Source organism: Natroniella sulfidigena, from assembly GCF_023223645.1.
Taxonomy (GTDB): domain Bacteria; phylum Bacillota; class Halanaerobiia; order Halobacteroidales; family Halobacteroidaceae; genus Natroniella; species Natroniella sulfidigena.
This window is the reverse complement of the sequence record NZ_JALKBY010000007.1, coordinates 57,672-115,342: the sequence shown is the minus strand read 5'-3', so window position 1 is coordinate 115,342 and position 57,671 is coordinate 57,672. Positions and strand designations below refer to the sequence as shown.

The following is a 57,671-nucleotide window of genomic DNA, read 5'->3' as shown; positions in this document are numbered from 1 at the left end:
AAGTCAGTAATATTGAAAATTGCAACTAATTTAAGTGTAACTATCCCGAAGACAAATCCAAAAAGTGAATGTGTATGATGAGTCATTATTCTTCCTCCTTAACTTAAAGTTGCCGTTAGGCAACTTTGTTCTTGTTTAGGAAATTATTCTTTTTAGGGGTTGTGATAACTTTTATTTTTAAGATTTTTAATGGTTTGCTTAAACTTAAACTTAAACTTAGACTTAGACTATGACCGGAGGTCATTTTGTTCTTATTCATTATATACTGCTTCTCTTTTTCTGTCAAACTTTGTAACTAATAGCTTTTTATTAAAATTTGAGCTTGGATTATTCAATAAAGGATTTAGTAAAAGTTTATAGAATTGAGTAAGAAAGTTAGTATATGATAGGAAAGGAGTAGTTAAATGAAAAAAATAATTCCTTTATTACTATGCTTACTAGTTCTAAGTAGTGGAAGGGCCAACGCTGAGCAAGCATTTAGTGTAATAGATGGCGTAATGGATGATTTATTACAAGAAGTTAGAGTTAAAGAGGGCCAAGTTATCACAAATTTTCAATCTGATATTTACTTAAATTTGGGCCAACAAGCAGGCGTTAAAGAAGGGGATAGATTTGAGGTAATTAGGCAGGGGGAGTTATTGACTGATCCAGTAACTGGAATGAATTTAGGAAGAATTGAGATTAAGGTAGCTGAAGTAGAGGTTGTTACGGTTAGAGATAAGTTTTCTATTGCCGAAATTGTTGCTGAAGACTCTTCGGTTGATATTGAACCTTTCGATTTAGTAACTGAAATTGATTATGTCCAGCAAATAGCCAACTTGGGATTTAGCTCGAGTGAGCAAGTTGATAGTCTGAACAATAGAATAGAAAAGATAGCTAGCAATTATCTTAAGCAAGATCAACGATTTGAATTATTGCCTCTAGAGAAGGTAGAAAATGCCAAGCAGGGGTTTGAGTTAGAAGAGAAGTTAGATGAAGAAGATTTAAGATTATTAGCAGAACAATTAGATGTCGAGTTATTATTAACAGGTCAACTTTATGAGCAAGAGGATAGTTTTTTTATTTATCTAGGATTGTTTGATAGGGAGTTAGGGAGTATAAGTGAGGAAGAAGTAATTAGATTACCCAAAGATGATCACTTAGTTGCTCATTATTTAGAGCAAGAAGAACAAGAAAGTTATCAACTCTTATTTGAGCAGGAGTTTGATTATTTAGCTGGAGGTTTAGCAGTTGGTGATACTACTAATGATGGTCAGTTAGAAGTCGTCTTGAATACTGAGCAGGCACTTAAGATCTTAAATTATGAAGAACAAGAGTTGGTTGAGCAAGAGAAGATAACTGATAACTACCGAATTACAAGATTTGATGATTATAAAGTATTAATAGGTGATACTACTAATAATGAAACTGCTGAGATACTTGTTGATCAATATAGAAGATTGATCAGCTTTGAATGGGATGGTAGTGAATACTTAAGGGATGAGTTGAATCAATTTAATCGCGACCGGCCTAAAGTAATTCAAGAAATAAATAACCAAGATTATTTGGTTACTAGGGATTATGATCATTTTTTGAAGTTTAACCTCTGGGATGGAGCTGAATATCAAGTTGATTTTGAGTTTGATCTAGCAGCAAATGAAGGATATCGATTAGAAATAGCCGATTTAACTGGAGATGAGGAAAAAGAATTAATCCTAACAGCTTTTGATGGTGGAGAAGAATATGAAATTAAGGTTTATAATTTGGATGGAGAAGAGGAGTATCTTTTTCCAGATAAGTATCGGCCAACAATTGCTGTTGGAGACCTAGATCAAGATGGAGTGAAAGAACTTTTTCTTACAACTTATCATGAAGGAGAAAGTCAGATTATCTCTTATTTCTGGGATGGAGAGGAGTATGTAGTCAATCGGGAGAGTGAGGAGTTGGCAGGTGAGATTATGGATCTTGCTGTAGGGGACTTGACAGCTGATGGGCAGCAAGAATTAGTAGTATTAGTGTTAGAGGATGAGATAAGTAAGGTCTATCTCTATCAAATAAAATAAAAATTTTTTTAACTGTTAATAGAAGAAGCTTTGTAATATACTAATAGAGAAAGTATCAATTAGTGGAGGGATTTGGAATGGAATGGATACATATTATTGGAGTTGGTGGGATAGCTATGTCAGCTATTGCCCAGTATTTTTTAGAAGCAGGAGCTAAGGTAACAGGATCAGATTTAAACTCTAATCAATTGATTGAAGAGTTGGAGAAAAAAGGTGCCCAAATAATGATTGGTCATAAGCAAGATAATATTTCTGCTGATATAAACAAGGTAATTTATTCTGATGCTATTCCTGAAGATAATGTGGAATTAGTAGCTGCTAAAAAATATAATTTGGAAAGATTAGGGCGTTCTCAGGCTTTACGATTGATCACCCAGGATAAAGATGTTATTTCAGCGACCGGAACCCATGGTAAAACAACTACTTCAGCTATGATTGCTCAGGTATTAGAAGGTAGTGGAGAAGATATTAGTTTTATTATTGGAGGAATTTTAAATAATTTCGGTAGTAATTTTAAGATCAGTCAGGGTGATTATTTCGTCCTTGAAGGTGATGAATATGGCAGATCTTTTTTACAGTATCAATCTGAGCTAGGGGTTTTAACAAATATTGAATTTGATCATCCAGATATTTATCAGGATTTAGATGACTTATTGGCTGCTTACAAGAAGTATGTTACTAATTTAGGTAGTTATCTGGTAACTAACCAGCAAGTGATTGAACAATTAAAGTTAGATAGTTTGAATTTGGAGATAGAAGTTGAGACTGTAGGAATTAATCAAGCAGAGGCTACTTTTAATGCAGTTGAGATTGAAGAGCGGGAGCTGACCTCTTATTTTGATTTGGAGTATCAAGGAAGTAAGATTGATCGGTTTGAAATAGAAGGTTTAGGGGATTATAACATTAAGCATGCTTTAGAAGCGATTGCTATTGGTAAGTATTGTGGGCTATCATTTGCTAAGATGAAAGAAGCACTTAAGAAGTGGAGCGGGGTGAAACGAAGATTTGAGGTCTTGTATGATGCTGATGATAAGATTGTAATTACTGATTATGCACATCATCCTAGTGAAGTAGATGCAGTTACAGCTAATTTGGAGCGAATTAAGACTACTAAGAAGAAGGTTGTTATCTTTCAACCCCATCAATATATTAGGACTAATCGTTTATTTGATGATTATAGTGGTGTCTTAGATAAGGAGATTGATCAACGAATTGTCAGTAAAATTTATAAGGTTCGAGAGCAAGTCTCAGAGGTAGAAATAGATAAGCTAGGGTTAGAGTTGAGTCAGATTATCAGTTCAGATGAGATCCATTATTGTAATAAGTTTGAGGAAGTAAAGGAGTGGCTAGAGGATTATGATCAGCATAAGCGGGCTATTTATCTCTTTTTAGGTGCAGGGGATATTGATGATTTTGCTAGAAAATGGGTAGCGGAATTTGACTAAGATAACGTAGGATCAGGTGATTATGATGAAGATATGGAAGTTGACAGATGATAAATATGCAATTAAGGAATATTTAGCTAATGGCTTATTTAATAAATTAGTAGCAGAAGATGGAATTACTTATAATCAAGAAGCGTGGCGGATAGAATTTAGTGTTGATAAGTTGGAGTTAATTGACGAGTATTTTTCTGAGGTAGAGATTATGGCTGGCAACGATTTATTAACTAGATTATATCGAATCAATAAATTCAAGCCACGCAAGGGTTTGATGCGTCATGCTGTAATGATTTATCAACTTCAGGATTATATTTATTTTATCTTAAAGGATCAAGCTTTTGAATTATTAGAGGAGTATGAGGGGATTTTAGTTGAGCATGATCCTAAAGTTAAACGGTATGCTGAAGAGTTATTATACTTGGGCCAACAGGAGAAATTGACTAAGGATCATAACTCTTTAGAGCAATTGGGCATTGAAAGGATTAAGGAGATTTTAAAGGAGGAGCAGGGGAGTTTTTTGAGTGCTGATTTTGATTCCTCCCCTCTTTTCTTTGTAGCTAAGTATAGTGATTTAGAATTGACTGAGGAAAAGAGAAATAAATTCTTTAAACAGGAACTTGGCAAAAGAAATGTAACTGCTTTTAATATTAGGCAGTTAGCTGAAGAAAGGCAGGTAGACCGAGAGGTATGGTTTCCAATCTTTGAAAAGTTAGTGGAGAAAGAGATTAAACAACGGATTGGGAAGTTAGAGCGATTACAGGACAGTCTTGAGTTGGAAGATTTATTTTCCAACCAACAAGCTTTAGAGTTGGTCGATCAGGTTGAGAAGTTGGGTCAGAAGTTAGATCGAGATTTAGAGGAACTTATTGGAAGGGAATTGTGCCAATATTATTCTCAAGAAAAAGAAAGACTAATCTATGGAATCTGATAAATTAATTTAAATAGCTTGAGTATTTTCAATTAAAAGAAAATATTGTAGACTTGGAAATCTAATTGTTTTATAGCTGTTGCTTATTGATTCTTTCAGTTTTTTTTGATTTTGATATTTGAATTTAATTGTGAATTGTGCATTGTAAATTGTCAATTGAAACGGGAGTGAAAAAAGATTTAGATATCTGTCAAGGGTTATCATAATAGGATTGAAATTAACTGAAAGTATTAGGATTTGAGTGGGGAGTGGAAGTTAATGTTAGAGGAAGTTATTACTGAAGAGGGTAAATTAGAGAGGTTAATCGCTCAAATTGATCCCAATTTTTTCAAAGAGGCTCGCTGGTTTCAGCATAAAGGGGCAGAAATTAAGCAACTACAGTTAGTTGACTATGGAAAACTGAATCTTATTAATTCAGAAGCGATTGTTTTAGTAGCGATTTTGGAAATTTTTATGGAAGAGCAAGTAGAAACTAGGCAGTTTAGTGAATTGTATTACTTACCCTTACTTATTAGTGAAACTCCATTGCAAGGAGCGGAAAAGATTCCTTTATTGGATCAACAAGAGCAGTTATCTTTATATCAAGCGGTAAATAACTTAGAGTATGTACGAGCAATAGATCAATTTATCAATCGAGAAGAGAAGATAGCATTAGAAGAAGGTGGAACTTTATTAGGGGTTTTGACTACGGAAGATGAGATATTTGCTGCTAAACAGTTGACAGATGTTTCGAGTAATAGCCTGACAATAGTCAAAAAAGATCAAGTGGCTAAGACATTTCGTAGATTAGAAGCAAGGGTTAATCCTGAGATAGAATTAAGTCTTAGTCTACAACAGAAAACGGATTTTGAGCAGTTTCCTACGTTGAAAGGTTATCTTACTTATCAAACTGAGCAGAAGCAAGAGTATAATCTGATGTTGGCCCAGGAGTTTGTTGCAAGTGATGGTGATTTGTGGGCATATACGCAGGAGGTTATTGCGGATTTGTTGGCCCGGCTGTGGGAAGAGAAAGCAAGTGATCTAAAGAAGGTAATTAAAGAAGCTTGTTCTGAATACTTTAATTATACTGTTAAGTTAGGGGAGCTGATTGCTCGCTTGCACTTATCATTAGCTGGGATTGAGACTCAAGATTTTTTACCTCGCTCTCCTCAACAAGATGAGCTGACTGAGTTGTACTCTAGAATAAAAGAAAACTATCAGCAACTTGCTGGTCAGTTGAGAAAGAAAGAAGGGCAGTTGGATGATCAGCAGTTAGTATCTGAATTGCTCAGTTATCAAGATAATATTGAGCAGTTACAAGATCGATTACCAACTATTGAGCAGATGGGCAAGTTTATTCGTTGTCATGGAGATTTGCATTTAGAGCAGGTCTTGAAGGTTGGAGAAGAGTTGATTATTTTAGATTTCGAGGGAGAGCCAACTAAAAGTATTGCTGAGCGGAGGAGAAAGTATAGTCCGCTTAAGGATATAGCAGGTATGCTCCGTTCTTATAATTATGCTGCTTATGCTGGATATTTTAAGTTTAAGGAAGAAGTTGAAATCGAAGAGAGTGACTATCTGTTAGAGATAATTAATCTGTGGGAAGAAGAAGTTGTCAGTAAATTTTGGGAAGGTTATTTGCAGTTAGCTAGCCAAGCTCAGTTTTTACCTAGTGAAGCTGAGCTTAATCGAGTAGTTGAGCTCTTTAAGCTTGAAAAGGCATTGTATGAAGCTCTCTATGAGATTAATAATCGGATTGATTGGTTACGAATTCCATTAAAAGGAATCTTAGATTCTGTAGCTAGTTTGAATTAAATTTTGTAAATGTAAGATACTAGCTAGTAGGGGGTATGAATAATGGCCAATTTAAAAGTGATGATGTTGACTAAGGAATTTCCCAATAATATTTATGGTGGAGCTGGAGTTCATGTCGATTATTTAAGTCAGAATTTAGCTGAGATAATGGATGTCGAGATTAGGGCATTTGCTGGGGAGGAAGATTTGGTTCAGGATCAAAGGGAGGCGACAGCTTATGAGCGTTGGCCCGAGGTCAGTAAGAATACTGACCAGAGGTTTGTTAAAGCTGTCAATGCACTATCTGTTGACTTAGCGATGGCTAAAGATAAATCTGATGCTGATATTGTTCATTGCCATACATGGTATACTTTTATGGGTGGTTTTTGGGCCAAAAAACTGTATGATATTCCACTAGTGACTACTATTCATAGTATGGAACCACTTCGTCCTTGGAAAGAGGAGCAATTAGGAAATGCTTATCATCTATCTTCTTGGATGGAGCGGACTGCTGTAGAGGATGCAGATAAGATAATTGCTGTTTCTAAAGAGATGAAAAAGGATATTTTAAAGCATTATGATGTCCAAGAAGAGGATATAGAGGTCATTTATAATGGAATCGATCTAAATCAATATCAATATACCGATAGCACTACTTATCAAGAGGAGTATGGGATTGATCCTAATAAGCCATATATCTTATTTGTAGGAAGAATTACTCGCCAAAAAGGGATTATCCATCTAGTAAATGCAATCAAAGATATTAATGAGGAGGCTCAAGTTGTACTCTGTGCAGGAGCTCCTGATACTGAAGAGATAGAACAGGAGATGACTGAAAAGGTAACAGCTATTCAACAAGAACGGGATGGAGTAATTTGGATTAATGAGATGGTTTCTAAGGAAGCAGTAATTGAGTTTTATTCTAATGCCACTGTCTTTTGTTGTCCGTCAGTTTATGAGCCGTTTGGGATAATTAATTTAGAGGCCATGGCCTGTAAGACTCCTGTAGTAGCTTCTGCTGTGGGAGGGATTAAAGAGGTTGTTGTTGATGGTGAGACTGGGTTTTTAGTTGAGTTTGATCAGGTTGAAGGGCCAACAGGTGAGCCTCAAGATCCTGCTGCTTTTTCTCAAGCTTTAGCTGATAAGATTAATCAAGTCTTAGCAGATGAAAAGTTACAGCAAAAGTTCGGGCAAAATGGTCGTCAGCGGGTAGAGGAGATCTTTAGTTGGGAGGCAATTGCTAAACAGACTAAAAAGTTGTATCAACAGTTGGTTGAGTAGCAAGCACGTTGGTGTTGGCCCGGGAATATAATTTAAAGCGAAGAAAACTTATTAAATTAATTTAAATAACCAAAGTTTTGGTACTTCAGTACCAAAACTTTTATTTTTGTAGGAGGGTAGATTATGGAGTGGAAATTAAAATTTTTTGATCAATTATCTGTAGATGAGTTATATAAGCTTCTTAAAGTAAGAGTTGATGTTTTCGTAGTTGAACAAGACTGTCCTTACCCTGAATGTGATAATAAAGATAGAAATTCGTTTCATTTATTTGCTGAAAAGGAAGGGGAAATACTAGCTTATGCACGTTTAATATTACCAGGGATTTCTTATCCAGAAGCATCAATTGGTCGGGTAGTAGTAGTCAAAGAGTATCGCAAACAAGGCTTAGGAAGAGAATTAATGAAACGTGGAATTGACTTTTTGACTACTGAATTAAAACAAGAGCAGATCAGAATTTCAGCACAACAACATTTGAGTAGTAGTTTTTATGGTGCATTAGGGTTTGAAGTGGTTTCTGAACCTTATCTCGAAGATGGAATTCCTCATGTAGAGATGTTATATCAAAAATAAACGGAATTATTCTTTGCGTTATAAGTTTCATTTTTTGAGTCATTAGCTTAATCGGTGATGGCTTTTTTTGGCTTATGTTGTGTTAGTTAGATGTAATATGAAAGAAAATTTAGACTTTTTGAAAAAGGAGGATCATTTTGTTTTATGTGGAATTATATAGATATAAGTAGTCTAAATAACAGAAAAATTGACTAATAATAAGCTATTATAAGTAAAATTAAAATATTATAAGCAATAAAGAAAGTGAGGGATAAAGATGATGGAAATTATAAAGAGAAAAAGCCTAAATTTTGAATTATCTTTTAATAAGATAATGATTTTTTGGATCAGTTTAAGTCTGTTATTCTTTTTTTCTTTTCCTAGCTTATCAATAAGTCTACAATCAGCTAGTTCTATAATTTTAGTAGGATTAGGCTCATATTTTGGATATATAAAAGGTGGTTTTGGAACAGCACTATGGGCAATCTTTACCTTTGAATTTTGGAGCTCTCTTATTCTATTTAACCAGGTTGTATTATTGACAATGGCCTTAATTTGTGGTTCTTTATTTAAATACCAAAATAATCTTAAAGAAAAATTAAAAGAACAAAATTTAAAACTTCAAAGTTACATTGAAAATGCACCATATGGAGTATTTGTTCTAAATGAAACTGGAAGGTATATTGAAGCAAATGAAATGGCTTGTAAATATAGTGGTTACCCAGAAGAAGAATTATTAAATATAACTGTCAATGATTTGATGGCAAACAAAGAACAAGCTAGAAGGGATATAGATAAGTTAGTAAATGAAGGTAGATTAAATGTTGAAAGGTTGCTTGTAGATAAAGATGGGAATCAATTTCATGCAGATATTAAAGCTGTAAAAGTAGCTGAAGATAAGTATGTTGGATTTGTTGAGGACATCACTAAATCCAAAAGAATGGAGGAGAAAGTAAAGAGGGAAAGGGATAAATTACAGACTTATCTTGATATAACAGAGGCAATTGTTATAGTTTTAGATCAGGAAAGAAGAGTAGAGGATATTAATAGAAAAGGGTGCACTCTTTTAGGAGTAGCTAAAGAGGAAATAGTCGGAAAACATTGGATTGATTTCGTTAAGCAAGAAGATCGTAATAAAGTGGAGAATCTATTTGATACTTTATTGGAGGGTCAAACAGTTAATGCTAAAAATGCAATTATAACTAAGACCAATGAAAAAAGAAGTATCTTGTGGCATGGAGGTATATTAGAAGATAAAGAAAATAATTCAAAAAGAATATTGGGTACAGGAGTAGATGTTACAGAATTAGAGTTATTACGAGAAAGGGTGCAACATAATAGATTAATAATAGAGTTTTTTGCTAATTTATCCCATGAGTTAAAGACACCATTAAATTTAATTTTTTCAGCACAGCAGATGTTAGAATTATTTAAGAATAATTTAAATTCCAAACAAGCAGATAAAATAGATAATTATTCAAAAATTATTAAGCAAAATGGGCATAGACTTCTCAAGTTAATTAATAACTTAATTGATATCACTAAGATTGATTCGAATCATTTTGAACTTAATATAAAAAACTATGAAATAGTTGATCTTATCAAGAAAATTATTTTTTCAGTATCAGAATATTTAGAACAAAAAGAGCGAGTGTTTAACTTTAATTCAGAAATTGAAGAAAAAATAATTGCTTGTGATCCTTTTAATCTAGAAAGGGTTATTTTAAATCTATTATCTAATGCTGTGAAATTTACAGATGAAGGTGATGAAATATCAGTAAATCTTAGAATTGAAGAAGATAGTGTAGTGATTTCAGTTAAGGATACAGGAATTGGTATTTCTAAAGAAGAACAAGAGTTAATTTTAGAATATTTTGGTCAAAGTGACAAATCATTTACCAGAAGTAATGAAGGAAGTGGAATAGGTTTATCCTTAACTAAAAAAATTGTTGAAATGCATGGTGGAGAATTGAATATTAAAAGTGAGCAGGGGGTAGGAAGTGAATTTATTATAAAGCTTCCAAACAAAGTGATAGCAGAAGAAAATACTTGTCAAGATGATTATAAATATAACTCTTATAATCTTGTCGAACGGATAAATATAGAATTTGCAGATATCTATGATTTATAATCTAAAATCATAGAAGTTCTTAAACAATTTTCTAAAATTAAAAATCCACTTGAACGTCGTTAATAATCTAGAATAGTAATATAATCCGAAAAAAATATTGGAAATTTAAAAGTTAGACGACAGAGCTGACTTATGGAATATTAAAAGAAGAACGGAAAAGAAATAAATTAGATATTATTTATAGCTAGAAAACTGAAGAGGGGGATTTAAAATATGAAATTTGAAATAATAGGTAGTGGAGGTTGTGTGGCACTTCCGAAGCCATTATGTAACTGTAAAGTTTGTCAAGAAGCTAGAGAAAAGGGTCGTCCTTATTCAAGATATGGGTGCTCACTATTTTTGCATGATATAAATTTATTAATAGATACTCCAGAAGATATTGTACATGCAATAAATGATAGTAGCATTCAAAACATAGATGCTGTTATGTTTAGCCACTTAGATCCTGATCATACATTAGGTTTTAGAGTATTTGAAGATTTAAGATTGAGTTGGCTTAAAGTTTCAGAAGGAAAAGAGTGTAATAATCCAATAGATGTAATAGCAATGCCACATGTAATGGAAGATTTAAATGCAATTCAATCAAGTTATGGAAGTTTTTTAGATTATTACGAGAATGCACAAAATTTAATTAAAAGGCATAAGATTTCTGATTATCAAAAAATAGAGGAAATTAAGATCTCTTTTATCAGAGTTGAACGAACAACTATCTTTGTATTTGAGGCTGAGGATAAAAAGCTAATTTATGCTCCGTGTGATGTGAAGCCATTTCCAGATGAAGAGATATTTGTTGGTGCAGATGTAATGATAATTGGAAATACTATCATAGGTGAGGAGCTAAAGGATGGATATAAGTTAAGTGAGGATAATTTCTTAAGAGAAGAATTGTTTAGCATGTCAGAAGTGCTCTCTTTAAAGGAAAAATTTGAAATCAAAAGAGTCATTGTGACCCATATAGAAGAAGCATGGGGTAAATCTTATGATGATTATGTTAATCTTGAAGAACAATATGATGGTGTTCAATTTGCATATGATGGTATGGAAATTTTAATTTAGAAGTATAAAGGATAAGCAAACTGAGAATACAAATATCAATCTAAGTTAGAGCACTATCTATATACGACATTATTTTAGTGGTGGGTAGTAAAGAAGAATGACAAAAGGAGCGGAGTGGAGATGGATCTAATAAACGACAAGATCAAGAAAAGGTATAATCGAATTGCACCAATTTATGATAAGTTAGAAATGATTATGGAAAAAGGTAAGATGGGGGACTGGCGTGAAAAGTTATGGCAGCAGGTTGAAGAGGTAGTTAAAAAAGGAGAGGAGAGATTATTAGAAGCAGGTGTAGGTACGGGCAAGAATATCCCCTATTATCCTCAGAAAACTGAAGCTTATGCAATAGACTTTAGTGATAGAATGCTACAAGAAGCTAAGAAGCGGATAGAAAAGTTAGAAGTTAATGTTCAACTAAGAGAGATGGATGTACAAAATTTAGACTTTCCAGATAATTACTTCGATGTAATTGTAACTACTTGTGTATTTTGTTCTGTGCCCGATCCAGTACAAGGGTTTAAGGAGTTGAAGAGAGTCTGCAAGAATGATGGTAAAATATTTATGTTAGAGCATATGCGAACTGAAAAAGAGCCTTTTGGTTATTTAATGGATAGTATAAATTGGATTAGTCTTTTAAGTTGGGGTGCTAATATAAATCGTAGGACTATGGAAAATATCAAGCAAGCAGGGTTAGAGGTAGTTAAAGAAGAAGATTTATTTTTTGATGTGGTTAAGGAGATCATTCTTACTCCATAAATCTTTTCTTCGTTTTTTCCTGTTTTTATTTAGAATTTGCTTTAAAAGATACTATTATTCGGAATACAGGTTAAATTGTTATTTGCTGAAAACTTTATAAAAATTCTATTTAGTGATATATTTAGTAGATGGAGGTGATATTAATGGATGGAAAGTATCGAAAAGATATAAAACCTGGACTTAGTGTTTCAGTTGTCCAAAAACAGGATCAGCGTTCAGGAAAATTAACTAAAGGTATTGTAAAGGACATTTTGACTAATTCTGCTACTCATCCACATGGTATTAAAGTGCGTCTTAAAAGTGGAGTGGTTGGAAGAGTAAAAGCTATTCATGAATAGAAATAATATAAAGCTAGTCATACCTCTAGAGGTATGACTAGCTTTATACTTTGTTTTGAATTTAGGAAGGATCATTATCAGTTACTAATAATTTAGGAGCAGAATACTCTATTCCAAAAGCACCTAAGGGGGCAGTTAAAATTATTGCTAATACTGCTAAGGCTAAAATCAACTCTCCTTGAGGAACATTTTCTGTTAGTGGTACAGCCCCTATGGCTGCTTGAACTGTAGCTTTAGGTAAATAAGATATTCCACAAAAGATCCTTTCTTTAAAATTAAGATAGCTATTTGTTGTGGATATTAATACCCCAATAACCCTTGCCAATAATCCAAGTAATATAATCAAAGCTCCTATAGCACCAGCATTATATGCTACTTCTATCTGAACAGCAGCTCCGATCAAAACAAAAAGAAATATTTCGGCAGGAACCCATAAGTTATTTAATACTTTAGAAAACTCATCTGCTAAGCTTTCATTTTTTTCTAGTAATATGTACCCGATTGTCATAACTGCTAATAAGCTAGCTACTCCTAAATAATCGCCTAGTACATTTGCTAAAATGGAAACTCCAATTAAGATGATTGCTTTGTGAGTTATTTTTAATGTACTATACATATCAAACAATTTAACTAAAATAATTCCTAAGATAACTCCTAATAAAACTCCACCAATTATTTTGATTGGAATTTGTGATAGATTAGCAATCAAATCGACTTCACCACTTCTATAAATACCTAAAAAGATACTAAAAGCTGTAATGGCTAAGACATCATCAATTGAAGCACTAGCTAAGATTAAAGTAGGTATCTCTTTTTCTTTTCCATAATCTTTTTCTTTTAATTTTAACATAGACGGAACAACGACTGCTGGAGATACTGCTGCTATAATAAAGGCCAACATTCCAGCTTGAATCCAATTGAAGTCAAGAATATAGATTGCTAAGAAAGTGATAAGAGCCCCTTCAAATAATACAGGGATAAAGCTTAACTTAAAAGCAGTATTACCAATCTTCTTTATAGTATCCTTACTAATACCTAATCCTGCTCTAAGTAAAATAATAATTAAGGCTATCTCCCTAATTTCCTGAGAAATGTTTAATAAGCTATCATCTAAGAGATAAAAACCTGATGGTCCTAATAATACTCCGGTTAATAGCATGCCTAATAAAGGTGGTAAATTAATCTTTTCAAAAATAAAACCTAGAAGTAATCCAATAATTAAGATTAATGAAATGCTGAATAACAATATGATAACCTCCTTTTTAATTGACAATTCACAATTAAATTTGAAATATCAAAAGCAAAAGCTATAAAATAATTAGATTTTCAAGGTTGCAATCTTTTCCTTTAGTTGAGAGTAGTCAAGATGTTAAATTAGAAAAAATGGCTCCTATTTATCATCAAAAATTTGATGATAAATAGGAGCCATCATCCACTTAGAGTGGCAATTAACTTGGTGAGCTCCATCACCATACCTATAATTTTCATTAATAGATATTATATGTAATAAATAATGGAAAGTCAAGGATTGATTGCTACGATTTTTTATAATTATTATGGCTGAGTGCTAATATCTCCTCTTTTAAATATATATTAGTAGTAGTAAGGAGGAGAAGAAAGGTGAAAAAAACCAAAGTAGACCGTGTATTATTGATGAGTAAGAAAAACCCTATTTCATTAATTAGAAAGTATGTAAAAAACAAACAAATAGAGAAGTTGAATGACTTAGTTGAAAATAATCATCCTAGCGATATAGCAGAAATAATAAATGATCTAGATATAGAATTGATTATTAAGTTTTTTAAGTTTGTTACGAGTGATTATTCTGCTGATGTTTTAATTGAATTAGATTCAACAATGAGAGTGGAGGTTATTTATGCTTTAGATGAAGGGGAAGTGCAAGGGATTTTGAAGGAACTTCCACTTGATGATAAATTGGATATTATTAATCGGCTTACAGATGAATATAAAGCTAAGATCATAAGATTATTAACTGAAGATAAAGAAAAGATATTGAGAATACTTAACTATGATGCTGAATCGGCTGCTAATCAAATGACTACTGATTTTATAAAAGCTGAACAAAGCAGTAAAGTTGAGGAGACAATCAAAGGAATTAGAAAACAAGGGGAAGATGCTGAGATTATTTATTATATTTATGTAGTCGATAAAGAGAATAGACTGGTTGGTATATTATCTTTGCGAGAATTATTACTGGCAAATCCTAATAAGGAATTAAAGGAGATTATGAATCATGATTTAAATTCAATTGAGTTAACTACTGACCAAGAACGAGTAGCTCATTTGATGGCCAAATATGATCTGATTGCTTTACCAGTTGTAGATACTGGTGGCCATATTTTGGGAATAGTGACGATAGATGATATTGTAGATGTAATTCATCAAGAAAGCAGTGAAGATATCTTTAAACAGGCTGGATTTACGGAGTTTGGAATCCAAGAAGCCGATTATAGTAGTAATTTAATTTATGGAACTTTATCTAAAGTAGTTAAGACTCGTTTGCCTTGGTTGTTAGTTGTACTGGTTGGTGGTTTGATAGCAGGTGGAGTGATTGAACAGTTTGAAGCTACCCTAGAATCAATTGTAGCATTAGCATTTTTTATTCCAGTAATTATGGATATGGGAGGGAATGTCGGGACTCAATCTTCTACAATCTTTGTGCGAGGGGTTGTTTTAGGACATATTGAAATTGAAGCTTTCTATAAATATTTGCGAAAAGAGATTTCGGTAGGTGCTACAATTGGTTTGTTAAGTTCTTTATTTGTAGGTGGGAGTGCTTATTTGTGGCAAAATAATTTGGCTTTAGCTTTGACAACAGGACTTTCAATGTTTTTTACTATCTTATTAGCTTCAGCAGTTGGTTTTATTATCCCTTGGTTGTTGATTAAATTTGGTCGTGACTCTGCTGCTGCTTCTGATCCATTAATTACAACAGTTAAAGATATTACAGGATTGCTTATTTATTTTGGCTTTGCTAATCTATTTATGAATTATCTTTCATAATCGGCTTGGTTAGTAACTAATGTTAAATGATTTTTTTCATAAATTAAGATATAATAGGTAATAAGAGGGGAGGAGTTAGATGAAGCGAGTAATTATACTAGGATTAATGATAGTTATAGTTGTATTAGCCATGTATACAATACTTCAAGATGATGGAGAGTTTATTGAAGATGGAGAGATTGCTAATGAGATAGAAAGAGAAAAAGAGTATGAGTTAAGTGATTATTATCCATTTTTAGAAGATACATTATTGGTTTATCAAGGGGAAGGGAATGAATTTGCAGCTCAAGATGTTTATTTTGATTTTGTTGTTGATGAGTTGGCCCAAGTAAGAGTAAGCAATCCTGGTGCTACTATGGGAAGGATAATAATGATTGAAGGTGGAGAACTTCGCTCAGCTGATGTAGCTAAGGAGTCTCATTATTTAGAGGATTTAACTGACCAAGAGATAACAGAGTATGATGTATTATTAAAAGAGCCTTTAGAAACAGGAACAAGTTGGACTTTAGCGGATGGAAAAGAGAGGTATATTTCTGGGATTGATGTAGAAATTGAAACACCAAGTGGAGAGTATCAAGCTATTGAGGTTACAACAGAGTTAGAGAATGCAATCCAATTTGATTATTATGTTGCTGGAGTTGGACATGTTAAGAGAAATTATCAAACAGATGATTTTAGTGTTAAGACAATTTTAGAAGAGATTAAAGAGGATACCAGTATAACTTATCCGATTAAATTCTTTTATCCAGACTTTATAAATGAGAAGATTAAATATGTTACTCGAGAGGTTGAATTCAGTACTAATGATGATTTGACAGAGATTTTTGCTGAACATTTGCGTCAAGCACCAGATGAAAACTTGACTCAGTTAATTAGTGATGATACAGAGATTAATCAAATAGAGTTAGACCGGGAAGAAGAAATAGTAAAGGTTGATTTTTCTCAGGAGTTAGTTACTGAGATGAATGTTGGGCATTTATTAGAAACTAAAATCATTCAAAGTATAGTTAATATATTTGGTGGACATTATAATGTGGATAAAGTTTATTTATCTTTAGAGGGGAGACCGTATGAGTCAGGGCATATGATGCTTAGTGAGGATGAGTATTTTACGGTGGACTATGAAGCAATAGAGGAATATCAGAAGTAGTTGAGGTGTTGGCCCGGGATTCCGGGCCAACTTTTTTAAAACCAAGCTTAATTGCAATATTGTGGCACTTTTGATTTGGCGGGTAAAGATAATTTTGTAGGGGCAGGTCCCTGTGGATATGGTTTCTATGGATACGGTCTTTGTGATTTTCACGAAAGGGCTGGTAAGCCCTGTAGGGTTTTCACGAAGAGTCTTGATTTTTAGACTCGTAAGCCTGCCCGTAAAACCAGGGCGACCACGGGGAGTCGCCTCTACAAAGAACATTGGTTTTCCATGTAGGGGTGAACCTCGTGTTCACCCTAAGTAAGCATTTCTTTAAAACTAGGGCACACAAACACATTATTGTACGAATGAAAAATTAAGCTTAATATCAATTGAATTAAAGGACTTTGCTGATGAATACTGTAACTTAATTTAAATAGGCAACTAAAATTTATAAGCAAAATAAGTTTGGAGGGTAGAAAAAAATGAAGATTTTAGAGCAAAAGACTACAATTTTATTTGATTTAGACGGAACATTATTACCGCTTGATATCGATCAATTCTTAGAGAAGTACTTTCAGCTGTTAGCTCAACAATTCAGTGATATTGCAGCACCTGAAGAGTTTATAACTAAATTGATGGCTGCTACGGACAAGATGATAAATAATCAAGGGGCCAAGACGAACCAAGAAGTATTTGTAAGTAATTTTGGTACTTTATTTGCTGATGAGAAAGAGAGTGACTTAGTAGAAAGGTTTGAAAAATTTTATCAGCATAAATTTCCACTATTAAGAAAGGGAATAGAGGCTGATCCAAAGGTAGTTGAGATAATAGAGAAATTAAAAGGTTCTAATTACAAACTAGTCGTGGCTACTAATCCATTATTTCCACGTTTAGCTATTGAAGAAAGAATTAAGTGGGCTGGTTTAGAGCCGAATGATTTTGATTTAATCACTAGTTCTGAAAATATGCATCATGCTAAGCCTAATTTAGGATATTATAAAGAAATATTAGAAAAAATAGCTGCTACAGCAGAGGAGTGCATCATGGTAGGTAACGATTTAGGAGAAGATATGGTTGCCCAAAAATTAGGGATTGATGGATTTTTGATTGAAGACTTTCTGATTGATCGTGATGAGGCTGAGGATATAAAGCCGCAGTGGCAGGGGAGTTTAAAAGAGTTTAAGAATTTAATAATCGATTGATGTTACATAATAAAGCAAAGCCTCCCTATATAGGAAGGCTTTGATAGTAATATTTTGTTATTTATTTAACATATTTTTGCAAGATCTAACTGTATCTTTCAATAACATAGCGATAGTCATCGGTCCAGCTCCACCTGGAACAGGAGTGATCGCTGCTGCTTTTTCTTTTACGTTTTCAAAATCGACATCTCCAACAATCTTTCCATCCACTTGATTGATACCAACATCAATCACAATTGCTCCTTCTTTAACCATATCTGCTGTGATTAGATTTGGTACTCCAGCTGCTACCACTACAATATCTGAATTCTTGGTATAGCTAGCAGTATCTTTAGTATCAATATGGCAGACAGAAACAGTAGCATTACGATTTAATAATAAGAGAGCCATTGGTTTACCAACGATATTACTATGTCCAACAACTGTTACGTCTTTCCCCTTGACATCAATGTCATATTTATCAATTAATGCCATAACTCCTTCTGGAGTACATGGAACATAAGCATCACCATCAATTACTAATTCTCCAATATTATAAGGATGGAATGCATCTAAGTCTTTCTCAGGATTGATTGATCCAATTACCTTTTTCTCATCGATATGATCTGGTAGAGGCAACTGAATTAAAATACCATTAACTGAATCATCATTATTTAACTTATCTAATTCTGCTAATAAATCTTCTTGGCTGATATCTTCTGGTAAATCAACAACTTCTGAATCAATTCCTACTTTTGAACAGACTCTTTGTTGTAATTTAATATAAGATGCTGAAGCTGGGTTATCACCAACAAAGATGATAGATAGTCCTGGGACAACTCCCTCCTCTTCTTTCAACTGTTCGACCTCGGCCTTAATTTCTTCTTGAATCTCTTTAGACTTAGCACTTCCGTCTAAAATTAGTGTTTCTTCATTAGCCATTTAAACCCCTCCGTTTAAAGTTATTATAATTATAAAAGTTCACTGTACATACATTCACGAAAGAGATAAAAACTCCTTTTAAGTTTTTATAATTTTATAAATTTTTCAAATTGATTAATTAGACAACCATGGTAAGAATTAGTTATTAGCAAGTAATTGGAAGAATGAATTTAGTGAAAATAATTGAAAGTAGTGAAAGTTAATAATAAATTAGATATAATAGAACAAGAGTGATTATTAAGGAGTTGAAATAATGATTAAAGAACTTGAGAACTTAGTGAAAATATTAGCAGAAAATAATCTAGACGGATTTTTAGTAGGGGGAATAGTACGTGATTATTTATTAGAACGAAGGATTAAGGATGTTGATTTAGTGATTGAGGGCCAAGTGAAGCAAATAGCCCAGGATTTTGCAGCTAAAATTGATGCTAGCTTTGTAATTTTGGATCAAAAATATGATATCTATCGAGTCGTCAAAGGAGAATCAATCTATGATTTTGCTTTGTTAGCTGGTGATGATATTGAAGTTGATTTAAAACGGCGTGATTTTACAATTAATGCTTTGGCAATTAAGCTAACCGCTGATTTTTTAGCTACTCTATTAAGACAAGCTGATATAGAAGAGTATTTGATTGATCCATTATCAGGATTAGATGACATTGAGCATGGGAGTATTAAAGCTGTTCAAGCTGATACGTTTCAAGCAGATCCAATTCGATTATTTAGGGCAGTTAGGTTTGCAGCTAGACTTGACTTTACTTTAGAAGACCAGACTAAAGAGTTAATGAAAGAGGTTGAAGCTAAAGGGATTAAAAGGGTGGCTAAAGAGAGGGTTAGAGAGGAGTTGATTAAGTTACTATTTTCTAATAGGTCAGCCCAACACTTAATTGAATTAGAAGAGGAATTTTCTCTGCTATCATTATTAATTCCTGAGATTGAAAAGTTGAAGGAGATTGGTCAATGTAAGCATCATCAAGAAGATGTTTGGACTCATTCTACATATGCTTTACAGAGACTAGAAGAGCTATTAAGAGAGGAATTTTGGTCGGCTAGAATTGAGCAGCAAAGGATTCCATTGCTTAAGTTGGCCCTATTATTTCATGATTTAGGAAAGCTTTGGACTGAGGAGTTAATTGATGGAGAAGTACATTTTTATGATCATCAACGAGTAGGGGCCAACAATCTCGACCCAATTTTATCTAACTTGCGTTTTAGTAAAGAGGAGATCTCCTATATTAAGACTTTGGTTAGATATCATATGCGACCTATGTCTTTATACTATGCGGAGAATTTAACTTCTAAAGGAAAGTATCGCTTCTTTAGAGCTGGAGGGGAGTTTATTCCTGATATCTGTTTAGTAGCTGCTGCTGATTTAATCAGTACTAAGGAGTTAAATAATAGAACAGAAGAAATTGCAGGTTGTATTAGATTTTTAAAAAAACTAATTAAAGAGTTTGAACAGAGTGAAGAGCGAACTAAGGATAGACTGGTGACTGGAGATCAGATCATGGATATTCTTTCTATCAAACAAGGCCCTCAAGTTGGCAAGTTACTTGAGCAGGTAAGAGAAGCTCAAGCTACTGGTAAGGTTGAGACTGAAAAGGAGGCGATTGAGTATTTAAAGAAGGGGAGCTTTAATAATTCATAAATCTAGATTGATGATTGCAGGGGATTTAATTTAAATCTAGAAATAATTACAATCATGTGTCAGTTATGTGTGTGTGTGTAAGGGAGGTCAAAACCATAAGGGCTAAGGTTTTGCTTTTACTCACACACACTACTCACACTGACACTAAATATCAATTAATTAAGGTAGGGAAATAAAATGATATTTTTTGAATTGTTCATTACCTTTATGAAGATAGGTGTCTTTACTTTTGGTAGTGGATATGCAATGTTAGCACTGGCTGAGGTGGAAGTTGTAGAGGTAAATAGTTGGTTAAGTGTAGAGGAGTTTACTGATGCAGTTGCCTTAGCAGAAATAACACCCGGGCCAATCATGGTCAATCTGGCAACTTTTGTAGGAACTAAGCTTGGTGGAGTTTTGGGAGCTATAATAGCTACTTTAGGTTTGATCATTCCTCCGATGACTGCCTTAATAATAGTGACTAAGTTATATTTAGATTTTAAGGATAATCAGTTAATAGAGAAAGCTTTTAAAGGATTAAGACCGGCGGTAATTGGCCTAATTATTACTGTGATTGTTAATTTAGGTCGTTCAACGTTTGTAGAAATTAAGAGTGTTATGATTACAGTCAGTGTTGTAATTAGCATTTTTTTAGGTTTGCATCCTATTTTGGCTGTTGTTGGAGGAGGAGTTGCAGGGCTGTTATTTTTTTAAAATTGAAATAAAAACAATATAAAATTGAAAGAGGGATTAAGATGAAAAAGAGGATTGGTATATTATTATTGATGGTAATTTTTTTAGTAGGCTGTAATTCTGATCAGATTAAGATTACAGAGGGAGAAATAACTGAAGAAGATGGACGAGTTGCTGTTGATATAGAACTAGATGTTCAAGTGAGTGCTAATAATTATTATAGGTTATCTGCTAGTCAAGATGCAGTATTAACTGATATAGAAGGGAATCAGTTGAGACCGATTAGGAGCCTATCTAGCAGTGCTCTAGATGGAACGATCGATCAATCAGGGGTTTATAGTGCTACTTTATTTTTCCCAATGCCTGAGGAGTTATCTGAAGAATTGGTATTCAAAATTAAAAATATTAAACGGTATAAAAGGATCGATTCTTCTCCAGCTAGAAACTTACTTGCATCTAGTGGCAATATCTCTGTTTCACAAGAAGTAAGTCAACATGGAACTTATAGTGATTTATTAGGTGAATATACGATTGAATTTAAGTTTGAACTGGATGAGCAGCAGTTAGAGCAATCTAAAGTCAATGACCTTAGTCAAGAAGCTACTCCTAATTTAACTAGAGATGAAAATATTATGGAAGTATATCAGTTAGAGCGGGTTGATTTAATTAAGGATGGACGAGGAACGGTTAATCTACTCTCAAGGGATTAAAGTTATTTTTTTACTATTTTGCAGGAAAATTAACTATTATTGCTAAAATAATAATATAGTATAGTTATACTAGACTAAAAAAATGTTAAAGGGGGCGATTATAGTGGATGATAGATTAAGGACTACATACATAAATTATGTCTTATTTTTTATGTTATTAATACTCTTTAATGTACAACCTGTTTTAAGAGCCGAGGATAATAGTCTTGATATTTCAGGGGCCAGTACTATTCAACCTATATTAGATCAAATTTCTTCTGCTTATTTAGAAGAAACTGATCTAGATGTAGATATTAGAGCTGGAGGAAGTGGAGCTGGGATTGAGAATTCTTTAACAGGTGAATCAGATATTGGAGCTGTTTCTAGGGCATTGACTACAGAAGAAGCAGAAGAGTTAGACTATACAACGATTGGCATTGATGCCTTAGTGATTGTTGTTAATGAGAATAATCCGATTACTGATATTAACCGGGAAGATTTGATTAAGGTTTATACAGGAGAAATTGATAATTGGGCTCAATTAGGAGCCGATGATCAATCAATCTTGTTAGTCTCTATAATGTTGGGAAGAAGTACTTTAGGGTTATTTGAAGAATATACTGGGTTGAAAAGCCCCCACCGAGAAACTATTGGAGAAGAAGGGACTATTTCAGAAAGTAGTTATGAAATAGGTTCTAATTTAGAAATGATTACAATGGTGGGAGGGATTCCGAATGCTATTGGTTATGTATCTTTAGGTACTGCCTTAAATTTACAGGAGTTGGGAGCACCGATTAAGATTTTAGATTTAGATGGAATTGAACCTTCTCACCAGAATATCATTGCTGGTGAATATCCTATTAGAAGAGAGTTGAATTTAGTTTATCAACAGCTTGAGCAACAAGAGGAAGAGTTTTTAGAGTTGATACTAGAAGAAGATGGACAAAAGATAGTTGAGAAGGAAGGGTTTATTCCAGTTAGATAGGAGGGGGAATATGAAATTAAGAAAAAAGATTACTTTGCCGCTAGTGATTTTGAGTATTTTAATTACAATTGTCTTTGCAATCAATTACTATTATTTGAATCATCAATTTTATGAAATAAATAATAGAAGAACTGCAATTGGTCGGATGGAGTATGTAATTATGAATAGGATTCAAGAAATGGTGGTTGATTTACAGAACGGAATTATAACTGAAGATGATAGTTATTCGATTCAAGTTGCTGATAGTTCTTTGAGTATTTATCGAATGCTAGAAGATTTAGAGGGACATTACCCAGAGGAAGCTGAGAAAATGATTGCGGAATATACTGACTTTTATGCCCAATTAATTGCTGTATATTCTCAATTTCTAGAAGTAGGAGAAACAGAAGGTACTCAATACTTAACTCAAGTTGATGACCTATATTATAATATAAATTCGGTTGTTGGAGAAGAATTTGATTCAATTAATCATGGACTTGATCAAAGGTATGATAATTCAGTACAGCGGATGAATTACTTTATGTTATTTACTATTGGTTTATTTGTAATTACGGTTATTGTATTATCGATGTATTTTATACCTAAATTCATCATCGATCCTCTTACAGCACCAATTGATTTTGCTCAAAAGATTGCTAATGGTCAATTAAATATAGATGAACTACAGATTAAAAATGATGATGAAATTGGAGATTTAACTGAAGCTTTAAATCAAATGTACCAGAGTTTAAGAAATATTATAACCAATTTATCAAAAAGTATTGATGACCTGTCAGCTTATAGTGAAGAATTATCTGCTGCATCTGAAGAAGGAAATGCAGCAATCGATTCAACAATGCAAAATTTAGAGAATATGACTACACATATTCAACAGATCTCAGCTAGTAGTCAACAAGTAAATGCAATAGCTCAAGAAACTAATGCTCAAACTGATCAAGGGGCTGACAATATAGAAGAAGCAGTATCTAGTATTAATATAATTAATCAGTCTATGACAAGGACAGTTGAGGTTATTAGAGATTTGAATTTAACTTCTGAAGAGATTGGGCAGATTGTAGAATTGATAACTGATATTTCTGAACAGACCAATTTGTTAGCCTTGAATGCTTCAATAGAAGCAGCTAGAGCTGGGAAGCATGGACAAGGATTTGCAGTTGTAGCAGAAGAAATAAGAAAATTAGCTGAAGAGACTGCACAGGCTACAGAAAAGATTTCTAATTTAATTAACAAAGTACAAAATAAGACGGAGTTGGGCTTAGAAACAGTTAAGGAAGTAGATAGTAAAGCACAAAAAGGTAAAGAAATAATTACAAAAACAGGAGAGGTATTTACTGAGATTCAAGATTCAATTCAAAATACATCAGCTACAATTGAACAGACTTCTGCTGGAACAGAAAAATTAGCTAATCAGAGCAATCAAGTAATGGAGAAATCTGAAGCTGTCTCTGATATGTCTGATGATATAACACTTTCTTCTCAACAGCTAGCAGAAATGGCTCAAGAATTGCAGAGTTTAATCCAAGAATTCAAATGTTAAATAAGGTTTTTTATTAGTGGTTAAATATAATAATTATTAGTGAAGAATCTACTATTGACAAATTAAATAACCTATGCTATTCTATATTAGAGAACTGTTAAAAGTTACTCTTAGTTCTTACTCTATTTTAGTTACATAAAGTTAAATTTCTTATACTAAAGGGTTCAACTAATTTAATAAAATTAAACTTATAGCTGAAGTGGAGGTGAAAATATGTTTACAATTACTGACGAGTGTGTTGCTTGTGGAGTATGTGTTGATGAATGTCCAGTAGAGGCTATCGCTGAAGGAGACGACAAGTATGAAATCTCCGAAGATTGTGTTGATTGTGGAGTGTGTGAAGATAGCTGTCCAGTAGAAGCTATTGAAGAGTAATAATATTGCTAATTAGAAAGAGTCCTAGGTGATTTCCTAGGGCTCTTTTTTTATTTGGAGAGATTAAGATGCCAATTATAATCCCCAATAGACAATTAAAAAATTTTTAATTGTCCCTGAATTTATACTAACAGAATTAAATGTATACTGTATACTGTATATTGATATAAAGTAGCCTTTTGCTACTTTATATTAGTTTTAAGGCTGGATATTTATTACAGGGGATAATTCTTATTATTGTAAAATAATATATAAATGTAAGGTCTGATTTTTTAGAATTAAGATGATCTTTAATCAAAGGAAAAAAGGGGGGGATGGTTGCTGTAATTAAGAAAATTAATTTATTAAACCCTAATATCGTTTTAGCATTAGGAGCAGGATCAGCAAGAGGGTTGGCCCATCTGGGTTTTTTAAAGGCTTTTGAAGAAGAAATTTCGATTGATATTATGGAACAGGAGATTAATAGGCATAAAAGCTATAGAGCTGATTTATTAATTAGACCTCAAGTAGGTCATATCAAATCTACTGATTTAGATCAAGCTCGAGAAAAATTAATTGAAGGGTGGGCTAACGGTGAAGAATAAGAGCTCAATTAACGAAAAACGGTTACTCAGTTTAATAGTGGCTGGTGTTTTGATAACTGCTTTATTTGTTTGGCCCAGCAACTATTTGCTAGTCTCTCCTGGTAGTGCACATAGATTAGCACCGATGATTGAGATAGAAGAAGGAGCAATTACATATCCAGTAGAAGGGGAGATAATGCTGACATCTGTTGCGATGAAAAGAACCGTTTTGATAGAGGCTATTTATATTGGATTATTTAAGCCTGATTTAGTAGAGTTAAGATCTAGAAACAATTTACCGTCTGGGGTAGATATGCAGGAATATTTTGAGCTGATGCAAGATATGATGAAAGAAAGCCAGATGAAAGCTACAGCAGTAGCTTTAGAAAGAGCAGGATATGAGACTAAGGTTACTGGTCAAGGTGCTAAGATAGTCAAAGTTTTAGAGGACAGCGATGCTTATGATAAATTACAGGTTGATGATATTATCATAGCAATTGATGATCAACCTGTTCATTTGGTGTCAGAAGTAATTAATAAGGTTCAAGTACGAGAATTAGGTGCTGAGGTTAAAGTAACAGTTAAGCGTAATGGAGAGGAAAAGGATTATTTAATTGAGACAAAAGTGGTTGAAGAAGGGCCGCCTAAACCGTCAATTGGTGTCTTGATCACTCCTTATAAACGAGATTATGAGTTACCAATTGAAACTAATATTGAAGCAGGACGGATTGGAGGACCATCAGCTGGAAGTATGTTTACTTTAGAGATTTATAATCGATTGACTGAAGAGGATTTAACTGAAGATGTACAGATAGCTGGAACTGGAACTATTAGTTTAGAAGGTAAGGTAGGAAAGATAGATGGAGTAAGGCAGAAGATAGCAGCTGCTAAAGAAGAAGGAGCAGATGTCTTCTTTGTTCCAGCTGGAAACCAGCAAGAAGTAGAGGGATTAGAAAAAGAAGAAATAGAGGTTGTTATTGTTGAAGATATAGATCAAATTATTTCATATTTAGAAGGGATTTAAGAGTATTTTTAATTTTATTTTCTAACCCTTCAGTTATTTCTTCATAATTTTAAGTTTTTATGGCTAACCCTTAAAAGCTCATAGCTGAGGCGAAGGTGAAAATGTGTTTGCAATTACTGGTGAGTGTATTGGATGTGGAATATGTGTAGATGGCTGTGGAGCTATTGAGGAATAATATGATTGTTAATCAAACAGAGTCCTAGGTAGACTTCCTAGGACTCTTCTTAGGTTAATATCATCTGAAAAATTACGATCATGATTAGTGATTTTTTGATTATTTGATTATTTGATATAATATCCATGCTATTAACTTTCTTTTGATTATATTTTTACTTGAAGGTATTATATTAAAAAAAAGGAAGTTGGTCGAATTTTATTTAGTTTTCTTGTGAAGTGGTGTTTAGATTAAGTCAATCTCAAATAAGTTAGATCTATGACTAGAGAGAGGATAATTTTTATTGTTGTTGAATATCATAAGAAATATAGTGTCAATTTTTAGGATTAACTTTAAATTAATAAAAAGGGAGGTGAATTGCCGTAAGTGAGGCAGTAACTTATGAGACCTAATATCGGTTTAGCATTAGGAGCAGGATCAGCAAGAGGGTTGGCCCATTTAGGTGTTTTAAAGGCTTTTGAAGAAGAAGGGCTTGCAATTGATTACTTAGGTGGTACTAGTATTGGTAGTGTTGTAGGTGGTTTTTTTGCTGCAGGGTTAGATTTACATATGTTAGAACGTTTAGCAGAGCAGTTGACTTGGGATCATTTAACCGATTTAACAGTACCAAGAAAAGGTTTAGTAGCTGGTAAAAAAGCTAAAGAATTTTTTGAGTTATTAACCCAAAAAAAGACTTTTAGTCAACTGGAGTTACCTTTTATAACGGTAGCTGTAGATATTGAACATGGTGAAGAGGTCGTGATCGATAGTGGTTTGGTAGCAGATGGAATGAGGGCCAGTATGTCTATTCCAGGGGTTTATGTACCTTATCAATTAGATGGTAAAAAATTAGTAGATGGAGCAGTTCTTAATCGAGTTCCAGTAACTCCTGTCAGAGATTTAGGAGCAGATATTGTAATTGGAGTAGATGTAAGTCATAAGGTTAATTATCAGTCAGAGGTCAGCACTATTTTTGATGTAATTATGAATTCAATTGATATTATGCAACAAGAGATTACAAAGCATAAAAATCATGGGGCAGATTTATTGATTAAACCACAAGTAGGTCATGTTAAATCTACTGATTTAGATCAAGCTGGAGAATGTATTGATTTAGGCTATCAGGAAACGAAAAAAGCAATTCCAAAGATTAAAAACTTAATTGAGGAGTGGACTGGGAATGAAGAAGAAGGGATTGATCGAAAATAAACGGTTATTAAGTTTAATAGCTATTGGTATTTTAATAGCTATTTTATTTTTTTGGCCTAGCAACTATTATATTGTTTCTCCTGGTAAAGCAGAGAGACTAGCACCAATGATTGAGATAGAAGAAGCAGCAGATATTTATCCAGTAGAAGGAGATATAATGTTGACATCTGTTTCGATGAAAAGGGCCAGTTTAATAGAATCAATTTATGTTCGATTATTTACTCCTGATTTAGTGGAATTACGCTCTGGAGATTTTTTGCCTCCTGGAGTAGATATGGATGAATATTTTGACTTGATGCAAGAAATGATGGAAGAAAGTCAGATGAAAGCTAAAGCAGTGGCATTACAAAAAGCAGGTTATGAGACTAAGATTACTGGAGAAGGTGCTCAGGTAGTCAAGGTTTTAGAGGACAGCGATGCTTATGATAAATTACAGGTTGATGATATCATTGTAGCAATTGATGATCAACCGGTTGAATTATTAACAGAAGTTATTAATAAGGTTCAAGCACGAGAAGGAGGTGCTGAGGTTAAAGTAACAGTTGAACGCAATGGAGAGGAAAAGGATTTTCTAATTGAGACGAAGGTATCTGGGGAAAGTTCAGCTCAACCATCAATTGGTGTTTTAATCAGTCCTTATCAACGAGAATATGAATTACCAATTGAAGTTAGTATTGAAGCAGGTCAAATTGGTGGACCCTCAGCTGGCAGTATGTTTACTTTAGAGATTTATAATCGCTTGACTGAAGAGGATTTAACCGAAGATGTACAGATAGCTGGAACTGGAACTATTAGTTTAGAAGGTGAAGTAGGAAAGATAGACGGAGTAAAACAAAAGATAGCAGCTGCTAAAGAAGAAGGGGCAGATATCTTCTTTGTTCCAGTTGGAAACCAGCAAGAAGTAGAGGGAGTAGAAAAAGAAGAAATAGAGATTGTTATTGTGGAAGATATAGATCAAATTATTTCATATTTAGAAGGAATTTAGGTTAGAATAATTGGTTGGCGATAAAAATCCACTCCTCCTTGCCGGGCTGTTAATTTAGGATAGGTTAGTGAATAGATATTATTAGCTTTAATATCAGATAAAAGCATTTTTTGGATGGTACTTTTAGGTTCCTGATTAGTACGAAAGTGATTCGATAAATTAGTGATGATGGGTAAATCAGCTTTTTCTTTCAGTAATTTAAGTAACTTCCTACCTTGCTTGTTAAAACCTAAGATTCTAAGATATTGTGGTCCGCCTGCTGATTCAAACTCACTTAATTTTTCTTGATTTAAATCCAATAATAGTTGAGTTAAGATGCGTTGAATTCGAGTTTGAGTAAATCGCTTAGTCTTAATTAGTTTTATCAACTCTGATAGGGATGTTGCTTTTGTAGCGGCATCTTTGATTCTGTTTTCTAATCCTCCAGTTACTCCTTCATAATTTTTTAATTGCTTGTGAGTAACCCTTCTTAATAATGTTAAAATCTGCAAAGTGAAATCTTCATAAAATATAGGCCCAAGCCGATTTGCAAACTCTTCTTGTAAAATCTTAAATGTTGAATCGGGCATTGATTTATTTAATTCAGAGTCTAAAAGTGGTTGTTTGGAGTTATAATTTTGTTTGATCTGTTCTCTGATTGCTGATGCACTAGCTATCTTTTGTAGTTCAGTTGAGTGATAACTACCTCCTTCTCGTTTGATTGTTAATGGAATAATTGAACTCTTTAATTTAGTTAAAGCTCTGATATATTCTAAGCCTAAAATGTTATTTGAGTTAATTAAGATAGATTTTAACTTGGTTGTTGAAATATCAGTCAGATTAGAGTTAAGTTTCAAAAACTGAGTTAGAGCTTTACTACGGGCCAACGGATAAGAGACTCCTGTAGTCAATTCCTCTTTGATCAATTGATTTAGCTGATCAGGCTCAGTTGCTAGTAATTGACCAATTAACTTAAGAGGAGCAATTTCTCCTAATTCACTACCAAAACAGAGATGATCTACAATATTTGTTGCAGTCAATAACTTTACTGCTCCATATGCAAAGTATTGAGCACTACGAGTAGTGTAAGCAACAGGAAGTTGAATTACTAGATCTACTCCTTGCTGAAGGGCCATCTTAGTACGAGTCCATTGATTAACAATAGCAGGCGTTCCTCTTTGTAAAAAGCTACCGCTCATAATACAGATTGTTGCATCTGCTTTACTTTTAGTCAGTGATTTATTAAGGTGGATTTGGTGCCCATAATGGAAAGGGTTATATTCAGTAATGATTCCTAGTACTTTCATCTTCATTCCTCCTTGCTTCTATTATAAGTTGTAATAATTTAAATATCAATCTTCAACTAGTATAATTTGAAAAAAATTGTTAAAAATAATATAGTAAATGGTAATTTACAACTACATAAATGATCTTATTATTCACTTATCAGACAATTGAAAAGATTAGAGCAAAATAGATTTTTTCTATTATTTAAACTTTGAATAAAAACAAGGAATAACCTTGATTAATCGAGTAGTTTTTAATCTAGTAGTTCAAGAAAACGATAGCCATAATTTTTATAAGAATATAAGCCCCTTAATCTTGTAGTATAAATAGCAAGGAGGCCAAAGAATGAGTTTTATCGGGAAGATACACCAAAGAGCAAGGCAAGAGCGCAAAAAGATTGTTCTTCCAGAAGGTACTGAGCCACGAATGATAAAAGCAGTACCCCTTATTTTAGAAAAGGAGATTGCTGATGTTGTTTTACTTGGAAATAGAGAGAAAATTCAGAATTTAGCTCTAGAACATGGTATTGATCTAACAGGAGTTGAGATCATTAATCCGAGTCAGTCTGATAAATTAGAAGAGTATAGTCAGACTTATTATCAGTTAAGAGAGCATAGAGGGATTAGCTTAGAAGAAGCCAGAGAGCAAGTTATTGATCCTTTATATTTTGGTTCATTAATGGTTGAAAAAGGAGATGCAGATGGGAAGGTAGCAGGGGCTGCTAATGAAACGGGAAATGTACTAAGAGCAGCTATTAGAATAGTTGGTACGGCTCCAGGAATTTCAGTCATTTCTGGTGCTTTTATTATGATTGTCCAAGACAAAGATTTTGGAGATGATGGCTTATTGGTCTTTGGAGATTGTGCTGTTAATCCTAATCCTACAGCGAAACAATTAGCAGAGATAGCAGTTTCATCTGCTAAAACAGCTCAGGATTTAGCTGGGGTTGATCCGCGGGTAGCCATGTTGTCTTTTTCTACTAATGGTAGTGCTAGGCATAAGATGGTTGATAAAGTAAATAATGCTACTGAATTAGCTCAAGTTCTTAATCCAGAACTTAAGATTGATGGTGAGATGCAAGCAGATGCTGCTATATTGTCTAAAGTTGCTGAACAAAAGTATCCTGAAAGTGATTTGGCTGGACAAGCAAATGTTTTAATCTTTCCAGATTTACAGTCAGGAAATATTGGTTATAAACTAGTACAGAGATTTGCTCAAGCTGAAGCGATTGGCCCTGTATTACAAGGTATAGCTAAGCCAGTAAATGACTTATCTCGGGGCTGTAGCATTCAAGATATTGTTAATGTAACAGCAATCACGGCTGTACAAGCTCAAAATAGCTAATTGATAGTTGAGAATTGACAATTGAGAGTTGAAGATCAAGTTCATAAATTCAAAGGTTTTGAAGGTTTTTAACTATCAATTTTAAACTATCAATTATCAATTGAAGTTACGCTTAATATCAATAAAAATTAAAGCAATCAGAAAAATTTATTACAAGCTAGGGAGGATTAAATAATGAGAATTCTAGTAATCAACAGTGGAAGTTCTTCAATAAAATATAAACTATTTAATATGAAAGATGAACAGGTACTAGCGAAAGGGTTAGTAGAAAGAATTGGAATTAGTGGTTCATCTTTAGAGCAAGAAGCAGATACGGGAGAGGTAATTGAATTAGAAACTGAAATTGCAGATCATGCAACTGGAATGGAGTTAGTGATAGAATCATTAACAGAGCCAAATAAAGGTGTTATTGCTAAGGTAGATGAAATAACTGCAGTAGGTCATCGAGTAGTACAAGGTGGAAAATCTTTTTCCGAATCAGTAATTGTTGATCAAGATGTTAAAGATCAGATTAAAAAGTGGTCTAGCTTGGCTCCGTTACATAATCCACCTAATTTAATGGGGATTGAAGTTTGTGAAAAGTTAATGCCTCATGCTCAACAGGTTGCTGTTTTTGATACAGCTTTTCATCAGACTATGCCTAAGGAAGCGTACACTTATGGTTTACCTTATGAGTACTATGAGAAGTATGATTTACGTCGTTATGGTTTTCATGGTACATCCCATAAATTTGTAGCTCAAGCAGTTGCTCAAGAGTTAGGGAAGGATTTAGAGGATTTGAAAATAATTACTTGTCACTTGGGTAATGGAGCTAGTATAACGGCTATTAAAAATGGGGAATCCTATGATACAAGCATGGGCCTAACTCCTTTAGAAGGATTGATGATGGGAACAAGGTGTGGAGATCTTGATCCAGCAGCGATTTCATTTATCATGGAAGAAGAAGATTTATCGCCAGCAGAAATAGATAACTTAATGAATCAAGAGAGTGGATTATTAGGCTTATCGGGAGTCAGTAGTGATATGAGGGATATTGAAGAAGCAGCTGAGGCAGGAAATGAAAGAGCGAGGTTGGCTTTAGATGTATTCAGTTATCGGGTTAAAAAATATATTGGTTCTTATGTGGCAACTATGAACGGAGTAGATGCAGTTGTCTTTACAGCAGGGGTTGGTGAAAATGGAATTGAGATGAGAGAGTCAATCTGTCAGGATTTAGATTATTTAGGAATTAAGCTTGATCCGAGTAAGAATGATGTTAGAGGAAGATTACAGGAAATAAGTGCTACTGATTCTCAAGTCAAGGTATTTGTAATTCCTACTAATGAAGAACTAGTGATTGCACGAGATACTGAAGAATTGATCAGCTAATCTACGAGAAACTCTTGACAAAACAGGAAGTTGTATATTATAATAGATATGTTGTTTTAGAGGTGATTAGATGAAAATAGATATTACAGAAATTAAAGATGATCTCGGTGCTATAATGAATACTGAGTTTTCTTTGGACTTAGCAGATAGAAAGGTTCAAGGACAAGAAATTTCAATTATTGAGCCGAGTAATGCGGAATTAAAGGTTGTCAATTCTGAAGGTGAATATGTTATTATGGGAACTGCTTCTTTATCATTAGAGGTATTTTGTAGTCGCTGTTTAGAAGAATTTGAAACCGAATTAGAGTTTGAAGTAAATGGCGAAATTGATAAAGAAGAGGTTGAAGATGCAGAGATTGATGTCAGTGGAATTTTAGCTGAACATATTAGATTAGCAATACCAATGAAATATGTATGTAATGAAGAGTGTAAGGGGCTATGTCCTAGCTGTGGTCAAAATTTGAATGAAGAAGAATGTGATTGTATAATGCATAAAGTTGATCCAAGGTTGGCAAAATTAGAAAAGTTATTACCTGATAAAGAATAATATTAGGTTATAATTATATTGATTCTCAATAATTTTAAATTCGAAAGGAGGGGATTTCAATGGCAGTACCTAAGAGGAGGACTTCTAAGACGCGTAAGAGAAAGAGAAGAACTCATTGGAAGTTAAATGCACCTAATTTAGTTGAGTGTTCTCAGTGCCATGAATTCAAATTGTCACACCGTGTATGTCCAGAGTGTGGATATTACAAAGGTAAGAAGGTTAAATAAATATAGCTTATAGACAAAAAGAGTAGGGGGAAGATAAATACCTTACTCTTTTTTTATTTTGTAACGTAGGTTATAATTAAGATTGAGTCTAAGCCTAAGTTTAAGTAAAATCTAAATTTTTATGTTCTTAATGGTTGACTTAGTCTTAGCCTTAACCTTAAACTTAAGTTAAATAAAAAAATAACCTAATTTCTCTTGCACTTAGCAGTGAAATTATATATAATACAAATGGAAGAAAATTAGTACCTGGTCTTAATATAAGATTTCAATAGGTGGTAATAATAAATGGGTAGATTAAATAAGGCTGAACGCCAAAAAAAGCTACAAGATAAATTAGAGGAGAATCCATTCTTAATTGATAAAGAATTGGCTGAAATCTTTGGGGTTAGTATTCAAACTATTCGGTTGGATAGAATGGAGTTGGGAATACCTGAAGTTCGTAAAAGGACTAAATCAGTCGCTAAACAAGCTTATTCTAAGGTGAAATCTGTACAAAGTGGAGAAATCATTGGTGAATTAGTAGATATCGAACTTGATCAAAGTGGTCTTTCTATTTTAGAGGTGACAGAAGAGCTTTGTTTAGAAAAGACAAAAATTGTACGAGGGCATCATATTTTTGCTCAAGCTAATACATTAGCTGTGGCGATAATTGATACGGATGTAGCTTTGACGGGTTCGTCAAAGATCAGATATAATAGACCGGTTTATATCGGAGAGCGATTGATTGCTAAGGCTAAAGTGGAGAAAGCTAAAAAGAATAAATTTTATGTTAATGTAGAAACTAAAGCAAGTAACGATACGGTTTTTACAGGAGAGTTTATAATTTTTTCAGTTGATGACCCTGATAAGGAGGTTTAGAGTTTTGAAGATTGCTATTGATGCAATGGGTGGAGATCATGCACCCCAGGAGATAATTAAAGGTGTTATGGAGAGTATTGACCAGTTTCAAGGGCAAATTATTTTGGTTGGCCCTAAAGAGCGATTGAAAGAGGAACTTGATCAATATTCTTTCCCTAGTGAGAAGATAGAAATTCATCATGCTTCAGAGTTGATTGGGATGAATGAATCTCCTGCTAAAGCATTACGGAAGAAGAAAGATTCAACTATTGCAATAGGTACTAGATTGGTTAAAGAAGGAGAAGTTGATGGTTTTGTATCTGCAGGAAATACAGGAGCAGTAATGGCAGGTGGCTTATTTAATATCGGACGAATAAAAGGTGTGGCAAGACCAGCAATTGGTGCTGTTTTTCCAACCCTTAAAGAAGAGACCTTGGTTTTAGATGCAGGGGCCAACGTAGATAGTAAGCCTGAGCATTTATTTCAACAAGCGATAATGGGCCAAATTTATGCTGATCAAATCTTACATAAATCGAATCCTAAAGTTGGCTTATTAAGCATTGGTGAAGAGGAGAAAAAGGGTAATGAATTGGTTTTAAATGTTCATCAAATGTTAAAAGAGACAGAGGATATAAATTTTGCTGGAAATATTGAAGGAAGAGATATCTTTACTGGAGAATACGATGTAGTGTTAGCTGATGGGTTTGTGGGTAATATAGTACTGAAGACATCAGAAGGTTTAGTTAAGGCTTTATTTAAGATTATCAAGCAGGAGATTGAAGCAAGTTGGTTGACTAAATTGGGTGGTTTATTATTAAAGCCTGCTTTCAATAGAGTAAAAAAGAAGATGGATTATACAGAGTATGGTGGTGCTCCCTTATTAGGGATTGATGGAATAGTAATTATTAGCCATGGTAGTTCAAATGCCAAAGCAATTAAGAATGCAATAAAAATTGCTCAAGAATCAATCGAAGCTAAATTGATTGATTCAATAAAAGCTAATATTGATGGAAGGACTGATTAATAATTATGAAGCAGGAATTAAGAAGGGCCAAGATTGCAGGGATTGGTTCATTTGTACCAGAAAATGTCTTGACAAATACTGACTTAGAAGGAATAGTTGATACTGATGCAGAATGGATAATAACTAGAACAGGAATTGAGGAAAGAAGAGTAGTTGAAGAAGAAGTTGTTACTTCTGATCTAGCTTATCAAGCAGCAACTGCTGCCTTGGAGGATGCTAATTTAGATGTAGAGGACTTAGATTTGATCTTACTAGCTACGTCAACTCCTGATTATCTTGGATTTCCTTCAACAGCCTGCATATTACAAGATAAGTTAGGGGCTGAAGGAATTCCAGCTTTTGATCTGGCTGCTGCTTGTACAGGTTTTATCTATGGCATATCAGTAGCAACTCAGTATATAGAAACAGGGGCTTATGATAATATTTTAATAGTTGGTGCTGAAACTTTTTCAAAGATACTTGATTGGGAAGATAGAGGCACATGTATTTTATTTGGAGATGGTGCTGGAGCTGTAGTCTTACAACCGACTGAATCTGCTGGGATTTTAGCTAACTCTTTAGGAGCAGATGGTTCTAAAGCTGAAGTATTAAAGATTCCAGGTGGTGGTTCAAAATGGCCTTTCTCTCAAGGGGTACTTGATGAACGGGCTCATTATCTTAAAATGGATGGCAATCCTGTCTTTAAGTTTGCTGTTAGAATCTTAGGGAAAGCAGCTAAAGAAGCATTACAGCAGGTAGGGTTGGATAGGGAAGATATTGATTATTTAATTCCACACCAAGCCAATATTAGAATTATTGATGCTGCTAGAAAACGTCTCAAACTAAATGAAGAACAAATTTATGTTAATCTTGATAGATATGGAAATACTTCTGCTGCTTCAGTGCCACTTGCGTTGGATGAAGCTGTGCGAGAAGGAAAGATAACAGCAGGAGATATTATCGTTTTAGTCGGTTTTGGAGCTGGATTAACTTGGGGAGCAACAGTTATAGAATGGTCATAAAGGGGGAATTATAAAAATGATAAGAACTGAACTATGTAAACTACTAGATATCGAATATCCAATTATTCAAGGAGGAATGGCTTGGGTTGCAACTGGAGAGTTAGCAGCTGCTGTTTCAGAAGCTGGTGGTTTAGGTATTATTGGAGCGGGGAATGCACCAGCTGATGTAGTTAGAGAAGAGATTCAAAAGGTCAAAGAGATAACAGACAAGCCATTTGGTGTTAATGTAATGTTACTATCACCTCATGTTGATCAAGTTATGGAAGTTATTGTTGAAGAAGAAGTGGCTGTTGTAACTACAGGTGCTGGTAATCCTGGTAAATATATTAAAGATTTAAAGGCGATCGGGGCCAAAGTTATTCCGGTAGTTCCTTCAGTAGCTTTAGCTAAGCGAATGACCCGGTTTGATGTTGATGCTGTAATTGCTGAGGGGAATGAAGCAGGAGGTCATATTGGTCAGTTGACTACAATGGCTTTAATACCTCAGATTGTTGATGCTGTTGATATTCCTGTTATTGCAGCGGGTGGAGTTGCAGATGGTCGTGGTTTAGCAGCTGTATTGTCATTGGGTGCTGTTGGGGCTCAAATAGGAACTAGGTTTGTTTGTGCTACAGAATGTATTGCCCATGATAATTACAAAGAAGCTATCATTAAAGCTAAGGATAGAGATGCAATTGTGACGGCTCGTTCTACTGGACATCCTGTTCGGAATTTAAAGAATAAGTTGACCCGCCAGATTGAAAAAATGGAACAGGAAAATATTTCTAAGGAAAAGATTGAAGAGTTAGGGATAGGTCGTTTACAACAAGCTGTGATTGATGGAGATGTTGATGAAGGAACTGTAATGGCTGGACAAGTAGCAGGAATGATCAGTAAAGAAGAATCAGCTGCTGATATTATCGCTGATGTTGTGGCTGTTGCTGAAGATGTTTTAGAAACAAGTTGTGAGTTGATTGAAGAGTAGTGACTGGTGATTAGTAATTTGTAACTAGTGATGATATAGTTTGGAGGGAGATAAGATGGGGAAAATAGCATTTATCTTTCCTGGGCAGGGTTCACAAGAAGTAGGAATGGGAGCAGAGTTGGCCCAGGAGTTTGAAGTGACTAAAGAAGTTTTTAAGCAAGCAGATCAAGCTTTGGAGATAGATATATCGGAATTATGTTTTTCAGGACCAGAGGATGAGTTGAAGGAGACAAGTAATACTCAACCGGCTATTTTAGCTACTAGTATTGGTGTTTATAAGTTATTACTGGAAAAAGGAATTGAACCTGATCTAGTTGCTGGACATAGTCTTGGTGAATACTCTGCTTTGGTTGCTGCTGGAGTATTAGATTTAACTGATGCTGTGCAATTGGTCAGAAAGAGAGGACAGTTGATGGCAGCAGCAGACCCTTCTGGTGAAGGTACAATGGCTGCAATTATTGGTTCAACAGCAGATGAGGTAAAAGAAGTCTGTAATGCAGGAAGTAAATATGGTCTAGTAGAAGTAGCTAATTTTAACTGTCCAGGCCAAGTCGTTATTTCTGGTGAGAAGAAGGCGGTTGAACAGACGGCTGAATTGGCTAAGGAGGCAGGAGCCAAAAGAGCGGTTATGTTAGATGTCAGTGGTCCTTTTCATTCCAGTTTGATGGAATCTGCTGGGGAGAAGTTGGCCCAAGAATTTGAAACAATAGAGTTTAAGACACCTCAAGTACCGCTTGTACCTAATGTTAAAGCAGAGATTACTACTGAAGTAGATGAGATTAAAGCTGCTTTAATTGAACAACTTAGCGGTTCAGTACGCTGGGAAGAATCTATTCGCCAGATGATCGATGCAGGTGTAGATACTTTTATTGAGGTTGGCCCGGGTCGAGTATTAAAAGGCTTTATGAGAAGGATTGACCGCAGTGTAACAGCATTAAATGTACAAGATCTGCGTTCTTTAAATAAGACATTGAAAAAGTTGTAACTTGTGGTTATATAAGATGGGTGATTAGGTAAAATATATAATGAAAGAGCAGGGGAGTGAAAGAAATGTCATTAAAGGGGAAGGTTGCACTTGTTACTGGTAGTTCACGAGGAATTGGAAAGGTAATTGCTCTGAAGTTGGCTGAAGAAGGTGCTAAACTAGTAATTAATTATCCAGTTGCTGATGAAGCAGAAAGTGCTCAGCAGGTAGTTGAAGAGATTGAAGATTTAGGTGCAGAGGCAATTGCTTTACAAGCAGATGTAACTGCGATGGAAGAAGTTAAGGGTATGGTTAAAGAAGTAAAGCAAGAATTTGATACGATCGATATTTTAGTCAACAATGCTGGAATTACTAGAGATACATTATTACTTAGAATGAAAGAAGAAGATTGGGATGCTGTGTTAGATGTTAATTTGAAAGGAGCATTTAATGTTACTAAAGCTATCAGTAGAATAATGATGAAGCAACGTAGTGGTAGAATCATTAATATTTCATCTGTTGTTGGCTTAATGGGGAATGCTGGGCAATCTAATTATGCTGCTTCTAAAGCAGGGCTGATTGGCTTTACTAAGTCTGTTGCTAAGGAGTTGGCCCCTAGAGGAGTGACTGCTAATGCAATTGCTCCCGGGTTTATTGAGACTGCAATGACAGATCAATTATCTGATAAGGTAGTAGAACAAATGCTCAGTGTAATTCCTGCTAATAGTTTCGGTCAGCCTGAAGATGTTGCTGACACAGCTTTATTTTTAGCAAGTGAAGGTGCAAAATATATTACTGGTGAAGTTATTAGAGTCGATGGTGGAATGACAATGTAGATAAAAGCAGTTGATAATTGATAGTTTATAGTGTATAGTTTGAAAATGTTAAAAAATAAAATCAAAACAAATCTATGATTTAGTTTAAGAAGTTTAGTTATAAGTTATATGATTTCAAGTTCTTGAATTAGATTTTAACTATCAATTATCAATTATAAACTATCAACTGATCTTTTGAAAGGAGGTGACAGGAATGGATACTTTAGAAAAAATTCAAGAGATTGTTGTTACAGAATTAGGCGTAGATGCTGATGAAGTAACTCCAGAGGCTTCATTCATTGATGATTTAGGAGCTGATTCTTTAGATATTGTTGAGGTTGTTATGGCATTTGAAGAGGAATTTGATATTGAGATTCCTGATGAGGATGCAGAAGATATTGGAACTGTGCAAGATGCAGTAGATTATATTGAAAATGCTTTATAATCTATAATCTGTTTGGATGGATGGTGCCCCGTTTATAGAACTATAAACGGGGGCTTTATCCATTAATAAATTAAAACTGGGGGAATAATGTTGGAATTACCTAAATTAAGAATAGGCGATTTAGTAGCTGAGGTGCCCATTGTTCAAGGTGGTATGGCTGTTAAAGTTTCTACTGCTCCCTTAGCTGCAGCTGTAGCTAATGAAGGTGGGATAGGATTAATAGCTGGTTCTGGCTTAACAGTAGAAGAGATTAAAAAAGAGATTAGACGGGCACGTGAGTTATCTACAGGAATTATTGGTGTAAATATTATGGTGGCAATCAATGAATTTAAAGAGTTAGTTAATGCATCTATTAGTGAAGGAATTGATTTAATAGTGGCAGGAGCAGGATTTTCTCGTGATTTATTCTCCTTAGGAAAAGAAGGCGATGTTGAAATTGTTCCAATTGTATCATCAGTAAAATTAGCAAAAATTTCTGAACGATTGGGAGCTTCTGCAATTGTGGTAGAAGGAAAAGAGGCTGGCGGTCATTTAGGTACTGATCAACCAATGAAATCATTAATTGAAAAGATTGTCGATGAAGTTGAAATTCCGGTTATTGCTGCTGGGGGAATTATGGATGGTCAAGATATAGCTGAAGTATTAGAAATGGGAGCAGATGGAGTTCAGATGGGATCTAGATTTGTGGCTAGTGAAGAATGTGAAGTTGAAGATGAATTTAAAGAATTGTATATGAATGCTACTCCAGAAGATGGAGTTGTTATAGATAGCCCAGTTGGTTTGCCTGGAAGAGCTTTGAGGAATGAATTTTTAAATAAGGTAGAGGATGATGAACTAGATACATCTTGTGACTATCTCTGTTTGAAAAAATGTTCGCGGAGGTTCTGTATTATGGAATCCTTAATAAAAGCTCAAAGTGGAGATATGGATCAAGGTCTAGTATTTGCTGGTGAGAAAGCATATCAATTAAATGAAATATTACCTGTCAAACAAATATTTGAAAATCTAATTGAAGAAGCTAAAGAGTACTTAGGAGGGAATACAAAAGATGACTAATCGTGTAGTGATAACTGGAATGGGGGTCATTTCTCCTATTGGGAATGGAATTGAGAATTATTGGTCCTCATTAGTAGCAGGGAAATCAGGAGTTGACACTATTACTCATTTTGATGCTAGTGAATATAAAACTCAAATTGCTGCTGAGGTTAATGATTTTGAGATTGAATCTTTTGGAGTAGATCGTAAAGAAGCTAGGAGAATGGATCGTTATGCTCAATTTGCTGTAGCTGGAGCGAAAATGGCTCTTGAAGATGCAGAGTTAGAAATTAATGAAGAAAATGAGAATGAAATTGGAGTTTTGATCGGTTCAGGTATTGGAGGGGTAGGAACTTTTGAAAAGCAGTATAATAGGTTATTAAAGAGAGGGCCAAATCGAGTCAGTCCCTTCTTTATCCCAATGATGATTGCTAATATGGCTGCTGGTCAAGTCTCTATTCATACTGGAGCTAAAGGGCCAAATGTAACAGCAGTAACTGCTTGTGCTTCGGGAACTAATGCTTTAGGTGATGCTTTTGAGATTATTAAGCGTGGAGATGCTAAAATGATGATTGCTGGTGGAACTGAAGCAGCGATTACTCCTGCTTCTTGTGCTGGATTTTGTGCTATGAAAGCAATGAGTACTAATAATGAGAATCCACAAGCGGCCAGTCGACCTTTTGATGCAGAACGTGATGGATTTGTAATGGGTGAAGGTTCTGGAGTCTTAATTTTGGAGTCTTTAGAAAATGCTCAAGCTAGAGGTGCTAAAATCTATGCTGAAGTAGCTGGATATGGTATGTCTGCTGATGCTCATCATATTACTGCTCCAGCTCCTGGTGGTGAAGGTGCTGCTAGAGCGATGGAGATGGCTCTAGAAGAAGGTAATATTGATCCAACAGAAATGGATTATATTAATGCTCATGGAACTTCTACACCTGCTAATGATAAGTTGGAAACAGCAGCTATTAAAAAGGTCTTTGGAGAGCATGCTGAGCAGTTAATAGTAAGTTCTACTAAGTCAATGACTGGACACTTGTTAGGGGGAGCAGGAGGAATAGAAGCTATTGCTTTAGCTTTAGCTATTCAAAATAATACCATCCCACCTACCATTAATTATGAAAATGTAGATCCAGAATGTGACCTTGATTATGCAGCAAATGAAGCTAAAGAAAGGGAGGTAAAGGTAGCTTTATCTAATTCATTAGGATTTGGAGGTCAAAACGCTACCATTATCATAAAAGAGTATAATGCTTAATATAAGGTGTTGATAATATGGAGTTCGATAAGCAAAAAGTTAAAAAGTTAGAGCAAGAGATTGAGGTTGAATTTGAAAATGAAGAATTATTAAAAAGAGCTCTTACTCATAAGTCTTACTCTAATGAGAATAGAAATCAAAATTTGAAAAATAACGAGCGACTGGAGTTTTTAGGAGATGCTATTTTAGATTTAGTAATTAGTGAGTATATTTTTGATAAATATTCCGAACATCCTGAAGGAGAATTAGCTAAGATTAGATCTGTAGTAGTCAGTGCTCCAGTATTAGCTGAAAAGTCTAAGGAGATTAACCTAGGTAATTATCTATTGTTAGGTAAAGGTGAAGAGATTACAGGAGGAAGAAAGCGAGATTCTATTTTGGCAGATGCTTTTGAAGCATTAGTAGGAAGTATTTATTTAGATCAAGGTTTAGAAACTGTCAGGAAATTTATTTTAGAATTATTAACTGCAGATATTATGACCGTTGAAGCAGGGGAGCATATTCAAGATTACAAAACTTTATTGCAAGAGTTGATCCAACAAAATTCCAATTCACGCCCTGAGTATTCGGTAGTTAAAGAGGAAGGGCCAGATCATAATAAAGAATTTACTGTTCAAGTTATCTTTGAAGATGAGGTATTAGGTGTTGGTATTGGATCTAGTAAAAAAGAGGCACAGCAAAAGGCAGCTAAAAATGCAATCAAGAAAATCCAGTAGCTCGTATTTACGGGCTGCTTTTTTATTTCTAATTACAATTATGTGTAACTTTTGATTTGAACCATGAGGGGCATTTCTCGTTTGGAAAGATTTTTTCTAAGCTTCTAAGATTCGTCTGCGAATAAATAAGAGCAAGCTAATTTAAAATGGGGAAATTAGCTAATTCATACTCTTATTCATTTCTCGACTCATCAAGAAGCTAGACGAAAAAATCTAGATGTCACTGCGAAACACCCCTCATGATAAATTTTTAGATTGTAATGTTTTGATTTTACCCAAAGAATTTATGCGATTGCGGTGGAAGTGGAGGATTTTATACGTAATTTTAATACCTCAAATGAGAATGATTTGATTTTAAGGTTTAAATTGTAATTTTTTAATTTTAAAAGTTAAGCTTAATATCAATTTAGTGTAAATCTTTTAAACTATAAACTAGAAGGGCGAGGTGGTTTTAAATGTACGATTTAATCGTAGCTGGTGGTGGAGCAGCAGGAATGATGGCAGCAGGTTGTGCTGCTCAAAGAGGAAAGAAGGTATTACTGTTAGAGAAGAATGAACAACTGGGAAAAAAGCTATTAATTACTGGAAAAGGAAGATGTAATTTGACTAATGACTGTGATGTAGAAGAGATAATTGAGAATTTCCCTGGGAATGGGAAGTTTTTATATAGCAGCCTCTACTCTTTTTCTAACTGGCAATTGCGAGAATTTTTTTCTAAGTTGGGAGTTGAGACTAAAGTGGAACGGGGTGGGAGGGTCTTCCCTACTTCTGATTCAGCTCGTGATATAGTAGAAGCATTAAAAAGATTTATTAAAGAAAATGGAGTTGAAGTTAGATTAAAGGAAGCTGTTGAGCAGTTGATGGTTGCTGATGGAGAAGTTAAAGGGGTCAAGACTATGAATGATAGCTATAGTGGGAAAAATATATTGTTAGCAGTAGGAGGTGCAGCTTATCCAACTACTGGTTCTTCAGGAGATGGGTATCAGTTGGCCCGGCAAGTAGGTCATAATATTATCAAAACTAGGCCTTCTTTAGTTCCTTTAGAGGTTAAAGAAGAGTGGGTTACAAAATTACAAGGGTTGAAGTTAAAGAATGTAACAGTGACTTTAACTATTGCTGGAGAAGAAGTTAGAGAAGAGTTTGGAGAGATGTTATTTACTCACTTTGGAGTCAGCGGGCCAATCATCTTAACGTTAAGTCGTGAGGTAGCAAATAACTTAAATCGAGAGTTGAAGTTGAAGATCAATTTAAAACCTGCTCTTTCGATTGAGCAGTTAGATGAGCGTTTACAGAGGGATTTTGCTAAGTATTCACGCAAACAATTTAAAAATAGTCTGGGTGATTTATTACCTAAGGGATTGATTCCAATCATGATTAACTTATCATCTATTCCTGAGGATAAATTTGTTAATCAGATTACACGTGAAGAGCGAAGAGAGTTATTAGAATTATTGACCTGTTTAGAATTGACAATTACTGGAACGAAAGGGTTTAGGCGAGCTATTGTTACAGCAGGAGGTATTGATACAGAAGAGATTGATCCTAGCACTTTAGAATCAAAATTAGTAGAGGGGTTATATTTTGCTGGTGAGATAGTAGATATTGATGCTTATACAGGTGGATTTAACTTACAAGCAGCTTTTTCGATGGGACATGTAGTAGGGAATCAAGTTTAAGGCTAAGTCTAAGTTTAAGTTTAAGTAAAACCTAAGCCCTTATGCTTTTAACGGTTGGCTTAGCCTTAAACTGTTTTACAATTTTAGCTTGCTAAGATTTAGTTTGATTTAATCTATATGATTACATAATCAAGTTGGAATTAGGGGAATTTAATACTGAGGTGAAAAGAATTGGAGCTTGATTTTGAGAAAAATCTAGGTGAAATGGATAGGATTATTAGATTAATTATTGGTTTTTTATTAATTTTTTCAGTCTATTATTGGAACTTAGTAGGTTGGTTGGCAGTTGTTATTGTTATAGTTGCCATTTCCCAATTTATTGAAGCAGCTTTTTCCTATTGAATTGTTTATGACTTAATGGGGTGGTCAACCCTTAGAGAAGAAGTTAGATGATTTAGATGAAATTATAGTTTAGTTGGCATAGATTGCCTTCCTTCAAGCATATTATTATAGCAAGAGAATTATATTTAGGGGGCGTAATCTATGTCTAATCGTTTTTTTCGTTTTGTTAGCGATATAATTAAAGTGATCGAAAGGATATTGTTTAGAATAGTGGGAGTAGGACTAGTATTATTAATTACAGTACAGATAATTTTGGCCAGTCCTGATTTTAATTTTAATAGAGATTTAATTGCAGATTTACCAGGTGTTAGTTTATTGCTAGGAGAAAGTGAATATCAATTTGGTGAACCTGCTCAGGAGGTCTTTTCAGCACCTGAAGAGCAAATGAGAATTGTTATTCAAGGGCGGTTAGATTTACCAGAAGCTAAATTAGTAGTTAATGGAGAAGTTAGAGATAACTTTGCTGGGGGAGTTGCTCAGGTAAGCGTCAGAAATGGAGATAAGGTAATTATTGATACTCGTGGGATTGAAAGAGGAATGTGGATTAGAATTGATGAACTTTCTGCTGGTTTATATCCGTTTGAAATAGATCAACAATTTTGGGTTCAAGATGAGTATAAAAATTTAGGACAGGTAAGAATTAATAATCAATTTTAAATTAGGCCTTGTGTTAAATTTCTAATTATGTTAAGATGTTAGGTAAACGTAGAAAAGTAGTACGGTAGTAGTATGAAATTGTAGGGTAAAAATTGTAGAGTATAATTAAATTAGTAAGATTATAAAATTAAATACCCTAGTAGGATGGTAGTTAGGTAGGAGCAAGTGGGATTAGTTTAAGTACTCCTATTGGTAGGGGTGCTTTTTTAATATTATAGAGTAAAAAGGTAAGAGAGGAGGAAGAAGATGAGGAATAATGATCAAACAAGTAAACAGGTAGCTACTGCAGCAATTAAGATGGCATTAAGTGATCGTGAGCAAGAGAATCAATTAAAGGTTGCTTATCAAGAAGAAGGTTTGCAAGTAGCAGCTATTGATTTTGGAGGAGAGTTTAACTCTTCTATCAAAAAGATCATTGAAAGGGCAATTGTTGCTGCTAAAAGAGAAGGAGTAATTGAGCAAACACATGCTGAGCAAGGGGCAGTTGCTGGAGCAACTCATGAAGCTTTAAATCAAATTCATCCCAAAGCAGTTGGTTTTGATGTAGGAGGAAAGATAGGAGTTGCTCGAAAAGATGATCATGTTAGTGTGGCTATCTTTTTTGAAATTGGATTATTACATTTAAACGAAATGGCAATAGGATTAGGACATCGTGTAGCTAATTAAGAATATGATGTTTCTCTAAAAAGGAGGGAGAAGATGAAGGTTAGAGGAGTTAGAGGAGCAACTACAGTAAAAGAGAATACTGAAGAGGATATTTTAGAAGCAACTAGAGAGTTATTACAGGAGATGATTAAGGATAATGAAATTAAAGAAGAGGATATTGCATCGATCTTCTTTTCAATGACATCTGAGCTTGATCAGGCCTTTCCTGCAGTTGCTGCTAGAGAAATTGGTTTGACAGATACGCCGTTATTATGTACTAAGGAATTAGAAATTGAAGGAGCATTAAAAAAATGTATTAGGATTTTAATTCATTATAATACTAGCAAAGAATTAACTGAAATTAATCATATTTATTTAAGAGAAGCAGAGAGTTTAAGGCTAGATTTAGTAGAAGGAGGAGAATAATATGATCAATGATAATGTAGTTCGGCAACAAATTTTAGAAATTAAACCTTATGTGCCAGGAAAGCCAATTGAAGAGGTTAAAAGGGAGTTAGGATTAGATGAAGTAATTAAATTAGCTTCTAACGAAAATCCATTAGGACCAGCTCCTCAAGCAATTGAGCAGATGAAGAAGACAGCGGAGCAGGTTAATATTTATCCTGATGGGAATGTTCATTATTTACGACAAAAATTGGCCACTAAATTAGGCGTAAAAGAGGAAGAGTTGATCTTTGGTAATGGATCTGATGAACTGTTAGCTTTGTTAGGTCAAACATTTATTACTGAGCAGGCAGAAGTAATTATGGCTGGAACTACTTTTAGTGAGTATCGATTTGCTACTAATATTATGGGAGGAAAGATAGTTACTGTACCATTAAAAGAGTATACTCATGATTTAGAAGCAATGGCTGCAGCTATCACACCTAACACTAAATTGATTTTTATTTGCAATCCTAATAATCCAACAGGAACGATTGTGACTAAAGATGAGGTTGATAACTTTCTAAATCAAGTTCCTGATGATGTAATAGTTATTTTTGATGAGGCTTATTATGAATATGTTGCTAATCCAGCCTATCCTGAAACTGTAGATTATCTGGCTGACTATGAAAACATAATCATTTTACGAACCTTTTCTAAAGCTTATGCTTTAGCAGGGTTAAGGATTGGTTATGGGATTGCCAGTCAAAAATTGATCGATTACATAGAAAGAGTAAGACAACCCTTTAATGTTAATCTGATGGCTCAAAAGGCAGCAATAGCCAGCTTAGCTACTGAAGATCATTTAGCTAAAAGTGTGGAACTTAATCAAGTTGGGAAGGAATATTTATACCAAGAATTTGATAAATTAGGATTAGAGTATGTACCGACTGGTTCTAATTTTATTTTGGTTGATGTAGCGGAGGATTCAACAAGGGTTTTTGAAGAATTAATGCAGCGAGGAGTTATTATTCGTGATATGAGTGCTTTTGGTTACCAGACTAAGATTAGAGTTACAGTTGGTTTACCTGAAGAGAATGAATTTTTTATCGAGCAATTAAAAGAGGTTTTAAATAATTAATCAATGAGTAGTGAGTATAAAAGGAGGAAATAATAATGATTGTAGTAATGGAAAATGGTGCAAGTGAGGATATGGTACATCGAGTATTAGGACGGATTGAAGAATTAGGATTTGAAGCTCATTTATCTGAAGGAGAAGTAAAAACTATCATTGGAGTAATTGGAGAAGGAAAGATGGAGTTAAAAGATACCTTTGCTATCTTACCTGGAGTAGAGGAAGTGGTAGAGATCACTAAACCATATAAGTTATCTGGAAAGCAATTTAAAACTGAACAATCAGTAATTGAGATTGATGATGTTAAAGTTGGTGGGGATAACTTTACAATTATGGCTGGCCCGTGTGCGATTGAAAGTAAAGAACAGTTATTACAAGCAGCTCAGCAAGTAAAAGATGGTGGAGCTCAAATTTTACGAGGTGGTGCTTTTAAGCCGAGAACTTCTCCATATAGCTTCCAAGGAATGGAAGAAGAAGGGTTGAAGATGCTAGCTGAAGCTAGAGAAGAGACAGGATTAAAAGTAGTAACAGAAGTAATGGATACTCGGGATGTAGGATTGGTAGCAGAGTATGCTGATATCTTACAGATTGGTGCACGAAATATGCAAAACTATCCATTATTAAGAGAAGTAGGACAAACTAATACACCGGTATTATTGAAAAGAGCTATGAGTGCTACGTATAAAGAATTTTTGATGGCAGCTGAGTATATTATGGCCGGTGGAAATCATGATGTTATTTTATGTGAGCGAGGGATTAGAACATTTATAGATCAGACTAGAAATACGGTTGACTTAGCAGTAGTTCCTGTAGTTAGGGAATTGAGCCACTTACCGATTATTATTGATCCTAGCCATGGTACAGGAAAATGGAATTATGTTGCTCCTTTAGCTAGAGCTGCTTTAGCAGTAGGAGCAGATGGATTAATGATTGAGGTTCACCCTAATCCGACTAATGCTTTATGTGATGGGCCACAGTCATTACGACCAGATAAGTTTAAATCCTTAGTAGAACAGATGAAGCCAATAGCTGAAGCAGTTAATCGCAACTTATAATGAGGTGAGAATATGATCAGTAAGATAGCAGTTGTTGGTGTCGGCTTGATCGGTTCATCTTTAGGATTAGCTTTTCAAGGTTTGGAACAGGTTGAAGAAGTGGTGGGGATTGATCGAAATCCCTCCCACTTACAACAAGCATTGAAGCTAGGAGCAATCAATCGTACAGCTAGTTTAAAAGAAGGAGTCCAGGGCGTTGATTTGGTTATAGTAGCAACTCCTGTAGGAACTATTATTGATTTAATTGAAGAAATAAGTTTATATGTTGATCAGGAAACAATTATTACTGATGTAGGAAGTACTAAATCAAGTTTGGTTGACCAATTAGAAACTACAGTAGCTGCTCAGGGCCAAATTTATATTGCAGGCCACCCAATGACCGGTTCTGAAGTTGTAGGGCCTAGTGGAGCAGATGAGTACTTATTTGAGAATGCTATTTATGTCTTAACAGAGACTGAGCAGACTGAACAGACAGCTTTGAGAGCTCTTAAAGCTTTACTGGAAAAGTTAGGGGCTCAAGTACTTGTCTTAGATCCTAACCGCCATGATCAAGTGGTAGCTTTAACAAGTCATTTACCCCATATAGTGGCAGTCAATCTGATGCAAGTAATTGATCAATTTTCTCAAAATGATGAGTTAGTTACTTCCCTAACAGCAGGAGGTTTTAGAGATACTACTAGGATAGCTGCTGGTGATCCTACAATGTGGAAAGATATCTTTGTTTATAATCAAGTGGAGGTATTGACCGCGATTGAGGCTTTTGAAGATAAATTAAAGCAATTTAAAGAATTAATTGTTGAGCAATCCGAAGAAGAGCTTTTAAGTCAGCTCAGTCAAGCACGAGAATCTAGACTTCAGCTTCCGATGAAGAAGAAAGGATTATTACCGACTAATTATGAGTTGATTATTACTTTAAAGGATGAACCGAATGCTATTGGTCGGGTAGCTTCTTTACTAGGAGAAGAGGGAATTAATATTCAAGATATAGAGGTACTGAAGGTAAGGGAAGATGGTGGAACATTACGGCTCAGCCTTAGCCAAGAAGAAGAGCAGATAGAAGCTTGTCGCCTCTTACAAGAAGTGGGATATAAAGTCTTTAAAAAGTAGTGAGAAGGAGTGATTAGATGCAGCTTAAGATAAAATCTAAGTCTAACTTAACTGGTGAAGTAACTATACCTGGAGATAAATCAATTTCTCATCGAGCTGTGATGTTAGGAGCGTTGGCCCGGGGTAAGACGGAGGTAGAAGGGTTTTTAACTGGTGAAGATTGTTTAAGTACAGTCAAAGCCTTTCAGAGTTTAGGAATTGAGATTGATGGTGTAGGAAGAGAGGAAATGACGATTCATGGTAAAGGGTTAAATGGCTTAGAAGAGGCTGATGATGTATTAGATTTAGGGAATTCAGGAACGACAATGAGATTAATGTTAGGGATTTTAGCAGGCCAGGATTTTTATTCGGTGGTAACAGGTGATGATTCCTTGCGGAGTCGACCAATGGCTAGGGTTACTGGGCCAGTAGCTAAAATGAATGGTAAATTTTATGGTAGGGATAATGCTAATTTAGCTCCGATTACTGTAGTTGGTGGACAAGAGTTAAAAGCGATGCAATATCAATCACCAGTAGCCAGTGCTCAGGTTAAATCTTCAATTCTACTAGCTGGTCTATATGCTGAAGGAGTTACTGAAGTAATAGAACCAGCCAAATCCAGAGATCATACAGAGCGGATGCTTGAGTATTTTGGGGCCAACATTGAGGTCGATGGTTTGACTGTCAAGGTAGAAGGTAATCCTGAGCTAACAGGACAGAAAGTAATAGTACCAGGAGATATCTCTTCAGCTGCTTTTCTAATGGTAGCGGGGTTGATTACTGCTGATTCTGAACTCTTAATTAAGAATGTAGGGTTGAATCCAACTCGTTCAGGAGTAATTGATGCTTTAGAGCAGATGAATGCTAATCTAGAGCTACTTAATAAGCGAGAGGTTAATGGAGAGCCGATTGCTGATATTGTAGTTAGGAGTAGTCAATTACAGGGAACTGTGATCGATGGAGAGTTGATTCCGTTATTGATCGATGAAATCCCAATTTTGGCTGTAGCTGCTAGTCAAGCAGAAGGAAAAACAGTAATCAAAGATGCTGAAGAGCTACGGGTCAAAGAGACGGATCGAATTGATGCGATGGTAAAAGAGTTAGCAAAATTAGGGGTTGAGGTAATAGAGCGAGAAGATGGGATGGAGATAGTAGGAAAACAAACCATTCAAGGAGGAGCTAAGTGTCATAGTTACGATGATCATCGAGTGGCTATGTCTTTAGCAATAGCTGGATTGATAGCAGAGGAGCCTGTTGTTATTGAAGATGCTGAATGTATTGATATTTCTTTCCCTAATTTTGAAGAACTGTTAGCTAAGTTATAATCAAAAAAACCACTTAACTTTATTTAGAGTTAAGTGGTTTTTTTAGTTTAAGTTTGAGTTTAAGGTTAAGCCAACCATTAAAAACATAAGATCTTAGTCTTACTTAAACTTAGACTTAACCTTAAACTTAAGTTTTATATCAATTTTCTGTAATATTTACCTGCTTGCTTCTAGTAAATATAAATAGAAACTAAATTAAGTAATTATTTGATATATGCAGGAAAATAACTTTTTTATTAGAAAACAATTAAAAAGAGTAAACTTTATTGTAGTGGTGGAGAAAGAGCTCTTTAAAAAGGAGGGCAGAATATGGGGAGTAGGCAAAATGATGGAATCAAGGTCTATTTAAATCAATCAGCTCATGATTTATTATCAGCTAAAGAAGAGAAAAAGTTAGCTAAAAGGGTTCAAGAAGGAGATGAGCAAGCAAAGCAGACTTTGATTGAGTCTAATTTACGTTTAGTTATTAGTGTTGCTAAGAAGTATATAGGCCAAGGGCTCGATTTTTTAGATCTAATTCAAGAGGGAAATTTAGGTTTGATGCAAGCAATTAAAAAATTTGATCATACGAAAGGATATCGATTTAGTACTTATGCAACCTGGTGGATTAAGCAGCGAATTAATCGAGCCTTAGCTGATAAATCACGTACAATTAGGATACCAGCTCATATTTGGGAGACGATGAATAAGTATATCAAGATTTCAAATAGATTGTCAGGGAAGTTAGGTAGAGAACCTAAAATAGAAGAGATGGCAGAAGAGATGAATACTTCTGAAGAAAAGATTAAAAAGATTAAGGAACTTATTCAAGAGCCTGCTTCATTAGATAGTCCTATCGGTGAAGAGGATGACTTTTTTTTAGGGGATCTGATTGAAGACTCGACAGCATTGACTCCAGATAAAGCCACTTATGATACTTTATTACAAGAAGAATTAGATGATATTTTAGATACATTATCGGATAGGGAAAAGAGAATTTTACAGTTGAGATTTGGACTGTTAGATGGTAGGCCACGGACATTAAATGAGATTGGGCAAGATTATGATCTGTCACGAGAGAGGATTAGACAGATTGAGAAGAAGGCTTTACAGAGGTTGAGGCATCCTAATCGCAGTGAAAAGTTAAGAGATTATCTGTAATCATAAACAGCAACCATTTTGGTTGCTGTTTATTACAATTTAGTTTAAGTTTGAGTCTAAGTCTAAGTAAGAACTAAGCCCTTATGTTTCTAGTGGTTGACTTAAACTCAACCTCAGCCTTAAACTTAAGCTATTTATCAATACTGTGTAATTAGTTATCAATTAAAAGCTAATGGTTAATTATAATAGTTAAGGCAAGCAGGAAAATAAGGTTGTTGGCTTGAAGTAAATAGAGGATACAAATTTAAATAGGGGAAAGGATTGATATTATAATGAAATTAGAGAAGCAATTAGTAATAGCAATTGACGGGCCAGCAGGAGCAGGTAAGAGTACGGTTGCCAAATTGGTAGCTAAACGTTTAGGATATATTTACATAGATACGGGAGCTATGTATCGAGCATTGACGCTTAAGGCATTACAGGAAGATATTGATCTACAATCTGAAGTTGATTTAGCTGAGTTAGCTCAAAGTACCGAAATTAAATTTGTTAAGGAAGGACTAGAAGATCGAGTAGTAATTGATGGAGTAGATAAGACTGAAGAGATCAGGGCCAACAAGGTAAGTAATTATGTTTCAATAGTAGCTAAAGTAGCAGCAGTAAGAGAAGAGTTGGTGAGGATTCAGCGGGGGTTGGCCCAAGCTGGAGGAGTTGTAATGGATGGGCGTGATATTGGAACGGTTGTCTTGCCTCAAGCTGATCTTAAGATCTTTTTGAATGCTACTGTAGAGGAGAGGACGAAACGGCGTTATCAGGAGTTGCAGCAAAAGGAAGAAAATGTTGATTTTGAACAGTTAAAAGAAGAGATTATTAGACGGGATGAGCTTGATCGTAATCGGGATATTGCACCATTAAAGAAGGCAGATGATGCTATTGAAATTGATACAACTAATTTTGAAGTTGAAGAGGTAGTAGATAAAATATTAGAATTTTGTAAATTATAACCTATTATTTTAATAGAGGAAGATAAAAATGGATAAAACAATCTTTGAACTTTTATTTATTCTGATTAAAGGTATGTCAGTAGTGGCAGTCTTTGCTTACTTGTTAGGAATGCAAACAGATATTTTTAATCAATTAGTTTCTCGAAAAGCAAAAGTTAAAACTAAATTGATTTTAGGGGTCTTTTTTGGGTTGTTATCATTAATAGGGACTTATTTAGGTGTTCATATTTTAGATGCTTATGCTAATATTAGAGCTATTGGTGCTATTGTTGGAGGTTTGATAGGCGGGCCAACTGTTGGAATTATAGCTGGTTTAATAGGAGGGTTACATCGTTATTTATTAGGAGGTTTTACTGCCTTTGCTTGTGGATTAGCTACTTTTCTTTATGGAATTATTGGAGGGAGTATTTATTATCATCGACCATTAAGTAAGATTACTTTAAAGGAAAGTTTTTTACTAGGAATTTTAGTAATAATATTTGAGATGTTTTTAGTCTTATTATTCAGTCGACCATATGCTTTGGCTTATCAATTGGTGAAAATTATTAGTATTCCAATGGCTTTAAGTAATGCTTTAGGAATTGCTTTATTTATCAGTATTTTGCATAATGCATCAAAGAAAGAAAAAGAATTAAAAGCAATTCAGGCTTATAAAGCATTAAAAATAGCTAATAAAACTTTAAATTATTTGCGTGATGGGTTAAATTATAATTCAGCCCAAGAGACAGCTAAGATTATTTTAGCAGAAACAGAAGTAGCTGCAGTTTCGATTGCAGATAAAGAGATAGTGTTAGCCCATTGTGGATTGAGTGAAGATCATCATCATAGTGGTCAAGAGATTTTAACTACGGCTACTAAAGAAGCAATTGCTAATGGAAAGTTAGCAATAGTAACCGAGCAGGATGAAATTGGTTGTCCAATAGAAGGTTGCAGTTTGCAGTCAGCAGTAATTGCGCCTTTAAAGAGGAAAGAAGAGGTAATTGGTGCTTTAAAGCTATATAAAACTGATACAGAAGAAATCAGTAATTTAGATATTGAGTTGGCTAGAGGGGTTGCTGAGTTATTATCAAACCAGTTACACATCTCTTCTTTGGAAAAAGAAGCTCAATTGGCGACTGAAGCTGAGCTCAAAGCATTACAAGCACAGATTCATCCTCATTTCTTATTTAACACCTTGAATACAATTAGTTCCTTCTGTCGAACAGATCCTGAACAGGCAAGAGACTTATTATTGAAGTTAGCTAATTTTTTTCGAAAGACCTTAAAACAGAACAGTAAATTAGTTACATTAAAACAAGAATTAGAAGATACATTAGATTATATTGCGATAGAAAAAGCTAGATTTGGAGATAGATTGAAATTAATAACTGATATTCCAGAAGTCCTACATTGCTATGAATTACCTAGCTTTACATTACAGCCAGTTGTAGAAAATGCATTAAAACATGGTATTTCATCACAGGCTGGAACTGGTAAGATTAAGATTGAAGCACTAAAAGATAAAGAAGAATTGATAATTAAGGTTAGTGATAATGGAGTAGGGATTTCTGCAGCAAAGCTAGAGCAACTTCTACAGACCAATCAACAGAATATCGATTCTGGAATTGGTCTAAATAATGTAAATCAGAGATTGAAAAAGATCTATGGTTCGGTGTATGGACTTGCTATTGAGAGTGAAGTAGATGAAGGAACTTCTGTAACTATTAAACTGCCACTTTGTAAAGGAGAGGGGCTATTGAACAATGAAATTAAGAACAGTAATTGTTGAAGATGAATTTCCAGCACGAAATGAATTAACTTATCTACTAGAGGGGATTAAAGAGGTTGAGTTAGTAGGAGAGGCAATAGATGGAGAGGAAGCACTAGAGTTAATTAAAGATAAAAATCCTGATTTAGTCTTATTAGATATTCAACTACCCAGTAAAAGCGGCTTGGAAGTAGCTCAAGAGATTCAAAACTGGTCAATTAAGCCAATCATTATTTTTATAACCGCTTATGATCAGTATGCAATTGATGCTTTTAAAGTGAATGCAATTGACTATTTATTGAAGCCTTATGATCAGGAGCGGTTACTAGAGACTATTGAGCGGGCTAAAAATAACTATTTAACTGCTGATTATGAAGAAGTAGAGGATAAATTGGAAACATTTCTTACTAAATTAGAAGTCAGTGATCAATTTGATTTAAAACCTAAAATCAAGAAATTGCCAGTAGAGACCGGTCGCGAGAGAATTAAATTAGTACCTTATCAAGGATTGATAGTTTTATATACTAAAGGTGGAGATGTTTATGCCAAGACTTATGATCGAGAATATAAGGTCGGTTTGAATTTGAGCCAACTGGAGGAGAAGTTAAAAGATGATAACTTTTTGCGAATACATCGTAGTTATTTGATTAACTTAGAAGAGATTAAAGAGGTTATTCCTTGGTTTAAAGGGAAGTATCAAGTGGTAATGGCTGATCAAGGAGCAATGAAGGTTCCAGTTAGTCGATCTAAGGTTAAGATTTTAAAGAAAATATTTGATCTATAATAATTAAGTCTTTAATAAAAATGGCCTAACGGCCATTTTTTCTTTTGGATAAGTTTTGATTGAAATTCAGCTTAAAATAATGTAGTTCGAGTTTTCTTTTCTGCAGTTTAGATTGAATGTCGCACTTTCATAAGTTATTGATGTATAATTAGGCTAACGAATTAACAATAAGATTATAGTTTTAAATAAGCTGTTAATAATATTCTAAATATTTTGAGGGGGTTATAAAATGATATCTTTTTTCGGTTCTTTAATAGCATTAATTGTCGGTTATATTATTTATGGTACGATTGTAGATAGAATCTTTGGGGTAGATGAGGAGCAAGAAACTCCAGCTACTAAACTAGAAGATGGGGTAGATTACATTAAATTGCCTTGGGGACGGATCTTCTTAATTCAATTCTTGAATATTGCTGGGCTAGGGCCGATCTTTGGAGCAATAGCAGGAGCGTTGTGGGGGCCAGTAGCATTCTTATGGATTGTATTAGGTTCTATCTTTGCAGGTGGAGTCCATGATTATTTATCAGGAATGTTATCTGTACGTAATGATGGAGCAAGTATTTCCGAGGTTGTCGGTGAGTATTTGGGTGAAGGTGCTCGTAAGTTTATGAGGGTTTTTTCAGTTGTATTACTGGTCTTGGTAGGAACTGTATTTATGACTGGGCCGGCTGCTTTATTGGCAGAAATGACAGGGTTAGGTCTCAATGCTTTAGTAATCATTATATTAGCTTATTACTTCTTAGCTACTATCTTACCAGTTGATAAGATTATTGCTAAATTTTATCCTGTATTTGGTGCTTCATTATTGATTATGGCTTTTGGAGTAGGTAGTGGGTTGGTCTTTGGAGATTATCAGATTCCAGAGATAACCTTAACTAATTTACATCCAGAATCATTACCATTATGGCCATTATTATTTGTAACAATTGCTTGCGGGGCAATCAGTGGATTTCATGCTACTCAATCACCATTAATGGCTCGTTGTTTAGGGAATGAAAGGCAAGGGCGTAAGGTGTTTTATGGCTCCATGATTGCTGAAGGAATAGTTGCTTTAATCTGGGCTGCAGCAGCAATGACCTTCTTTGGTAGTACTGGGGAATTAGGTTCTGCTTTAGCAACTTTAGGTGGGCCAGCTGGAGTTGTAAAGGAGATCAGTGATAGCATGCTAGGAGTAACTGGTGGTATATTAGCAATGTTAGGAGTTATTGCTTTGCCGATCAGTTCTGGTGATACTGCTTTTCGTAGTGCTCGCTTAATTTTGGCAGATTCTTTCGAGTTAGAACAGGCTAGTGCTAAGAATAGATATAAGCTAGCAATTCCATTGTTTACAGTAGGTGCTATCTTATCACAGATGGACTTCGATGTTATTTGGCGTTACTTTGCTTGGGCTAATCAGACATTAGCAATGGTTGCTTTATGGGCTGGAGCAGCATATTTGATCCAGCAGGATCGATTCCACTGGATAGCTACTATTCCAGCAACATTTATGACAGCTGTCTCTATTTCGTATATTTTGGTAGCTCCAGAAGGATTCAGCTTATCTAGTACTATCGGGACAAGCGGTGGAGTTTTGGCGGCAGTTGTAGCATTGTTTTTATTCTTTCTCAAACAGAAACCACAAAATAAGTTAGAGATTGATGTTTAAGAGAATAGCAATTTTATTTAAGAAAAAGAGAGCCTGTAAGGTTCTCTTTTTTAGTTATTTTTAAAAAGAAAAGACATAAATTTAATACTAAAGTGATAAATTAGCAAGAATCTTCTGTTAGGAGGGAAGTTAATGGGAAAAAGAAAGTTTATCTTATTAGTGTTAGGTTTATTGGCTATTATATTATTAACAGGGTGTATGAAATTAAGGAGTAATGTTACGATGAACAAGGATGGTAGTGGGCAAATAGAATATATTTTCGGAATGGAATCGAGTTTTTATGCATTTGGTGGTCAAGAAGTGAGTAATTTCTTTATTGAGCTAGAAGATATGGCTTTAGAGAAAGGATATGGGGTAGATACCTTTGATGATGGGAAGTATATGGGGTTAGTTGTTAGTAGAGAGGTAGCTGATTTTGCCAGTTATGAAAGGAACTTAGGGCTACTTGGTCAGATTGAAGAAAAATCTGAAGCAGGATTAACAGAGATAGATGATGTTTTATCATTAGTAGGGGTTGAAGAAGAAAAATCTTTTTTGATGACTACTTATAAATATGATAAAGTGATTAATTTAGAAGAATTAGCTTGGGAAGAGGATGAGCAAGTTAATAATTTTTTTAGTACTGCCTTATTAGAGGATATGGATCTAGGTTTAGAATTAAATCTGCCTGTTGAAGCAACAGAAAGCAATGCGACAACAATACAAGATGAGGGAAAGAAGTTGATTTGGGAATTAGAGTTAGGAGAAAAGAATCAGATTTATTTTGAGTTAAAGGTTTTAAAATTCCGTAGAGTAGTGGTTATCTTATTAGTGCTTATTAGTATTGGATTACTAGCAACTGTATTTAGAAAGAATGTAATTTCTTTAATTAATTAA

At 34.5% G+C, this 57,671-nt stretch carries 56 protein-coding genes and 1 riboswitch (1 of these 57 only partly in view); of the genes, 52 read left to right on the top strand and 4 right to left on the bottom strand.

The annotated features are described in order from the left end of the window. Positions 1-86: the 5' portion of a metal-dependent hydrolase gene (locus tag MWH28_RS06190; RefSeq protein ID WP_248618443.1), read on the bottom strand. It extends 499 nt beyond the left edge of the window; 86 of the gene's 585 nt are visible here — the first part of the coding sequence; it begins with the start codon at positions 84-86; its stop codon lies beyond the left edge, outside the window. A 318-nt stretch (positions 87-404) separates the two neighbouring features. On the opposite strand from MWH28_RS06190, the gene MWH28_RS06185 reads away from it, so the two are divergent. From MWH28_RS06185 to MWH28_RS06140, 10 genes are all read left to right on the top strand, one after another. Then, the gene (locus tag MWH28_RS06185) at positions 405-2,042 is read left to right on the top strand and encodes a FlgT C-terminal domain-containing protein (protein ID WP_248618442.1); all 1,638 of its coding nucleotides are present in this window, start codon (positions 405-407) and stop codon (positions 2,040-2,042) included. Between the two features lie 77 nt (positions 2,043-2,119). After that, positions 2,120-3,487 carry a UDP-N-acetylmuramate--L-alanine ligase gene (gene murC, locus MWH28_RS06180; protein ID WP_248618441.1) on the top strand — a complete coding sequence of 456 codons (1,368 nt, stop codon included), beginning with the start codon at positions 2,120-2,122 and terminating at the stop codon, positions 3,485-3,487. A gap of 22 nt (positions 3,488-3,509) precedes the next feature. Then, complete coding sequence (locus MWH28_RS06175; protein WP_248618440.1) at positions 3,510-4,412, top strand: hypothetical protein; 903 nt, start codon at positions 3,510-3,512, stop codon at positions 4,410-4,412. Between the two features lie 258 nt (positions 4,413-4,670). Continuing rightward, positions 4,671-6,206 (top strand): hypothetical protein, encoded by a 1,536-nt coding sequence (locus MWH28_RS06170; RefSeq protein WP_248618439.1) that lies wholly within the window; start codon positions 4,671-4,673, stop codon positions 6,204-6,206. Between the two features lie 42 nt (positions 6,207-6,248). Continuing rightward, entirely contained in the window at positions 6,249-7,466 is a 1,218-nt protein-coding gene (gene glgA / locus MWH28_RS06165; protein ID WP_248618438.1) for a glycogen synthase, read from the top strand. 123 nt (positions 7,467-7,589) lie between these two features. Then, positions 7,590-8,036, top strand: coding sequence for a GNAT family N-acetyltransferase (locus tag MWH28_RS06160; RefSeq protein WP_248618437.1), 447 nt, complete (start codon positions 7,590-7,592; stop codon positions 8,034-8,036). A 256-nt stretch (positions 8,037-8,292) separates the two neighbouring features. After that, positions 8,293-10,146 (top strand): sensor histidine kinase, encoded by a 1,854-nt coding sequence (locus tag MWH28_RS06155; protein ID WP_248618436.1) that lies wholly within the window; start codon positions 8,293-8,295, stop codon positions 10,144-10,146. A 213-nt stretch (positions 10,147-10,359) separates the two neighbouring features. Continuing rightward, positions 10,360-11,202: an MBL fold metallo-hydrolase gene (locus tag MWH28_RS06150; protein ID WP_248618435.1), complete on the top strand. Its 843-nt coding sequence runs from the start codon at positions 10,360-10,362 to the stop codon at positions 11,200-11,202. Between the two features lie 120 nt (positions 11,203-11,322). After that, entirely contained in the window at positions 11,323-11,958 is a 636-nt protein-coding gene (locus MWH28_RS06145; protein WP_248618434.1) for a class I SAM-dependent methyltransferase, read from the top strand. Between the two features lie 143 nt (positions 11,959-12,101). Beyond that, a complete protein-coding gene (locus MWH28_RS06140; protein WP_248618433.1) occupies positions 12,102-12,296 on the top strand; it encodes a YwbE family protein in 195 nt (64 codons plus the stop codon). A 61-nt stretch (positions 12,297-12,357) separates the two neighbouring features. On the opposite strand, the gene MWH28_RS06135 is transcribed toward MWH28_RS06140, so the two are convergent. Continuing rightward, on the bottom strand, positions 12,358-13,542 hold the full coding sequence (locus tag MWH28_RS06135; protein ID WP_248618432.1) for a cation:proton antiporter: 1,185 nt from the start codon (positions 13,540-13,542) through the stop codon (positions 12,358-12,360). Between the two features lie 166 nt (positions 13,543-13,708). After that, positions 13,709-13,776: riboswitch (Fluoride riboswitch) on the bottom strand. 140 nt (positions 13,777-13,916) lie between these two features. Between MWH28_RS06135 and mgtE the strand changes: the two genes are divergently transcribed. The 3 genes from mgtE (at position 13,917) to MWH28_RS06120 (ending at position 17,657) form a co-directional block, all read left to right on the top strand. Continuing rightward, complete coding sequence (gene mgtE, locus MWH28_RS06130) at positions 13,917-15,320, top strand: magnesium transporter (protein ID WP_248618431.1); 1,404 nt, start codon at positions 13,917-13,919, stop codon at positions 15,318-15,320. A 79-nt stretch (positions 15,321-15,399) separates the two neighbouring features. Next, on the top strand, positions 15,400-16,470 hold the full coding sequence (locus MWH28_RS06125; protein ID WP_248618430.1) for a GerMN domain-containing protein: 1,071 nt from the start codon (positions 15,400-15,402) through the stop codon (positions 16,468-16,470). Between the two features lie 467 nt (positions 16,471-16,937). Continuing rightward, entirely contained in the window at positions 16,938-17,657 is a 720-nt protein-coding gene (locus tag MWH28_RS06120) for an HAD family hydrolase (RefSeq protein ID WP_248618429.1), read from the top strand. A gap of 57 nt (positions 17,658-17,714) precedes the next feature. Here the strand turns inward: MWH28_RS06120 and folD are convergent, their stop codons facing one another. Next, complete coding sequence (gene folD / locus MWH28_RS06115) at positions 17,715-18,578, bottom strand: bifunctional methylenetetrahydrofolate dehydrogenase/methenyltetrahydrofolate cyclohydrolase FolD (RefSeq protein WP_248618428.1); 864 nt, start codon at positions 18,576-18,578, stop codon at positions 17,715-17,717. Between the two features lie 253 nt (positions 18,579-18,831). Here folD and MWH28_RS06110 point away from each other — a divergent pair, with 253 nt between their 5' ends. The 10 genes from MWH28_RS06110 to MWH28_RS06065 all read left to right on the top strand — a co-directional run bounded on the left by MWH28_RS06110 (position 18,832) and on the right by MWH28_RS06065 (position 28,419). Then, positions 18,832-20,226: a CCA tRNA nucleotidyltransferase gene (locus MWH28_RS06110; RefSeq protein WP_248618427.1), complete on the top strand. Its 1,395-nt coding sequence runs from the start codon at positions 18,832-18,834 to the stop codon at positions 20,224-20,226. A gap of 177 nt (positions 20,227-20,403) precedes the next feature. Continuing rightward, positions 20,404-20,919 carry a chromate transporter gene (locus MWH28_RS06105; RefSeq protein WP_248618426.1) on the top strand — a complete coding sequence of 172 codons (516 nt, stop codon included), beginning with the start codon at positions 20,404-20,406 and terminating at the stop codon, positions 20,917-20,919. A 41-nt stretch (positions 20,920-20,960) separates the two neighbouring features. After that, a complete protein-coding gene (locus MWH28_RS06100) occupies positions 20,961-21,608 on the top strand; it encodes a hypothetical protein (RefSeq protein WP_248618425.1) in 648 nt (215 codons plus the stop codon). Positions 21,609-21,711: 103 nt separating this feature from the next. Then, positions 21,712-22,572, top strand: a complete 861-nt coding sequence (locus MWH28_RS06095) for a substrate-binding domain-containing protein (protein WP_248618424.1) — start codon at positions 21,712-21,714, stop codon at positions 22,570-22,572. 10 nt (positions 22,573-22,582) lie between these two features. Further along, positions 22,583-24,109: a methyl-accepting chemotaxis protein gene (locus MWH28_RS06090; RefSeq protein WP_248618423.1), complete on the top strand. Its 1,527-nt coding sequence runs from the start codon at positions 22,583-22,585 to the stop codon at positions 24,107-24,109. A 213-nt stretch (positions 24,110-24,322) separates the two neighbouring features. Then, positions 24,323-24,484, top strand: coding sequence for a DUF362 domain-containing protein (locus MWH28_RS06085; RefSeq protein WP_248618422.1), 162 nt, complete (start codon positions 24,323-24,325; stop codon positions 24,482-24,484). A 314-nt stretch (positions 24,485-24,798) separates the two neighbouring features. Continuing rightward, on the top strand, positions 24,799-25,068 hold the full coding sequence (locus MWH28_RS06080) for a hypothetical protein (protein WP_248618421.1): 270 nt from the start codon (positions 24,799-24,801) through the stop codon (positions 25,066-25,068). After that, positions 25,058-26,071 carry a YlbL family protein gene (locus tag MWH28_RS06075; RefSeq protein ID WP_248618420.1) on the top strand — a complete coding sequence of 338 codons (1,014 nt, stop codon included), beginning with the start codon at positions 25,058-25,060 and terminating at the stop codon, positions 26,069-26,071. Before MWH28_RS06080 ends, MWH28_RS06075 begins: the two co-directional genes overlap by 11 nt. Positions 26,072-26,627: 556 nt before the next feature. Further along, entirely contained in the window at positions 26,628-27,434 is an 807-nt protein-coding gene (locus MWH28_RS06070) for a patatin-like phospholipase family protein (protein ID WP_248618419.1), read from the top strand. Then, complete coding sequence (locus tag MWH28_RS06065) at positions 27,406-28,419, top strand: YlbL family protein (RefSeq protein WP_248618418.1); 1,014 nt, start codon at positions 27,406-27,408, stop codon at positions 28,417-28,419. Before MWH28_RS06070 ends, MWH28_RS06065 begins: the two co-directional genes overlap by 29 nt. Here MWH28_RS06065 and MWH28_RS06060 read toward each other — a convergent pair. Further along, the gene (locus MWH28_RS06060; protein ID WP_248618417.1) at positions 28,416-29,705 is read right to left on the bottom strand and encodes a nucleotidyltransferase; all 1,290 of its coding nucleotides are present in this window, start codon (positions 29,703-29,705) and stop codon (positions 28,416-28,418) included. The genes MWH28_RS06065 and MWH28_RS06060 overlap by 4 nt on opposite strands. A 325-nt stretch (positions 29,706-30,030) precedes the next feature. Here MWH28_RS06060 and pta point away from each other — a divergent pair, with 325 nt between their 5' ends. The 29 genes from pta to MWH28_RS05915 all read left to right on the top strand — a co-directional run bounded on the left by pta (position 30,031) and on the right by MWH28_RS05915 (position 57,671). Next, positions 30,031-31,029 carry a phosphate acetyltransferase gene (gene pta, locus MWH28_RS06055; RefSeq protein ID WP_248618416.1) on the top strand — a complete coding sequence of 333 codons (999 nt, stop codon included), beginning with the start codon at positions 30,031-30,033 and terminating at the stop codon, positions 31,027-31,029. A 174-nt stretch (positions 31,030-31,203) separates the two neighbouring features. Continuing rightward, positions 31,204-32,397: an acetate/propionate family kinase gene (locus MWH28_RS06050; RefSeq protein WP_282580146.1), complete on the top strand. Its 1,194-nt coding sequence runs from the start codon at positions 31,204-31,206 to the stop codon at positions 32,395-32,397. A gap of 70 nt (positions 32,398-32,467) precedes the next feature. Beyond that, positions 32,468-32,944 (top strand): YceD family protein, encoded by a 477-nt coding sequence (locus tag MWH28_RS06045; protein ID WP_248618415.1) that lies wholly within the window; start codon positions 32,468-32,470, stop codon positions 32,942-32,944. 59 nt (positions 32,945-33,003) lie between these two features. Beyond that, a complete protein-coding gene (gene rpmF, locus MWH28_RS06040; protein WP_248618414.1) occupies positions 33,004-33,171 on the top strand; it encodes a 50S ribosomal protein L32 in 168 nt (55 codons plus the stop codon). Between the two features lie 285 nt (positions 33,172-33,456). Continuing rightward, positions 33,457-34,029, top strand: a complete 573-nt coding sequence (gene fapR, locus MWH28_RS06035; protein WP_248618413.1) for a transcription factor FapR — start codon at positions 33,457-33,459, stop codon at positions 34,027-34,029. A 4-nt stretch (positions 34,030-34,033) separates the two neighbouring features. Continuing rightward, positions 34,034-35,032, top strand: a complete 999-nt coding sequence (gene plsX / locus MWH28_RS06030) for a phosphate acyltransferase PlsX (RefSeq protein WP_248618412.1) — start codon at positions 34,034-34,036, stop codon at positions 35,030-35,032. Between the two features lie 5 nt (positions 35,033-35,037). Beyond that, on the top strand, positions 35,038-36,033 hold the full coding sequence (locus MWH28_RS06025) for a beta-ketoacyl-ACP synthase III (RefSeq protein ID WP_248618411.1): 996 nt from the start codon (positions 35,038-35,040) through the stop codon (positions 36,031-36,033). 16 nt (positions 36,034-36,049) lie between these two features. Beyond that, complete coding sequence (gene fabK / locus MWH28_RS06020; RefSeq protein ID WP_248618410.1) at positions 36,050-36,997, top strand: enoyl-[acyl-carrier-protein] reductase FabK; 948 nt, start codon at positions 36,050-36,052, stop codon at positions 36,995-36,997. 55 nt (positions 36,998-37,052) lie between these two features. Then, positions 37,053-37,982, top strand: a complete 930-nt coding sequence (gene fabD, locus MWH28_RS06015) for an ACP S-malonyltransferase (protein ID WP_248618409.1) — start codon at positions 37,053-37,055, stop codon at positions 37,980-37,982. 65 nt (positions 37,983-38,047) lie between these two features. After that, positions 38,048-38,797 (top strand): 3-oxoacyl-[acyl-carrier-protein] reductase, encoded by a 750-nt coding sequence (gene fabG, locus MWH28_RS06010; protein ID WP_248618408.1) that lies wholly within the window; start codon positions 38,048-38,050, stop codon positions 38,795-38,797. A gap of 193 nt (positions 38,798-38,990) precedes the next feature. Next, positions 38,991-39,221: an acyl carrier protein gene (locus MWH28_RS06005; RefSeq protein WP_248618407.1), complete on the top strand. Its 231-nt coding sequence runs from the start codon at positions 38,991-38,993 to the stop codon at positions 39,219-39,221. 90 nt (positions 39,222-39,311) lie between these two features. Next, the gene (locus MWH28_RS06000) at positions 39,312-40,277 is read left to right on the top strand and encodes an NAD(P)H-dependent flavin oxidoreductase (protein ID WP_248618406.1); all 966 of its coding nucleotides are present in this window, start codon (positions 39,312-39,314) and stop codon (positions 40,275-40,277) included. Next, positions 40,270-41,514, top strand: coding sequence for a beta-ketoacyl-ACP synthase II (gene fabF, locus MWH28_RS05995; RefSeq protein ID WP_248618405.1), 1,245 nt, complete (start codon positions 40,270-40,272; stop codon positions 41,512-41,514). The genes MWH28_RS06000 and fabF overlap by 8 nt, the downstream gene beginning before the upstream one ends. Positions 41,515-41,531: 17 nt before the next feature. Continuing rightward, the gene (gene rnc, locus MWH28_RS05990; protein ID WP_248618404.1) at positions 41,532-42,230 is read left to right on the top strand and encodes a ribonuclease III; all 699 of its coding nucleotides are present in this window, start codon (positions 41,532-41,534) and stop codon (positions 42,228-42,230) included. Positions 42,231-42,685: 455 nt separating this feature from the next. Then, complete coding sequence (locus tag MWH28_RS05985) at positions 42,686-43,906, top strand: BaiN/RdsA family NAD(P)/FAD-dependent oxidoreductase (RefSeq protein WP_248618403.1); 1,221 nt, start codon at positions 42,686-42,688, stop codon at positions 43,904-43,906. Between the two features lie 171 nt (positions 43,907-44,077). Continuing rightward, positions 44,078-44,248 (top strand): YgaP family membrane protein, encoded by a 171-nt coding sequence (locus tag MWH28_RS05980; protein ID WP_248618402.1) that lies wholly within the window; start codon positions 44,078-44,080, stop codon positions 44,246-44,248. A 141-nt stretch (positions 44,249-44,389) separates the two neighbouring features. Continuing rightward, positions 44,390-44,905, top strand: coding sequence for a hypothetical protein (locus tag MWH28_RS05975; RefSeq protein WP_248618401.1), 516 nt, complete (start codon positions 44,390-44,392; stop codon positions 44,903-44,905). A 246-nt stretch (positions 44,906-45,151) separates the two neighbouring features. Further along, positions 45,152-45,571: a HutP family protein gene (locus MWH28_RS05970; RefSeq protein WP_248618400.1), complete on the top strand. Its 420-nt coding sequence runs from the start codon at positions 45,152-45,154 to the stop codon at positions 45,569-45,571. 33 nt (positions 45,572-45,604) lie between these two features. Continuing rightward, positions 45,605-45,976 carry a chorismate mutase gene (aroH, locus tag MWH28_RS05965; protein ID WP_248618399.1) on the top strand — a complete coding sequence of 124 codons (372 nt, stop codon included), beginning with the start codon at positions 45,605-45,607 and terminating at the stop codon, positions 45,974-45,976. Position 45,977: 1 nt separating this feature from the next. Continuing rightward, positions 45,978-47,075 carry a histidinol-phosphate transaminase gene (hisC, locus tag MWH28_RS05960; protein ID WP_248618398.1) on the top strand — a complete coding sequence of 366 codons (1,098 nt, stop codon included), beginning with the start codon at positions 45,978-45,980 and terminating at the stop codon, positions 47,073-47,075. Positions 47,076-47,110: 35 nt separating this feature from the next. Next, entirely contained in the window at positions 47,111-48,124 is a 1,014-nt protein-coding gene (gene aroF, locus MWH28_RS05955) for a 3-deoxy-7-phosphoheptulonate synthase (RefSeq protein WP_248618397.1), read from the top strand. A gap of 12 nt (positions 48,125-48,136) precedes the next feature. Continuing rightward, the gene (locus tag MWH28_RS05950) at positions 48,137-49,231 is read left to right on the top strand and encodes a prephenate dehydrogenase (RefSeq protein WP_248618396.1); all 1,095 of its coding nucleotides are present in this window, start codon (positions 48,137-48,139) and stop codon (positions 49,229-49,231) included. A gap of 17 nt (positions 49,232-49,248) precedes the next feature. Then, positions 49,249-50,535 carry a 3-phosphoshikimate 1-carboxyvinyltransferase gene (gene aroA, locus MWH28_RS05945; RefSeq protein ID WP_248618395.1) on the top strand — a complete coding sequence of 429 codons (1,287 nt, stop codon included), beginning with the start codon at positions 49,249-49,251 and terminating at the stop codon, positions 50,533-50,535. A gap of 309 nt (positions 50,536-50,844) precedes the next feature. After that, positions 50,845-51,675, top strand: coding sequence for a sigma-70 family RNA polymerase sigma factor (locus tag MWH28_RS05940; RefSeq protein ID WP_248618394.1), 831 nt, complete (start codon positions 50,845-50,847; stop codon positions 51,673-51,675). Positions 51,676-51,947: 272 nt separating this feature from the next. After that, on the top strand, positions 51,948-52,619 hold the full coding sequence (gene cmk / locus MWH28_RS05935; RefSeq protein WP_248618393.1) for a (d)CMP kinase: 672 nt from the start codon (positions 51,948-51,950) through the stop codon (positions 52,617-52,619). 28 nt (positions 52,620-52,647) lie between these two features. Continuing rightward, positions 52,648-54,387 carry a sensor histidine kinase gene (locus tag MWH28_RS05930; RefSeq protein ID WP_248618392.1) on the top strand — a complete coding sequence of 580 codons (1,740 nt, stop codon included), beginning with the start codon at positions 52,648-52,650 and terminating at the stop codon, positions 54,385-54,387. Further along, positions 54,362-55,150: a LytR/AlgR family response regulator transcription factor gene (locus tag MWH28_RS05925; protein WP_248618391.1), complete on the top strand. Its 789-nt coding sequence runs from the start codon at positions 54,362-54,364 to the stop codon at positions 55,148-55,150. Before MWH28_RS05930 ends, MWH28_RS05925 begins: the two co-directional genes overlap by 26 nt. 229 nt (positions 55,151-55,379) lie before the next feature. Continuing rightward, positions 55,380-56,795 carry a carbon starvation CstA family protein gene (locus MWH28_RS05920; protein WP_248618390.1) on the top strand — a complete coding sequence of 472 codons (1,416 nt, stop codon included), beginning with the start codon at positions 55,380-55,382 and terminating at the stop codon, positions 56,793-56,795. Between the two features lie 132 nt (positions 56,796-56,927). Continuing rightward, positions 56,928-57,671, top strand: a complete 744-nt coding sequence (locus MWH28_RS05915; RefSeq protein WP_248618389.1) for a DUF3153 domain-containing protein — start codon at positions 56,928-56,930, stop codon at positions 57,669-57,671.

Excerpts from the sequence above, each read along its gene's own strand:
- MWH28_RS05950 (WP_248618396.1), top strand. The coding sequence starts at position 48,137 with ATGATCAGTAAGATAGCAGTTGTTGGTGTCGGCTTGATCGGTTCATCT.
- MWH28_RS06185 (WP_248618442.1), top strand. The coding sequence starts at position 405 with ATGAAAAAAATAATTCCTTTATTACTATGCTTACTAGTTCTAAGTAGT.
- glgA (WP_248618438.1), top strand. The coding sequence starts at position 6,249 with ATGGCCAATTTAAAAGTGATGATGTTGACTAAGGAATTTCCCAATAAT.
- MWH28_RS05925 (WP_248618391.1), top strand. The coding sequence starts at position 54,362 with ATGAAATTAAGAACAGTAATTGTTGAAGATGAATTTCCAGCACGAAAT.
- MWH28_RS06105 (WP_248618426.1), top strand. The coding sequence starts at position 20,404 with ATGATATTTTTTGAATTGTTCATTACCTTTATGAAGATAGGTGTCTTT.
- MWH28_RS05915 (WP_248618389.1), top strand. The coding sequence starts at position 56,928 with ATGGGAAAAAGAAAGTTTATCTTATTAGTGTTAGGTTTATTGGCTATT.
- MWH28_RS06125 (WP_248618430.1), top strand. The coding sequence starts at position 15,400 with ATGAAGCGAGTAATTATACTAGGATTAATGATAGTTATAGTTGTATTA.
- MWH28_RS05985 (WP_248618403.1), top strand. The coding sequence starts at position 42,686 with ATGTACGATTTAATCGTAGCTGGTGGTGGAGCAGCAGGAATGATGGCA.
- MWH28_RS06155 (WP_248618436.1), top strand. The coding sequence starts at position 8,293 with ATGATGGAAATTATAAAGAGAAAAAGCCTAAATTTTGAATTATCTTTT.
- rnc (WP_248618404.1), top strand. The coding sequence starts at position 41,532 with ATGGAGTTCGATAAGCAAAAAGTTAAAAAGTTAGAGCAAGAGATTGAG.
- rpmF (WP_248618414.1), top strand. The coding sequence starts at position 33,004 with ATGGCAGTACCTAAGAGGAGGACTTCTAAGACGCGTAAGAGAAAGAGA.
- fabF (WP_248618405.1), top strand. The coding sequence starts at position 40,270 with ATGACTAATCGTGTAGTGATAACTGGAATGGGGGTCATTTCTCCTATT.
- MWH28_RS06005 (WP_248618407.1), top strand. The coding sequence starts at position 38,991 with ATGGATACTTTAGAAAAAATTCAAGAGATTGTTGTTACAGAATTAGGC.
- pta (WP_248618416.1), top strand. The coding sequence starts at position 30,031 with ATGAGTTTTATCGGGAAGATACACCAAAGAGCAAGGCAAGAGCGCAAA.
- MWH28_RS06160 (WP_248618437.1), top strand. The coding sequence starts at position 7,590 with ATGGAGTGGAAATTAAAATTTTTTGATCAATTATCTGTAGATGAGTTA.
- MWH28_RS06070 (WP_248618419.1), top strand. The coding sequence starts at position 26,628 with ATGAGACCTAATATCGGTTTAGCATTAGGAGCAGGATCAGCAAGAGGG.
- MWH28_RS06140 (WP_248618433.1), top strand. The coding sequence starts at position 12,102 with ATGGATGGAAAGTATCGAAAAGATATAAAACCTGGACTTAGTGTTTCA.
- aroH (WP_248618399.1), top strand. The coding sequence starts at position 45,605 with ATGAAGGTTAGAGGAGTTAGAGGAGCAACTACAGTAAAAGAGAATACT.
- cmk (WP_248618393.1), top strand. The coding sequence starts at position 51,948 with ATGAAATTAGAGAAGCAATTAGTAATAGCAATTGACGGGCCAGCAGGA.
- MWH28_RS06090 (WP_248618423.1), top strand. The coding sequence starts at position 22,583 with ATGAAATTAAGAAAAAAGATTACTTTGCCGCTAGTGATTTTGAGTATT.
- MWH28_RS06050 (WP_282580146.1), top strand. The coding sequence starts at position 31,204 with ATGAGAATTCTAGTAATCAACAGTGGAAGTTCTTCAATAAAATATAAA.
- MWH28_RS05930 (WP_248618392.1), top strand. The coding sequence starts at position 52,648 with ATGGATAAAACAATCTTTGAACTTTTATTTATTCTGATTAAAGGTATG.
- MWH28_RS06170 (WP_248618439.1), top strand. The coding sequence starts at position 4,671 with ATGTTAGAGGAAGTTATTACTGAAGAGGGTAAATTAGAGAGGTTAATC.
- fabG (WP_248618408.1), top strand. The coding sequence starts at position 38,048 with ATGTCATTAAAGGGGAAGGTTGCACTTGTTACTGGTAGTTCACGAGGA.
- MWH28_RS06120 (WP_248618429.1), top strand. The coding sequence starts at position 16,938 with ATGAAGATTTTAGAGCAAAAGACTACAATTTTATTTGATTTAGACGGA.
- MWH28_RS06025 (WP_248618411.1), top strand. The coding sequence starts at position 35,038 with ATGAAGCAGGAATTAAGAAGGGCCAAGATTGCAGGGATTGGTTCATTT.
- MWH28_RS06110 (WP_248618427.1), top strand. The coding sequence starts at position 18,832 with ATGATTAAAGAACTTGAGAACTTAGTGAAAATATTAGCAGAAAATAAT.
- MWH28_RS05920 (WP_248618390.1), top strand. The coding sequence starts at position 55,380 with ATGATATCTTTTTTCGGTTCTTTAATAGCATTAATTGTCGGTTATATT.
- MWH28_RS06045 (WP_248618415.1), top strand. The coding sequence starts at position 32,468 with ATGAAAATAGATATTACAGAAATTAAAGATGATCTCGGTGCTATAATG.
- MWH28_RS06175 (WP_248618440.1), top strand. The coding sequence starts at position 3,510 with ATGATGAAGATATGGAAGTTGACAGATGATAAATATGCAATTAAGGAA.
- fabK (WP_248618410.1), top strand. The coding sequence starts at position 36,050 with ATGATAAGAACTGAACTATGTAAACTACTAGATATCGAATATCCAATT.
- MWH28_RS05970 (WP_248618400.1), top strand. The coding sequence starts at position 45,152 with ATGAGGAATAATGATCAAACAAGTAAACAGGTAGCTACTGCAGCAATT.
- MWH28_RS06150 (WP_248618435.1), top strand. The coding sequence starts at position 10,360 with ATGAAATTTGAAATAATAGGTAGTGGAGGTTGTGTGGCACTTCCGAAG.
- hisC (WP_248618398.1), top strand. The coding sequence starts at position 45,978 with ATGATCAATGATAATGTAGTTCGGCAACAAATTTTAGAAATTAAACCT.
- MWH28_RS06060 (WP_248618417.1), bottom strand. The coding sequence starts at position 29,705 with ATGAAAGTACTAGGAATCATTACTGAATATAACCCTTTCCATTATGGG.
- murC (WP_248618441.1), top strand. The coding sequence starts at position 2,120 with ATGGAATGGATACATATTATTGGAGTTGGTGGGATAGCTATGTCAGCT.
- aroF (WP_248618397.1), top strand. The coding sequence starts at position 47,111 with ATGATTGTAGTAATGGAAAATGGTGCAAGTGAGGATATGGTACATCGA.
- MWH28_RS06085 (WP_248618422.1), top strand. The coding sequence starts at position 24,323 with ATGTTTACAATTACTGACGAGTGTGTTGCTTGTGGAGTATGTGTTGAT.
- MWH28_RS05940 (WP_248618394.1), top strand. The coding sequence starts at position 50,845 with ATGGGGAGTAGGCAAAATGATGGAATCAAGGTCTATTTAAATCAATCA.
- folD (WP_248618428.1), bottom strand. The coding sequence starts at position 18,578 with ATGGCTAATGAAGAAACACTAATTTTAGACGGAAGTGCTAAGTCTAAA.
- MWH28_RS05975 (WP_248618401.1), top strand. The coding sequence starts at position 44,390 with ATGTCTAATCGTTTTTTTCGTTTTGTTAGCGATATAATTAAAGTGATC.
- fapR (WP_248618413.1), top strand. The coding sequence starts at position 33,457 with ATGGGTAGATTAAATAAGGCTGAACGCCAAAAAAAGCTACAAGATAAA.
- MWH28_RS06065 (WP_248618418.1), top strand. The coding sequence starts at position 27,406 with ATGAAGAAGAAGGGATTGATCGAAAATAAACGGTTATTAAGTTTAATA.
- MWH28_RS06100 (WP_248618425.1), top strand. The coding sequence starts at position 20,961 with ATGAAAAAGAGGATTGGTATATTATTATTGATGGTAATTTTTTTAGTA.
- MWH28_RS06145 (WP_248618434.1), top strand. The coding sequence starts at position 11,323 with ATGGATCTAATAAACGACAAGATCAAGAAAAGGTATAATCGAATTGCA.
- aroA (WP_248618395.1), top strand. The coding sequence starts at position 49,249 with ATGCAGCTTAAGATAAAATCTAAGTCTAACTTAACTGGTGAAGTAACT.
- fabD (WP_248618409.1), top strand. The coding sequence starts at position 37,053 with ATGGGGAAAATAGCATTTATCTTTCCTGGGCAGGGTTCACAAGAAGTA.
- MWH28_RS06080 (WP_248618421.1), top strand. The coding sequence starts at position 24,799 with ATGGTTGCTGTAATTAAGAAAATTAATTTATTAAACCCTAATATCGTT.